General features: G+C 71.8%; 57 protein-coding genes and 1 pseudogene (1 of these 58 running past the window's edge). 29 read left to right on the top strand and 29 right to left on the bottom strand.

Annotation, left to right across the window (positions count from 1 at the left end):
* Positions 1–97: 97 nt before the first annotated feature.
* Positions 98–586: pseudogene (locus AB0K82_RS30400) on the top strand (leucyl aminopeptidase); the annotation flags it as partial.
* Positions 587–609: 23 nt separating this feature from the next.
* Here AB0K82_RS30400 and AB0K82_RS30405 read toward each other — a convergent pair.
* The 8 genes from AB0K82_RS30405 to AB0K82_RS30440 form a co-directional block, all read right to left on the bottom strand.
* Positions 610–1485, bottom strand: a complete 876-nt coding sequence (locus AB0K82_RS30405) for a hypothetical protein (RefSeq protein ID WP_364403638.1) — start codon at positions 1483–1485, stop codon at positions 610–612.
* Positions 1486–1502: 17 nt separating this feature from the next.
* Positions 1503–2234: a polysaccharide deacetylase family protein gene (locus AB0K82_RS30410; protein ID WP_364403641.1), complete on the bottom strand. Its 732-nt coding sequence runs from the start codon at positions 2232–2234 to the stop codon at positions 1503–1505.
* Positions 2231–3571: a polysaccharide deacetylase family protein gene (locus AB0K82_RS30415; RefSeq protein WP_364403644.1), complete on the bottom strand. Its 1341-nt coding sequence runs from the start codon at positions 3569–3571 to the stop codon at positions 2231–2233. The genes AB0K82_RS30410 and AB0K82_RS30415 overlap by 4 nt, the downstream gene beginning before the upstream one ends.
* Positions 3572–3582: 11 nt before the next feature.
* A complete protein-coding gene (locus AB0K82_RS30420) occupies positions 3583–5100 on the bottom strand; it encodes a polysaccharide deacetylase family protein (protein ID WP_364403647.1) in 1518 nt (505 codons plus the stop codon).
* Positions 5093–6439 carry a glycosyltransferase gene (locus tag AB0K82_RS30425; RefSeq protein WP_364403650.1) on the bottom strand — a complete coding sequence of 449 codons (1347 nt, stop codon included), beginning with the start codon at positions 6437–6439 and terminating at the stop codon, positions 5093–5095. The genes AB0K82_RS30420 and AB0K82_RS30425 overlap by 8 nt, the downstream gene beginning before the upstream one ends.
* A 104-nt stretch (positions 6440–6543) precedes the next feature.
* Positions 6544–7845, bottom strand: a complete 1302-nt coding sequence (locus tag AB0K82_RS30430) for a nucleotide sugar dehydrogenase (RefSeq protein WP_364403653.1) — start codon at positions 7843–7845, stop codon at positions 6544–6546.
* Between the two features lie 337 nt (positions 7846–8182).
* Positions 8183–8761: a hypothetical protein gene (locus AB0K82_RS30435; protein ID WP_364403656.1), complete on the bottom strand. Its 579-nt coding sequence runs from the start codon at positions 8759–8761 to the stop codon at positions 8183–8185.
* A gap of 116 nt (positions 8762–8877) precedes the next feature.
* The gene (locus AB0K82_RS30440; RefSeq protein ID WP_364403658.1) at positions 8878–9501 is read right to left on the bottom strand and encodes an O-methyltransferase; all 624 of its coding nucleotides are present in this window, start codon (positions 9499–9501) and stop codon (positions 8878–8880) included.
* A 136-nt stretch (positions 9502–9637) separates the two neighbouring features.
* Between AB0K82_RS30440 and sigE the strand changes: the two genes are divergently transcribed.
* The 5 genes from sigE (at position 9638) to AB0K82_RS30465 (ending at position 14425) form a co-directional block, all read left to right on the top strand.
* Complete coding sequence (sigE, locus tag AB0K82_RS30445) at positions 9638–10231, top strand: RNA polymerase sigma factor SigE (RefSeq protein ID WP_364403661.1); 594 nt, start codon at positions 9638–9640, stop codon at positions 10229–10231.
* 130 nt (positions 10232–10361) lie between these two features.
* Positions 10362–10943 (top strand): zf-HC2 domain-containing protein, encoded by a 582-nt coding sequence (locus AB0K82_RS30450; RefSeq protein ID WP_364403664.1) that lies wholly within the window; start codon positions 10362–10364, stop codon positions 10941–10943.
* The gene (locus AB0K82_RS30455) at positions 10940–12013 is read left to right on the top strand and encodes a sigma-E factor regulatory protein RseB domain-containing protein (RefSeq protein ID WP_364403667.1); all 1074 of its coding nucleotides are present in this window, start codon (positions 10940–10942) and stop codon (positions 12011–12013) included. Before AB0K82_RS30450 ends, AB0K82_RS30455 begins: the two co-directional genes overlap by 4 nt.
* Positions 12014–12183: 170 nt before the next feature.
* Positions 12184–14004 (top strand): trypsin-like peptidase domain-containing protein, encoded by a 1821-nt coding sequence (locus AB0K82_RS30460; RefSeq protein WP_364403670.1) that lies wholly within the window; start codon positions 12184–12186, stop codon positions 14002–14004.
* A 94-nt stretch (positions 14005–14098) separates the two neighbouring features.
* Complete coding sequence (locus tag AB0K82_RS30465) at positions 14099–14425, top strand: sec-independent translocase (RefSeq protein WP_345354075.1); 327 nt, start codon at positions 14099–14101, stop codon at positions 14423–14425.
* Between the two features lie 27 nt (positions 14426–14452).
* Here the strand turns inward: AB0K82_RS30465 and AB0K82_RS30470 are convergent, their stop codons facing one another.
* The 5 genes from AB0K82_RS30470 to AB0K82_RS30490 all read right to left on the bottom strand — a co-directional run bounded on the left by AB0K82_RS30470 (position 14453) and on the right by AB0K82_RS30490 (position 19092).
* Complete coding sequence (locus AB0K82_RS30470; protein ID WP_364403673.1) at positions 14453–15316, bottom strand: glycoside hydrolase family 16 protein; 864 nt, start codon at positions 15314–15316, stop codon at positions 14453–14455.
* A 58-nt stretch (positions 15317–15374) separates the two neighbouring features.
* Complete coding sequence (locus AB0K82_RS30475; RefSeq protein ID WP_364403676.1) at positions 15375–16511, bottom strand: Mrp/NBP35 family ATP-binding protein; 1137 nt, start codon at positions 16509–16511, stop codon at positions 15375–15377.
* Between the two features lie 20 nt (positions 16512–16531).
* Positions 16532–17101 (bottom strand): DUF1003 domain-containing protein, encoded by a 570-nt coding sequence (locus AB0K82_RS30480; RefSeq protein ID WP_364403678.1) that lies wholly within the window; start codon positions 17099–17101, stop codon positions 16532–16534.
* Positions 17098–18441, bottom strand: a complete 1344-nt coding sequence (locus tag AB0K82_RS30485) for a CBS domain-containing protein (RefSeq protein WP_364403680.1) — start codon at positions 18439–18441, stop codon at positions 17098–17100. The genes AB0K82_RS30480 and AB0K82_RS30485 overlap by 4 nt, the downstream gene beginning before the upstream one ends.
* 138 nt (positions 18442–18579) lie before the next feature.
* The gene (locus AB0K82_RS30490) at positions 18580–19092 is read right to left on the bottom strand and encodes a hypothetical protein (protein WP_364403683.1); all 513 of its coding nucleotides are present in this window, start codon (positions 19090–19092) and stop codon (positions 18580–18582) included.
* Positions 19093–19134: 42 nt separating this feature from the next.
* Between AB0K82_RS30490 and AB0K82_RS30495 the strand changes: the two genes are divergently transcribed.
* The 3 genes from AB0K82_RS30495 to AB0K82_RS30505 are packed head-to-tail and all read left to right on the top strand — an operon-like array spanning position 19135 to position 21615.
* Entirely contained in the window at positions 19135–20073 is a 939-nt protein-coding gene (locus tag AB0K82_RS30495; protein ID WP_364403798.1) for a CoA ester lyase, read from the top strand.
* A gap of 59 nt (positions 20074–20132) precedes the next feature.
* Positions 20133–20753 (top strand): DUF6758 family protein, encoded by a 621-nt coding sequence (locus AB0K82_RS30500; protein WP_364403686.1) that lies wholly within the window; start codon positions 20133–20135, stop codon positions 20751–20753.
* Between the two features lie 7 nt (positions 20754–20760).
* Positions 20761–21615 (top strand): PHP domain-containing protein, encoded by an 855-nt coding sequence (locus tag AB0K82_RS30505; RefSeq protein WP_364403689.1) that lies wholly within the window; start codon positions 20761–20763, stop codon positions 21613–21615.
* 342 nt (positions 21616–21957) lie between these two features.
* On the opposite strand, the gene AB0K82_RS30510 is transcribed toward AB0K82_RS30505, so the two are convergent.
* The gene (locus AB0K82_RS30510) at positions 21958–22482 is read right to left on the bottom strand and encodes an ATP-binding protein (protein WP_364403691.1); all 525 of its coding nucleotides are present in this window, start codon (positions 22480–22482) and stop codon (positions 21958–21960) included.
* Positions 22483–22690: 208 nt separating this feature from the next.
* On the opposite strand from AB0K82_RS30510, the gene AB0K82_RS30515 reads away from it, so the two are divergent.
* Together AB0K82_RS30515 and AB0K82_RS30520 are read left to right on the top strand one after the other, a co-directional pair.
* The gene (locus AB0K82_RS30515; RefSeq protein WP_364403694.1) at positions 22691–23533 is read left to right on the top strand and encodes a helix-turn-helix transcriptional regulator; all 843 of its coding nucleotides are present in this window, start codon (positions 22691–22693) and stop codon (positions 23531–23533) included.
* 27 nt (positions 23534–23560) lie between these two features.
* On the top strand, positions 23561–23668 hold the full coding sequence (locus AB0K82_RS30520) for a DUF397 domain-containing protein (protein ID WP_364403697.1): 108 nt from the start codon (positions 23561–23563) through the stop codon (positions 23666–23668).
* A 62-nt stretch (positions 23669–23730) separates the two neighbouring features.
* Here AB0K82_RS30520 and AB0K82_RS30525 read toward each other — a convergent pair whose 3' ends face one another.
* Entirely contained in the window at positions 23731–24345 is a 615-nt protein-coding gene (locus AB0K82_RS30525; RefSeq protein ID WP_364403700.1) for a LysE family transporter, read from the bottom strand.
* A 192-nt stretch (positions 24346–24537) separates the two neighbouring features.
* On the opposite strand from AB0K82_RS30525, the gene AB0K82_RS30530 reads away from it, so the two are divergent.
* Complete coding sequence (locus AB0K82_RS30530; RefSeq protein ID WP_345354057.1) at positions 24538–25233, top strand: MBL fold metallo-hydrolase; 696 nt, start codon at positions 24538–24540, stop codon at positions 25231–25233.
* 4 nt (positions 25234–25237) lie between these two features.
* On the top strand, positions 25238–26119 hold the full coding sequence (locus AB0K82_RS30535; RefSeq protein ID WP_364403704.1) for a PD-(D/E)XK nuclease family protein: 882 nt from the start codon (positions 25238–25240) through the stop codon (positions 26117–26119).
* 94 nt (positions 26120–26213) lie between these two features.
* Here AB0K82_RS30535 and AB0K82_RS30540 read toward each other — a convergent pair whose 3' ends face one another.
* Both AB0K82_RS30540 and AB0K82_RS30545 read right to left on the bottom strand, forming a co-directional pair.
* Positions 26214–27110 (bottom strand): oxygenase MpaB family protein, encoded by an 897-nt coding sequence (locus tag AB0K82_RS30540; protein ID WP_364403707.1) that lies wholly within the window; start codon positions 27108–27110, stop codon positions 26214–26216.
* 93 nt (positions 27111–27203) lie between these two features.
* The gene (locus AB0K82_RS30545) at positions 27204–28073 is read right to left on the bottom strand and encodes an alpha/beta hydrolase (RefSeq protein WP_364403709.1); all 870 of its coding nucleotides are present in this window, start codon (positions 28071–28073) and stop codon (positions 27204–27206) included.
* Positions 28074–28164: 91 nt separating this feature from the next.
* Between AB0K82_RS30545 and AB0K82_RS30550 the strand changes: the two genes are divergently transcribed.
* Both AB0K82_RS30550 and AB0K82_RS30555 read left to right on the top strand, forming a co-directional pair.
* The gene (locus AB0K82_RS30550; RefSeq protein WP_364403712.1) at positions 28165–28893 is read left to right on the top strand and encodes a glycerophosphodiester phosphodiesterase; all 729 of its coding nucleotides are present in this window, start codon (positions 28165–28167) and stop codon (positions 28891–28893) included.
* 90 nt (positions 28894–28983) lie between these two features.
* The gene (locus AB0K82_RS30555) at positions 28984–30879 is read left to right on the top strand and encodes a serine/threonine-protein kinase (protein WP_364403715.1); all 1896 of its coding nucleotides are present in this window, start codon (positions 28984–28986) and stop codon (positions 30877–30879) included.
* Positions 30880–30971: 92 nt separating this feature from the next.
* On the opposite strand, the gene AB0K82_RS30560 is transcribed toward AB0K82_RS30555, so the two are convergent.
* The gene (locus tag AB0K82_RS30560; RefSeq protein WP_364403800.1) at positions 30972–32777 is read right to left on the bottom strand and encodes a DEAD/DEAH box helicase; all 1806 of its coding nucleotides are present in this window, start codon (positions 32775–32777) and stop codon (positions 30972–30974) included.
* A 347-nt stretch (positions 32778–33124) separates the two neighbouring features.
* Between AB0K82_RS30560 and AB0K82_RS30565 the strand changes: the two genes are divergently transcribed.
* Both AB0K82_RS30565 and AB0K82_RS30570 read left to right on the top strand, forming a co-directional pair.
* Complete coding sequence (locus AB0K82_RS30565; protein ID WP_364403718.1) at positions 33125–33769, top strand: ferritin-like fold-containing protein; 645 nt, start codon at positions 33125–33127, stop codon at positions 33767–33769.
* Between the two features lie 84 nt (positions 33770–33853).
* Complete coding sequence (locus AB0K82_RS30570) at positions 33854–35821, top strand: serine/threonine-protein kinase (RefSeq protein WP_364403720.1); 1968 nt, start codon at positions 33854–33856, stop codon at positions 35819–35821.
* Positions 35822–35971: 150 nt separating this feature from the next.
* Here the strand turns inward: AB0K82_RS30570 and AB0K82_RS30575 are convergent, their stop codons facing one another.
* The 7 genes from AB0K82_RS30575 to ligD (AB0K82_RS30605) all read right to left on the bottom strand — a co-directional run bounded on the left by AB0K82_RS30575 (position 35972) and on the right by ligD (AB0K82_RS30605) (position 41272).
* Complete coding sequence (locus AB0K82_RS30575) at positions 35972–36235, bottom strand: hypothetical protein (protein WP_364403722.1); 264 nt, start codon at positions 36233–36235, stop codon at positions 35972–35974.
* Between the two features lie 119 nt (positions 36236–36354).
* Positions 36355–36582, bottom strand: coding sequence for a DUF3107 domain-containing protein (locus AB0K82_RS30580; protein WP_364403724.1), 228 nt, complete (start codon positions 36580–36582; stop codon positions 36355–36357).
* A 127-nt stretch (positions 36583–36709) separates the two neighbouring features.
* Positions 36710–37330, bottom strand: a complete 621-nt coding sequence (locus AB0K82_RS30585) for a TetR/AcrR family transcriptional regulator (RefSeq protein ID WP_364403727.1) — start codon at positions 37328–37330, stop codon at positions 36710–36712.
* Between the two features lie 206 nt (positions 37331–37536).
* A complete protein-coding gene (locus AB0K82_RS30590) occupies positions 37537–37716 on the bottom strand; it encodes a hypothetical protein (RefSeq protein ID WP_345354036.1) in 180 nt (59 codons plus the stop codon).
* A 21-nt stretch (positions 37717–37737) separates the two neighbouring features.
* Positions 37738–39078 (bottom strand): NAD(P)/FAD-dependent oxidoreductase, encoded by a 1341-nt coding sequence (locus AB0K82_RS30595; protein ID WP_364403730.1) that lies wholly within the window; start codon positions 39076–39078, stop codon positions 37738–37740.
* Positions 39079–39229: 151 nt separating this feature from the next.
* Positions 39230–40126 (bottom strand): non-homologous end-joining DNA ligase, encoded by an 897-nt coding sequence (ligD, locus tag AB0K82_RS30600; RefSeq protein ID WP_364403732.1) that lies wholly within the window; start codon positions 40124–40126, stop codon positions 39230–39232.
* 168 nt (positions 40127–40294) lie between these two features.
* Complete coding sequence (ligD, locus tag AB0K82_RS30605) at positions 40295–41272, bottom strand: non-homologous end-joining DNA ligase (protein WP_364403735.1); 978 nt, start codon at positions 41270–41272, stop codon at positions 40295–40297.
* A gap of 226 nt (positions 41273–41498) precedes the next feature.
* Between ligD (AB0K82_RS30605) and AB0K82_RS30610 the strand changes: the two genes are divergently transcribed.
* From AB0K82_RS30610 to AB0K82_RS30640, 7 genes are all read left to right on the top strand, one after another.
* Positions 41499–42461 carry a Ku protein gene (locus AB0K82_RS30610; protein ID WP_364403737.1) on the top strand — a complete coding sequence of 321 codons (963 nt, stop codon included), beginning with the start codon at positions 41499–41501 and terminating at the stop codon, positions 42459–42461.
* A 185-nt stretch (positions 42462–42646) separates the two neighbouring features.
* Entirely contained in the window at positions 42647–44155 is a 1509-nt protein-coding gene (locus AB0K82_RS30615) for a DEAD/DEAH box helicase (RefSeq protein ID WP_364403739.1), read from the top strand.
* Positions 44156–44353: 198 nt separating this feature from the next.
* Positions 44354–45268 carry an alpha/beta hydrolase gene (locus tag AB0K82_RS30620; RefSeq protein ID WP_364403742.1) on the top strand — a complete coding sequence of 305 codons (915 nt, stop codon included), beginning with the start codon at positions 44354–44356 and terminating at the stop codon, positions 45266–45268.
* Between the two features lie 189 nt (positions 45269–45457).
* Positions 45458–46636 carry an adenylyltransferase/sulfurtransferase MoeZ gene (gene moeZ / locus AB0K82_RS30625; protein WP_364403744.1) on the top strand — a complete coding sequence of 393 codons (1179 nt, stop codon included), beginning with the start codon at positions 45458–45460 and terminating at the stop codon, positions 46634–46636.
* 131 nt (positions 46637–46767) lie between these two features.
* Entirely contained in the window at positions 46768–47589 is an 822-nt protein-coding gene (locus AB0K82_RS30630; RefSeq protein ID WP_364403747.1) for a hypothetical protein, read from the top strand.
* Positions 47583–48803 carry a S8 family serine peptidase gene (locus tag AB0K82_RS30635; protein ID WP_364403750.1) on the top strand — a complete coding sequence of 407 codons (1221 nt, stop codon included), beginning with the start codon at positions 47583–47585 and terminating at the stop codon, positions 48801–48803. Before AB0K82_RS30630 ends, AB0K82_RS30635 begins: the two co-directional genes overlap by 7 nt.
* A complete protein-coding gene (locus AB0K82_RS30640) occupies positions 48793–49107 on the top strand; it encodes an MGMT family protein (protein ID WP_364403752.1) in 315 nt (104 codons plus the stop codon). Before AB0K82_RS30635 ends, AB0K82_RS30640 begins: the two co-directional genes overlap by 11 nt.
* Before the next feature lie 163 nt (positions 49108–49270).
* Here the strand turns inward: AB0K82_RS30640 and AB0K82_RS30645 are convergent, their stop codons facing one another.
* Positions 49271–49564, bottom strand: coding sequence for a hypothetical protein (locus AB0K82_RS30645; RefSeq protein ID WP_364403755.1), 294 nt, complete (start codon positions 49562–49564; stop codon positions 49271–49273).
* A 9-nt stretch (positions 49565–49573) separates the two neighbouring features.
* On the bottom strand, positions 49574–50548 hold the full coding sequence (locus AB0K82_RS30650; RefSeq protein WP_364403757.1) for an SPFH domain-containing protein: 975 nt from the start codon (positions 50546–50548) through the stop codon (positions 49574–49576).
* Positions 50549–50851: 303 nt separating this feature from the next.
* Here AB0K82_RS30650 and AB0K82_RS30655 point away from each other — a divergent pair, with 303 nt between their 5' ends.
* Positions 50852–51589, top strand: a complete 738-nt coding sequence (locus AB0K82_RS30655) for a methyltransferase domain-containing protein (protein ID WP_364403758.1) — start codon at positions 50852–50854, stop codon at positions 51587–51589.
* A gap of 7 nt (positions 51590–51596) precedes the next feature.
* Here AB0K82_RS30655 and AB0K82_RS30660 read toward each other — a convergent pair whose 3' ends face one another.
* Entirely contained in the window at positions 51597–52226 is a 630-nt protein-coding gene (locus AB0K82_RS30660) for a type IV toxin-antitoxin system AbiEi family antitoxin domain-containing protein (RefSeq protein ID WP_364403760.1), read from the bottom strand.
* Between the two features lie 184 nt (positions 52227–52410).
* On the opposite strand from AB0K82_RS30660, the gene AB0K82_RS30665 reads away from it, so the two are divergent.
* From AB0K82_RS30665 to AB0K82_RS30675, 3 genes are all read left to right on the top strand, one after another.
* Positions 52411–52956: a hypothetical protein gene (locus AB0K82_RS30665; RefSeq protein WP_364403761.1), complete on the top strand. Its 546-nt coding sequence runs from the start codon at positions 52411–52413 to the stop codon at positions 52954–52956.
* Positions 52957–53194: 238 nt separating this feature from the next.
* Positions 53195–54097 (top strand): hypothetical protein, encoded by a 903-nt coding sequence (locus AB0K82_RS30670; protein ID WP_364403763.1) that lies wholly within the window; start codon positions 53195–53197, stop codon positions 54095–54097.
* Between the two features lie 72 nt (positions 54098–54169).
* Positions 54170–54499: a hypothetical protein gene (locus AB0K82_RS30675; protein WP_364403764.1), complete on the top strand. Its 330-nt coding sequence runs from the start codon at positions 54170–54172 to the stop codon at positions 54497–54499.
* Here the strand turns inward: AB0K82_RS30675 and AB0K82_RS30680 are convergent.
* A complete protein-coding gene (locus AB0K82_RS30680) occupies positions 54483–55256 on the bottom strand; it encodes a rhomboid-like protein (RefSeq protein WP_364403765.1) in 774 nt (257 codons plus the stop codon). The two genes, AB0K82_RS30675 and AB0K82_RS30680, sit on opposite strands and share 17 nt — an antisense overlap.
* Positions 55257–55401: 145 nt before the next feature.
* Here AB0K82_RS30680 and AB0K82_RS30685 point away from each other — a divergent pair, with 145 nt between their 5' ends.
* Positions 55402–56396 carry the 5' end (the start) of an ATP-dependent DNA helicase gene (locus AB0K82_RS30685; protein WP_364403766.1) on the top strand. The gene runs 2218 nt beyond the window's last position, so the window shows 995 of its 3213 coding nt (coding positions 1–995); its start codon is at positions 55402–55404; its stop codon lies beyond the right edge, outside the window.

Consider the following 56396-nt stretch of genomic DNA (forward strand, 5'->3'; position numbering starts at 1 on the left):
GAAGGCCGCGACCGCCAGTTTTGCCGTCTCTGGGGCGTCGGGGTCCAGCCGCTCCTGGAAGGCGAAGAACAGCCGTCCCAGCGGGCTGGCTGGCACCACGACGGAGGTGCTGAACACCGACGCGGAGGGCCGCCTGGTCCTGGCCGACGCTCTCGCCTACGCCGACGCCGAGCTCGACCCCGACGTGCTGGTGGACATCGCCACGCTCACCGGGGCGGCCAAGGTGGCGCTGGGCCAGCGGCACGGCGCGCTGTACGCGACCGAGGACGCCCTCGCCGCCGAGCTGCTCGGCGCGGGCGCGGACAGCGGCGAGCCGCTGTGGCGGATGCCCCTGACCGACGACTACCGCGCGGCGATCGACTCCGACGTCGCCGACCTCGCGAACATGGGGCGCGGCGGCTTCCGCGCGGGCTCGATCGTCGCGGCGCTGTTCCTGCGGGAGTTCACCGGCCGGCGCGCCTGGGCGCACCTCGACGTCGCCGGGCCGGCCCGGGCCGGCTCCGACGACGCCGAGGTCACCCGTGGCGCGACCGGCTACGGCGTCCGTCTCCTGCTGCGCTGGCTCAGCGGGCGCGGCACCGCCTGAGGCCGGCTCCGCAGCCGGAGCGCTCAGGTCCGCGTGACGCGGAAGCCGGTGAACTCGAAGTCGCAGTTGTCACCGCGCAACCCGACCGCGCCCGGGGACAGGATCGCCGCCCCCTCGCTGCCGTCGTCGGTCGCCGACAGCACCTCACGGCCGTCCCGCGCGGCCGTGATCGTCACCAGGCCGCCGCCGGACGTCCTGATCCGGACCCGGAACGACTGCCAGCGGCCGTACGGGACGGCGTAGCGGGCCTGGCCCAGGGTGTAGTAGGTGCCGCCGTTGGCGTCGCCGCCGGGCAGCTTCTTCTTGACCACCATGAGGCCGTCCCGGCGGTTCAGCGAGACGACGTAGAGCTTCTCCGGACTCTGCCAGCGCAGGAAGAGGTGCACTCCGTCGATCTCAGACGCGGCCGCCCGCCCGGCGGCCGTCAGCCCCAGGTTCCGCACCCGCAGGGACACCGTGACGTCCGCGAAGTCCCGGCGCCGCGTGGTCATCCGGAACACGCTCGACCCCGTGCCCCGGGACGATCCCGCGTCCGGGACCGACGCGTCCGGCACACCGGACCAGGCGACGCCCCGGTGGATGAACAGCGACCCGCTGCTGACGTCCCAGTCCCGGGAGACGCGGGTGCCCGGCGTCTGCGGGTTCCAGTGCGCGAACTCGTTGGTGACGAGCCGGTCCGGCCCCGTCAGCCGCGGCGCGAATGCCGCCGGGTGCTGCCGGGACCACACCGCCCAGCCGCCCGTCCCGAGCACCGCGACCGCGGTGAGGAGCAACGCGGCCCGGACACCGGTCCGCCGCCGGGGGCGGCCCGGGGCCGCCGAGCCGGGCGGGACGGCGCCGGAACGCGGCTCGCCCGCCGTGCGGAGGGCGTCGCGCGTACGCCCGTTGTGCCGATGCATCGACGCGTCCTTCCCGGTCAGTCGGTGGCGAGGGCGGTGCAGAACCCGCGGGCGCGCAGCCCGCGGATCACCGTGGGCAGCGCCTGGACCGTGGCGGCGGACTGGCGGACGCCGTCGTGCATGAGCACCACGGAGCCCGGGACCACCTGGTCGAGGACGGACGCGGCGATGTCGCCCGGATCGCGGCCGCGCCAGTCGGCGGTGTCGATCGACCAGCGGATCACCCGCATCCCGGTCAGCTTCGCCTCCCCGTCGACCGTGGTGTTGGTGTTGCCGAACGGCGGCCGGAACAGCGTCGGCGCCGGCGCCCCCGCCGCCGTGATCGCCCGCTGCGTCGAGGTCAGCTGCCAGTCGATCTGCGCCTGGTCGAGGTCGGCCATGTGCGGGTGGTTCCAGCTGTGGTTCTCGACCAGATGGCCGCCCGCCACCTCCGCCCTGATCAGGGCGGGCCGCGCGGCCGCCTTCTGGCCCATGACGAAGAAGGTCGCCCGGACCCCGTACGCGCGCAGGACCTTCAGCACCTGCGGCGTGTAGATGTCCGGCCCGTCGTCGAAGGTCAGCGCGACCCGGCCGCGCGTGCAGCGGTTGTCCGTCCGCGCGGCCTGCAGCATGGCGTTGGTCACGACCGTACGGGCCTTCTCGGTGTCGGCCTTGCCCGGTGGGGACAGCACGTCGATCGTGAGCCCGGCGGTGAGGGCCAGCAGCCCGAGCCCCAGACCGAGCTCCCCGAGGACTCTTTTGTTCGTCATGGGTTCGCCGGGTCGGTGATGTCGTAGTCGTCGGTGTAGATGGTGCCGGTGCCCGCGAGGGAGATGCCCATGGACAGGCCGGTGGCGTCGGCGGGCGCGGCCGGGCTCGTGTAGGCCGGGGTCTTCGTCCAGGTGCTCGTCGCGGGCAGCGCGGGGCCGCTGGTCCAGTACACCCAGGTGCCGGCGCTGGTCCGGTAGTACAACGTCAGCTTGACCTGCACGTCCGCTCCCCAGCTGCCCTTGTACCAGGCCGACGCGTTGTAGACGTGGCCCGGCGTGGCGACCGGCGCGCAGGTGTTGGCGTCCTGTTTGGTGACGAGTTTGCGGTCCCCGCTGGTCAGCGCGGTCACGTCGAGCTGCTGGGAGTACGAGCCGGTGTGCGCGTCGGTGGACCGGGTCCAGGTGTAGGTGTTCGTGCCGTACCCGCCGTACTGGAAACAGGCCGGCAGGCCGCCTGCGGCCGACTCGAGCGAGGGGTTCTGGACGAGGTTGCCGTGGGTCGGCGGGTTCAGCGGCGGGCCGTTCACGGGCGGCTGCTGCGCACCGCCGATCACCTGGTCGACGGTCTTGACCGTCGTGCCGAGCAGGGCACGGGGGGCGAGCCAGTCGAGGAAGTCCGACAGCGTGCTGGGGCTGACCGAGTAGATGTCCGTGCAGCCGTCGCAGACGTGGTGGAAGACGAGCTGCACCCAGCCGCCGCCGTGCAGTTCCGCGTTGGTGACCAGGCTCTTGAGCGTGGCCAGGCTCGTGTCGGACTTGATCGAGTCGGGCGACTGCATGTTGTACACGTCGGCCGGCGGGATCGTCTCGGCGTAGCCGCAGCCGTCGCAGGAGCCGGGCGACACGACGCCGCCGACCGCGCGGGCGCTGTTGTAGCCGCAGTCGCGCACGATCTGCTCGGTGGCGGCGTTCTCCGAGCCGTACGGGTAGGCGAAGTTCTTGACCTTGAAGCCCCAGCCGAGCAGGGTCACCCGGTCGTTGCAGACCTCCCGCTTGGCGTCGTCGGAGGACAGGGTCGTCAGGTCGGCGTGGTCGACGGTGTGCCCGGCGATCTCGTCCCCGTCCGAGGCGAGGGCCGCGATGTCGGTCTGCGTCATGTAGTTGGTGAGGTTGGTCTGCCCGCTGTTGATGTAGAAGGTCCCGTGCAGGTGGTGGGCCTGCAGGATCGGGCGGGCGTTGGTGAACTGGTCCTTCACGCCGTCGTCGAAGCCGAGGGTGACGACGGTGTTCGTGAGGGCGTGCGCGGTACCGCTCACGCCGGGCACGGCGAGCGCCGCGCACAGCAGGGCGAACAGCGCCGCCAGGCGGGCGGCCGCCGGGGGAGGTCTGTGGGCCATCGGTCCTTCTCTCATCGTTTTTGCTGGGGGTCCGGGGTCAGGGTCGGGCGCTCGTACACGACGATCCGGCGGCCGTCGTCCGCGGCGATGCCGAACTTGATGCCGCCTTCGTGCAGGCGCCGGTCGAAGGTCGCCCGCAGCCGGTGGCCGTCGACGGTGACGTCCGCGGTGTCGCGGTGGACCCGGATCAGTACGGTCCGCCCGGTGCGGCTCGCCGGGAGGACCGCCTTGGCGAGCACGACCCGTGCCGCGTCGCCGATCTGCTGGCGGACGACGATCGAGCTCTCCCCGAGGACGACCTCGAGCCGGCCGCGGTGGCCCGCGCCCGCGCCGTCCCGTACGGCGATGACGGCGGCGGCGTGGCGGTTCACGCCGGTCACGCGGGTGCGCACCGTGTAGTCCACCCACTGGCTGGTGTTGACGCCGCCGTCGAGCAGGCAGGTGCCGTAGCCGTCGCTGCGCACGGCCAGGGCGCCGGGCCGGTGGGTGCAGTCGGCCAGGTCGCCCATCCACCGCAGGGCCGCCAGGTCGTGCGGGGGCGCGACCGGCACCGCACCGCGGACCATCTCCAGCAGGTCCGACACCGACGTCGTCGCGCGGACGCCGATGCGGTCCAGCGTCCAGCGGGGCGACTGGGCGCTGACCGCGTTGACGTGCTCGGTGGGGACGTTCTCGCCGATGAAGGCGACGCCGAACCCGGCGTCGCGCAGGAGGTCGGGCAGCTCCTTCGCCAGCGCCGGAGCGTCGCCCATGCTGCCGGTGTCGCCGAACGGGTACGAGAACGCGCTCGCGGGCCGCCCGAGGATGTGCCGGAAGAACGCCTGGCTCCGGGCCAGGTCGGCGCGTACCCGGGACCGCCACGCCGCCGGGGACTCCAGCCGCCCGTGGACGAGGATCCGGTTGCCGAGCGGCGGCGCCAGGTCGCCCGGCACCGGCACCTGCTCGTGCATCGCGTGCGAGTGCGAGCCGAACTCCCAGCGGCCGGTCGCGCGCAGCGCCCGCAGTTGCCGGGTCGACAGGTAGTACGACGGCGTCCCGGCGGCCACCATCTTCGACGTCGTGAGGAAGGCGACCGCGGTGAAGTGGTAGCGCTCGAGCATCGGGTCGACCGTGGTCCAGTCGGTCAGCGTCCCGTCGTCGAACGTCAGCAGCAGCGCCTTCGGCGGCAGCCGTACGGGCTGGTGCGCGATCAGCCGTTCGACGTCGGCGAGCCGGACCGTGCGGTAGCCCGCGGCGGCCAGGGCGGCCAGGTGCTCGCCGAACAGCCGCCGGGTCAGCGTGCTGCCGGCGTGGTCGCCGTCGGACACCGCGTGGTAGGTCAGCACGACCACCGAGCCGGGGTAGCCGGGCAGGCCGGCGGCGGTCCGCGCGGTCGCCGTGTCGAGCCGCACCGGCGCCGGGGCCTGCCGCGGCGGATCGAACGGACGGCTCATCGCGACCCACACGACCAGCACGAGGGCCAGGGCGGCGATGAACACCGCGCCGTTGACGGCCTCGCCCAGCCGCCTGAGGCGGGTCGGCTCAGCCATCCTGCACCACCTGCGGGGAGGGGGCGATCCGGTACGCCGGGGGCCGTCGCCGGTCCACCGAGCGGGTGCCCCATTTCCCGTCGCGAATGCGGGCGATGGCCCACAACAACTGCGGCGAAAAGGTGATGTAGAAGAACGTTCCGATGAAGGCGTAGAGCCACAGGCCGTCTTTGCGCAGCATTCGGTAGACGAACGCGTACGCCATCGACACGAGGTACAGGCCGAGGAAATAGATCAGCGGCGAGTGTCCCTCCACGACGGCCCGGACGACGGTGAGGAAGATGACGATCGGGCTGAGCAGCCCCGCGCAGGTCTGCACGGCGACCGACGGCAGCGCACGGGTGCGGCTCCGCCAGATGTGCGACAGCAGGAGCGGCCCCTCCCGGCTCCAGGACTTCTTCCAGCGCAGTTGCTGCCGGAAGAACTTCCGGTAGGCGTCGGGAACGTCGGTCCACGCCTCGGCGCGGGAGTCGTACCGGGTGATCCAGCCGGTCTTGATCACCCGGTTGGTCAGCGCCCGGTCGTCGCCGTACGTGCACTGCACGCCGAGGAACCGCTGGTTCTCCCAGGCGTCCAGCAGCGGCTCGACCGCCGCGCGGCGGTAGGCGGCGAAGCAGCCGGAGCAGCAGGTGACCGCGCCCAGGACGGACTCGGCGCTCTTGAGGAGCTGGAACGAGACGTAGTACCGCGCCGCCTGCATGCGGGTGAGCGTGTTGGCGTCGGCGTTGCGCGCGTAGGTGAGGCCGGAGATCGCGCCGACCTTGGGGTCGGCGAAGCCCTGGACGAGCTTGCGGACGGCCTCGGGCGCGGGCATGGAGTCCGAGTCGACGAAGACGAGGATCTCCGCCGAGGTGGCGCGGATGCCGGCCGCCATGGCCGCGCGCTTGCCCTGGTTGCTCCCGAGGTCGACGCACCGCACCGACCCCAGGGGATGGGCGGCGGCCGCCCGCAGCATGTGCTCCCACGTGTCGTCGCTGGACCCGTCGTTGACGACGACCAGCTCCAGCCGGTCGCGGGGATAGTCCAGCGCCATGCAGGAGTCGATGGTGCGGACCACCGCCTCGCCCTCGTTGAAGGAGGGGACGATGATCGCGACCGTGGGCGTGAGCCCCACGTCGCGCGGCGGCCGGTAGCAGGCCGCCAGCAGGAAGCGGCTCAGCACGTAGCCGCTGACCGCGATCGTGTAAGTGGGGGTGAACGGGTCGCCGCGAAGGAACGCGACCTTGATCCCGACGTGCCAGGCGATGACCAGACAGATGACCGTGACGCCGGCGAACGCCCCGAAGGACGCGAGCCGCCCGGGCCGGGCTCGGTCCCCCGGGAGGGGTGGCGTGCTCACGAAGACTCTCCTCGTGCTCGATGGGCATGACGGGACGGGACGGCGCCGGGTGTCGCTCGGCGCCGTCTCCGCCCTTCGACACGGCGGGGCAGAGGGGAACGGGGTCAGAGGGGAACGCGGCGACCGGCGCCGGTGAGGCGGTACGTCGCGTCCAGGACGAGCTGGTCCTCGGGCAACCAGGACAGGTCCAGGGCCCGGTGCGTCGTGTGCGCGATGACGAGGTCGGTCTCACCGGCCGACGGCGGGTCGACGCTGCCGAGCACGCCGCCCTCCGGCAGCCGGATCTCCGGGACGAGGGGATCGTGGTAGGCGACCTGGGCGCCGGCCGCCAGCAGGCCCTCGATGATCTCCAGGGCGGGGGACTCCCGGACGTCCTCGACGTCCGGCTTGTAGCTCACGCCCAGCACGAGGACGCGCGCGCCCGCCAGGCCAATCCCGGCCTCGGACAGCACCTCGCGGACCCGGTCGACGACCCGCCGGGGACGCCCCGCGATCGCGGACATGGCCTGGGTGACGACGGGGGTCGGGAGCCGCGTCTTGCGCAGTTGCCAGAGCAGGTAGTGGGGGTCACAGGGGATGCAGTGCCCGCCGGCCCCCGGACCCGGGAAGAAGGGCATGAACCCGTACGGTTTGGTCGCCGCCGCGTTGATGACCTCCATGACGTCCAGGCCGAGGGTGCGGCTGATCTCCGCGACCTCGTTGGCCAGCGCGATGTTGACGGCCCGGAACGTGTTCTCGAACAGCTTGGTCATCTCGGCGGCGCCGGCGGAGGACACCTCGTGCAGGTTGCCGGTGCAGTGGGCGAGGACCTTGACCGCCTCGGCCGTGCACTGCGGGGTGGCCCCGCCGACGACCCGGGGGACGACCTCATGGGCGTACCGGTCGTTGCCGGGGTCGATCCGCTCCGGGCTGAAGGCGACGAAGACGTCCCGGCCCACCTGGAGCCCGCGCCGCCGGAGCGGCCCGGCGAGCAGGTCCTCCGTGCAGCCGACGTAGCTGGTCGAGGTGAGGATGACGACCTGCCCGGGCACCGCGTGCAGGACCGCCGACGCGCAGGCCCGGTCCAGGGCGGACAGGTCCGGCGTCAGGTGCGCGGTGACCGGGGTCGGCACGCAGATCACGACGGCACGGGCCCAGGACGCGTACGACGGGTCGGCGACCAGGGCGAAGGCCTCGTCGCCCAGCGCCGTCTCCAGCCGGGTGTGGTCGGAGGGGAGGAGGTCGACCCGGCGCGACCGGATCCTGGCGAGGCGCTCGGGACTCGCGTCGATGGCGAGCACGCGGGCGCCGGCGGCGTGGAACGCCAGCGCGGTCGGCAGCCCGACGTACCCGAGCCCGACGATGGCGACGTCGTACGCGCCGGACGCCGGGGCGTAGGCGTCGAGGTCCGGTGCGGCGGTGGTCATGAGGCATCCTTCGTCGGCCTCATGACCAAGGTGCTGTGCTCGTCGATTCCCTCGCGTCGCTCGGTCATGTGACGACCTCCGCGGGCTCCTCGGTGACCTTGATTGACGGCCTCGGGAGAACAGCCGCGAAATGCCACGTTCTTCTGATGTACATCTTGGGGCCTCACTTCGGGGGGATTGCCGAAAGGGCGGCAGAAAGCATGTTGTCGTGCTCTATCCCCGCACGAACCCCGCAAAGGGGTGAGCGGCCTACGTCGGGCGCGTGAGGTCCTAAGTCAGGGTTTATTCAGCGAACCCACGTTAATTAAGGAGAAAACGGGAAAACGGCGTCGAAGTGTCAGCGCGACCCGGCGTCCACGATCCGCACGCCGCCGAGGCGGCGCACCTCCTCCAGGACCGCCTCCGGCGGCATCGTCGCGCGCGGCGGGAACGCCGTGGACCAGTGCGGGGTCGCCGTACCGGGCACGTCCTCCAGGCGCAGCGCCAGCAGCTCCACACCGGGTACGGCGCCCGCCTCCGCCGCGCGCTCCTCGGTGGGCAGGAACGCGACGTGCCGCACCGAGCGCACCCGCCCGCGCGGGAGCGTCTCGTTCCACACCACCACCGAGGCCACGTCCGGCCAGGAGAGCCGCCGGTCCCGGGCGCGCGACCACGGCCACGCCGCCGGCAGGCACACCCCGTGCTCGTCGATCTCCAGCACCGGCCGGCCGCTCACCGCCCGCCCGGCCGTCACGACGAGGCGGGCGCCGAACAGCGCGAGCCCCAGCACGCCGACGACGAGGGCCACCAGGCCGCCGACGGCCGGCATGCTCAGCGCCCCGCTCACCGCGAACGCCACGGCCACCCCGGCCAGCACGAGCGTCCCGGCGACCGACGCGACGCCCTGCGGTGACGTCCGCGCCCGTACGGCGATCACGACGCCACCGCGGCCGGGGCACGCGTCCCGGTGACCAAGGTCGTGCCCGGTGGCGAGGTTCGCGCCCGTACGGCCGTCACGACGTCGCGCACCTTCGGGTCACCCGCGGCGTGGGCTCACCGGCTCTTGACGGCGGCGAGGAGCCCGTCCCCGACCGGCAGCAGCAGCGGGAAGAGGCGGTCGTCCTCGCGGACCATGCGGCCGAGGCTGCGGATCGCCACCGTGTCCGGGTCCCGGTTCGCCGGGTCGGCGACGCGGTCGTGCCACAGGGCGTTGTCGAACGCGACGACGCCGCCGGGCCGCAGCAGCCGCAGCGCCTCGCCGAGGTACTCGGGGTACTCCTGCTTCACCGCGTCGCAGAAGACCATGTCGTACGCGCCGTCGGTGAGCCGGGGCAGCACGTCCAGGGCGCGGCCGGCGATCATGCGGGCACGGGAGGTCGGAAAGCCGGCCGCGGCGTACGCCTCGCGGGCCAGCCGCTGGTTCTCCGGCTCGACGTCCACGCTCGTGAGCACGCCGTCGGGTCGCATCCCGCGCAGCAGCCAGATGCCGGACACGCCGCATCCGGACCCGATCTCCACGACCGTGCGCGCGCTGATCGCGGCGGCGAGGAAGCGCAGGACCGCGCCGCCCGCCGGGCCGATCGGGGTGGCCCCGACGTCGATGCCGCGCTGCCGGGCCTCGCGCAGCGCCTCGTCCTCCGGGAGGTATTGGTCCACGTAGGCCAGGGTGGCCTTCACCGCGTCGATGACTTCCTCCTAGGGACGCATGAGTCTGCAGGGCAAACACTAGTACGGAGGGGGAACTCCGCCGCGTACCGTCACGTTCTTCAGAGGGCGTGGCTACCGCTAGGCGGAGAGGAAGAATCGGGGCAGTATGTCGGTGGCAGAACTCGTACGTGAAAGGGGAGTGTCGGTGCACGACCCCGGCATCGCCTGGACTCCTCCGACGTGGGACGAGATCGTGCGGGAGCACTCCGCGCGCGTCTACCGACTGGCCTTCCGGCTCACCGGCAACCCCCACGACGCCGAGGACCTCACCCAGGAGGTCTTCGTCCGGGTCTTCCGTTCCCTCGCCAACTACCAGCCCGGCACGTTCGAGGGCTGGCTGCACCGGATCACCACCAACCTGTTCCTCGACCAGGCGCGCCGACGGCAGCGCATCCGGTTCGAGGGGCTCGCCGATGACGCGGCCGAGCGCCTGCACGGACCGGAGCCCACGCCCGCCCAGGCCTACGACGACAAGAAGCTCGACGCCGACGTCCAGGCGGCGCTCGACTCGCTGGCGCCGGACTACCGCGCCGCCGTCGTCCTGTGTGACATCGAGGGCCTGTCCTACGAGGAGATCGCCGCGACCCTCAGCGTGAAGATCGGCACCGTCCGCAGCCGCATCCACCGTGGCCGTGCGCAGTTGCGCGCCGCGCTGGAGCACCGCGGCCCGCGCCGCACCGCCGCCCAGGAGGCCCCATGAGCGAGCGGAGCGAGCGAATCGTAGGCGCAGCGCCTCTGGTCCCTTCCCGACGGAGGAGGGCGCATACCGAGCGGAGCGAGCGAATCGTAAGCGCAGCGCCTCTGGTCCCTCCTCCGACGAAGGAGGGCGCATGAGCGAGCGCATGAGCGGCGGGCACCATCTCGGGGAGCGGCTCACCGCGCTGATCGACGGTGAGCTCGGCCACCACGAGCGCGAGAAGGCGCATCGCCATCTCGCCGCCTGCGCGGAGTGCCGCGCCGAGGCCGAGGCGCTGCGCTCCCTCAAGAAGCGGCTGCGGGCGCTGGGCGACACGATGCCCTCCGAGGCCCTCCTGCGCCGCCTGGAGGCCATGGGCGAGCCGGGGGACCCTCTTCCGCCGCCCGTTCCCCGGCTGCCCGGCCAGGCCCGCTCCCCGGCCGTCGCGCGCCCCGGCGACGTGCGTCCCGCCCGGACCCGGCCGTCGGACAACCGGCCCAGCCGCGCGGCCGTCGTGCGGCGCCGGCTGCCGCGCGGCCGCTACCTCGTCGCGGGCGCGGCGGCGTTCGCGGTCCTCGGCGTCGGCTCGGCGGCGTTCGCCGCGGGCGCCGACCCGGGTCCCCTGCCCCGCGTCACCCCGTCCGTCGAGCAGTTCGCCGTCGAGCACGCCCTGACCTCCGGAGACGTCCCGCTGACCGACCCGCGGCCCGAGGTCACGGCCGGCGATCACCCGTGAGCGGCCGGACCTCGCACAACGCGTGGCTGGCGGGTGGTCTCGCCACCGCGCTGTTGCTGCTGTGGTTCGTGACCACCGGTGACACCGCCAGCGGCGCCCGGCTGCGGTCCGACCCGGAGGCCCTGCGCCTTCTGCGCGGCGCCGAGGGGGCCGCGCGCGACACCTCGTACGAGGGCGTGCAGTACATCACGTCCTGGAGCCGCAGCGGCATGTCGACCACGTCGCTGGTCAACGTCGCCCACGTGCCCGGCCAGGGCACCCGGATGCGGGTGCAGAGCACCACCGCCGAGCAGGGCGGCCAGATGTTCGAGGCGGACGACCCCCAGCAGGCCCAGGGCGGTCTCACCGGGTACACGTCGAAGATGCTCGACCTGCTCGCCCGCAACTACGCCGTCGTCCAGGCCGGTGAGGGGCAGGTCTGCGGGCGGCCCACCACCATCATCGAGGCGCGCCGCGCCGACGGCACCGCCGCCGGCCGGTTCCACATCGACCGCGCGACCGGCCTCATGCTCCGCCGTGAGCTGCTCGACCAGCAGGGGCGCGCGGTGAACCTAACGTTCTTCACCGAGATGCGGCCGTCGGTGCCGAAGACGATGTTCGTGGCGGCCTCCACACCGCAGACGATCGAGGCGCCCTGGACGCACCAGCTCGTCGGCGCCGACCTGGGCGCGCTGCGGTACCGCGGCTGGCCGGTGGCGTCCGCCCTGCCGGGGCACCTCAGCCTGTACGACGCGCGGCAGCACGACACCGGTGGTCCCGTCGTGCACCTCAGCTACTCCGACGGACTCTCGGTCGTCTCGGTGTTCGTGCAGCGCGGCGTGCTCGATCCGAGCAGCGTGCAGCACTGGCACAAGACCACCCGCGGCGGCCGGACCGTCTACCTCCGCGACACCGTCCAGCAGCGGGCCGTGTGGGCGAGCCGGGGCTACGTCTACACGATCGTGGCCGACGCGCCGCCGCCGGTCGTCGACCAGGCCGTGGCGGCGCTGCCGCACGGTGACACGGGGTTCTGGGGCCGCATCGGCCGGGGCCTCGACCGGCTGACATCGTGGGCCAACCCGTTTGACTGATCGGTGAAGATCGCGTTTTGTAGGGCGTTCAGGTGGATGTGGTCTCGGGTGGGGTAAAGCCGTGACCCGAATGGTTTGGTGGTCGGGGTCGCTTATGCTCGCCACATGCCATGCCCGGCAGTGTGGAGCGCTGAAGCAAAGTCCATGCGCGGTACGCAAGGAGCTTGTTGATGACGGATGACAGCCGCGCGCCCGGGGGGGCCACGTCGGATGACGGGCGTGCGCACGGGCCGAACGCCGGGGACGAGGACGCCGCCCCGAGCCTGACGGACCAGCTTCTGGTGTCCGGTCCGCCGAGGTACGAGGGCATGGCGCCGCCGGACCCGGAGGCGTCGTCGTACGGGGCGGAGGGCCGGCCGTACGGATCGGTCGGCGTTCCGAGTCAGGGCGGCCCGACGACCATGCCCGACCAGGAGGTCCGGCCGGGCCTCGAGCAGGGCGGCCCGGGCTACGCGGGTCAGAACGGTCAGCCGGGTCTTGACGACGGCCGTCCCGGCTACGCCGGTCAGAGCGGTCAGCCGGGTCTTGACGACGGCCGGCCGGGCTACGCCGGTCAGAGCGGTCAGCCGGGCCTTGACGACGGCCGTCCCGGCTACGCGGGTCAGAACGGTCAGCCAGGCGTTGACGACAGCCGTCCCGGCTACGCGGGTCAGAACGGCCAGCCGGGCATCGACGAGGGCCGTCCGGCGTACACCGGCCAGGGGGCTCCGGCGTACGGGCAGGGCGGCCGGCCGGGGGAGCAGGGTCCGCCGCGACCGATCTTCACGCCGCACAACCAGCCGCAGCCGTCCCCGGTCCCGTACGCCTGGGGCACGCCGCCGGGCGGACCCGGCGGCACCGGCCCGAACTGGGCGCCCGTGCCGTCCGTCCGGCCGAGCGAGCGGTCCGGGCCCATGGGGGTGTTCGTCGTCGTCGCGGTGGCGGTCGCGCTCATCGCCGGCGCCCTGGGCGCGGGCATCGGCGTGATCGCCACGCGTAACAGCGGTCCGCGGTCCGTCGACCTGGGCGGCGGGTCGACCACCGGCGCCAAGAACCGCGATCCGGGATCCGTCGCCGGGATCGCCAAGCGCGTCGTGCCGAGCGTCGTGATGATCAAGGTGGCGAACGCCACCGAGGGCGGCGCGGGCACCGGCTTCATCGTCAACGGCGGCTACATCGTCACCAACAACCACGTGGTCGCCCCCGCCGCCCAGGGCGGCACGATGCAGGTCGTCTTCAACGACGGCAAGACCACCTCGGCCAGCATCATCGGCCGCGACCCCAACTCCGACATCGCCGTGATCAAGCCCGGCTCGCTCGACGGCCGTCCGGCGCTCCTCCTCGGCGACTCCGACGGGATCGCCGTCGGTGACCCGGTCATCGCGATCGGCTCGCCGCTCGGCCTGGCCGGCACGGTCACGACCGGCATCGTCAGCGCGCTGAACCGGCCGGTCACCACGAGCGGCGAGAGCGGCGAGTCCGCCTACATCAGCGCCGTGCAGACCGACGCGGCCATCAACCCCGGGAACTCCGGCGGCCCGCTGGTCGACTCTCAGGGCCGGGTCATCGGGGTGAACTCCGCGATCGCCACGCTGGGCGGCCAGTCCCTCGGCGGCGACAAGCAGCAGAGCGGCAGCATCGGCCTGGGCTTCGCCATCCCGAGCAACCAGGTCAAGCGGGTCGCCGAGCAGTTGATCAAGGGCGGTAAGGTCACCCACCCGATCATCGGCGCCTGCATGGACATGTCCTACCAGGGCAGCGGGGCGCGGATCGCGACGAGCGGCTCGGCGACGCAGTGCAAGGGCGGCGCGATCACGCCGGGCGGCCCGGCGGAGAAGGCCGGGCTGAAGGCCGGCGACGTCATCACGTCCTTCGCCGGCAAGACGATCGGCGGCGCCGACGAGCTGATCGTCGCCATCCGCAGCAAGTCGCCCGGTGACACGGTGCCGGTCGTCTACACCCGCGCCGGGCAGAGCAGGACCGTCCAGCTGACCCTGGCGGCCGGCAACTAAGGGGAGCCCACTGGGGGGAGACCGCGCATCCCGGCCCGGTTAAGCTGGGATGAGCGGCTCCTCGCAGGAGCCGCGGCCACCACATGGAGGACGGGTGTTCGGCATAGGGTTCGGTGAGGGCGCGGTCCTCGTGGTGCTGGCCGTCATCATCTTCGGTCCGGACCAGCTCCCCAAGGTCGCGGCCCAGGCGGGGCGTGCCCTGCGGCAGTTGCGCACGATGGCCAACAGCGCGAAGCAGGACCTCCAGGACGGGCTGGGGCCGGAGTTCGCCGACTTCGACATCGCCGATCTGAACCCCCGCCGGTTCGTGACCAAGCACCTGCTGGAGGACCTCGACGAGCTCGACGTCCAGGAGCCGGTGCGCGACGAGCCGCTCCTGCCGTACGGCGAGCGCCCGCCGTACGACCCGGAGGCCACCTGAGTCCAGGGCGGGCCTGACGCCCTGCCGTCAGCGGTTGATCCCGGGCGCGCGGAACACCCGGATCCAGTCGACCTCCATGGTCACCCGCTGCGGCGTGTCCGCCATCCGGTGGAACCCGTCCGCCGTCTCGTTGCGCAGGTTGAGGTGCATGTCCGCCTGTTTCGGGACGTACGGCCCCTGGTAGGTCCACACGGCCTTGCCGTCCACCCAGAACGTCAGCTTCTGCGGCAGCCAGTCCACGGCCACGGTGTGCCACCGTGTGAAGTCGACCCGGGCGATCTTGGCGAGCTGCCGGTCGTCCGCGCCGTGGTGGATGAACAGCCCGCCGGTACGCCGGGTGCCGTCGATGATCTCGGCGAAGTCGATCTCCGCGAACTCCGGCGCGCCGAGCCGGGTCGGCCACAGGAAGGCGGTCGCGGAGTACCCGCTGCCGCGGTCGGCCCGGATGCGCGCCTCCCAGCGGCCGTACGTCTGGGCCAGGCGCGAGACGACGCCCGCGGACTGGTCCTTACCGTCGTAGAGCCCGCCGACGAGGCGCAGGCGCCCGTTCGCCACGTGCACCCCGGCGGGCGAGCCCGGATGGGACAGGGCGTTGGGCGCGTCGTAGACCTGCCACTTGCGCGGGTCCAGCCGGTCGCCGCCGAAGTCGTCGTACAGGACGGGGCGCCCCCATCGGCCGTACGCGCGGGCCGAGGGGGTGCCGGACGGCCGCGTGGTCCGCAGCTCGTCGGACGTGCTGGGTGCCGGAGTCGGAGCGGCCGGGTCGTCGGCCGCCGGGCCGGACGGTGCCATCGTGGGCGGTGCGGCGATCGGCCCGCGCCCGCCGGACGAACATCCGGCGGCCGCGATCGCTAAGGCCAGGACGGCCGTACGGGCGGAACGTAGTGCCATGGGCACACGAAATCACGCCCGCACGGCCGGTGCCGCGAAGACGCGGACTAAGAATCGGTCATGCGCGGTTCGGGCTCAGTCCAAGCTGCCGGCCGCGCAGGCTCTTCGCCCGGCCCGAGAGCTTGTCGGCGATGGCCCGCAGCTCCTTGGCCGCCGGGGCGTCCGGGTCGTCCAGCACGATCGGCAGACCGGCGTCGCCGCCCTCGCGCAGGCGCACGTCGATCGGGACCTGACCGAGCAGCGGCACGGACGTGCCGAGGGTCCGGGTCAGCGCGTCCGCGACCGTCTGGCCGCCGCCGGAGCCGAACACGTCCACCGGCTCACCGCAGTGCGGGCAGGGCAGGTAGGACATGTTCTCGATCACGCCCGCGACGGTCTGGTGCGTCTGCGCGGAGATCGCGCCCGCCCGCTCGGCGACCTCGGCGGCGGCCTGCTGCGGCGTGGTCACGACGAGGATCTCCGCCGAGGGCAGCAGCTGGGCCACCGAGATGGCGATGTCGCCGGTGCCGGGCGGCAGGTCCATCAGCAGGACGTCCAGGTCGCCCCAGTAGACGTCGGCGAGGAACTGCTGCAGCGCGCGGTGCAGCATCGGGCCGCGCCAGACGACCGGCGCGTTGCCCTCGGTGAACATCCCGATCGAGATCACCTTCACGCCGTGGGAGTTCGGCGGCATGATCATCTGCTCGACCTGGGTCGGCCGCCCGGTCACGCCCAGCATGCGGGGGACCGAGTGACCGTAGATGTCGGCGTCGACGACGCCCACCTTGCGGCCCTGCGCGGCCATGGCGGCCGCGAGGTTCACCGTGACGGAGGACTTGCCGACGCCGCCCTTGCCGCTCGCGACGGCGTACACGCGGGTCAGGGAGTTTGGCTTGGCGAAGGGGATCTCCTTCGGAGCCTGCCCGCCGCGTAGCTTCGTCTGAAGGTCGGCGCGTTGCTGCTCGCTCATCACGTCGAGGTCGACCCGTACGCCGGTGACGCCGGGAATCTTGGAGACGGCGGCGGTGACGTCGCGCGTGATCGTGTCACGGAGCGGGCAGCCGGCGACCGTGAGGTACACGCCGACCGTCACGGAGCCGTCGGCGGCCACGTCGACGCCCTTGATCATGTCGAGCTCGGTGATGGGACGGCGGATCTCCGGGTCGTTCACCGTCGCGAGCGCCGCGGTCACCTGCTCGATCGTGGGGGAGGCCATGCCCCCATGTTATTTACCGGTCAGTCGACGGGCGAACCCAGCTCGCCGGGACCGGACGATCGGTGATCGCGCCACTCGGGCGCGTGGCGGTGCCCGTCCAGTTCCTTGAGCAGGTGCGCCAGCTCGTCGCGGATCCACTCGCGGGTGGCGACCTCGTTCATCGCCATGCGCAGGGCGGCGATCTCCCGGGTGAGGTACTCCGTGTCGGAGACGCTCCGCTCGTTGCGGGCGCGGTCCTGCTCGTACTGGACACGGTCGCGGTCGTCCTGCCGGTTCTGGGCCAGCAGGATCAGCGGCGCGGCGTACGACGCCTGCAGCGACAGGATCAGGGTCAGGAAGATGAAGGGGTACGGGTCCCAGCGCAGGAACGTGGGTGCGAAGACGTTCCAGCCCAGCCAGATCGTGATGAACGCCGTCATGTAGACGAGGAACCGCGCCGTCCCGAGGAACCGCGCGATCCGCTCGGAGAACTGGCCGAACGCCTCCGGGTCGTAGTACAGCTGCGGCCGGATCGTGCGGCGGTACTCCCGCGGCTGGTCGAGGCGCCCGAACCGCCGCTCGTCACGGCTCCTGCCGAGGGCGGTGCTCATGGTCGACTCCCGTCACCGGATACTTCCGCGCCGCGCAGGGCCTCTTCCTCTTCGTCGGCCTCCTCCACCGGCGCGTCCATGACGCTCTCCCGCCAGTCGTCCGGCAGCAGGTGGTCGAGGACGTCATCGACGGTGACCGTGCCCAGCAGGTGCCCGCCCTCGTCGACGATCGGCACGGACACGAGGTTGTACGTCGCCAGGTAGCTCGCGACCGCCTCGAGCGAGCGTGACGGCCGCAGGGGGTCCAGCTCGGTGTCGCAGATCGCGCTGACCAGGGTCGGCGGGGGCTCACGGAGCAGCCGCTGGAAGTGGACGGTGCCCAGGTAGCGGCCGGTCGGCGTCGCCGTCGGCGGACGGCAGACGTACACCTGGGCGGCCAGCGCCGGGTTCAGGTCGGCGTTGCGGATCAGGGCGAGGGCCTCCGCGACGGTCGCGTCCGGGGACACGATCACCGGGTCGGTGGTCATCATGCCGCCCGCGCTGTTGTCGGCGTAGGTCAGCAGGCGGCGTACCGGCGCGGCCTCCTCCGGCTGCATCAGCGCGAGCAGTTGCTCGCGCTGCTCCGCGGGCAGCTCGCCGAGCAGGTCGGCGGCGTCGTCCGGGCCCATCTCCTCGAGCACGTCGGCGGCGCGGTCGACGCCCAGCTCGCCGAGGATCTCCACCTGGTCGTCCTCGGGCAGCTCCTCCAGGACGTCGGCGAGTCGCCGGTCGTCGAGCGCGGCGGCGACCTCGACGCGCCGCTTCGCCGACAGCTCGTGCACGAGGTTCGCCAGGTCGGGGGCGCGCATCTGCTCGAACGCGGCGATGAGGTTCGCGGCCCCCTGCTTCTCATCGACCATCGTCAGGCCGCTGACCTTGTCCCAGTCGGTGACGAACGTCTCGCCGCGCCGCCGGCGCAGGCCCAGCCGCGCGCCCCGGCCGGACGGAGGATCGACGCGGCGAACGGCCACCTTCATGACCAGCCAGTCCCGGGTCCGGGTCTGTTCCATGCCCAGGTCAAGGACGATCGCCTTCTCACCGGTCTCCTCGAGCTCGACGGTCCGGTCGAGCAGCTCGCCGATCGCCAGGGTCTCGGACTCGCGTTTCTCGAACCGGCGCATGTTGATCCGGCCATCGAAGATCACCGCGCCGGCGTCGATGTTGGTCACTCGGGTGATCGGCAGGAAGACGAGACGGTGCGGCGGAACCTCCACCACGAGGCCGAGCACGCGCGGTGGCCGTGGCGTCGGGCGGAGCGCGACGACGACGTCGCGCGCTCGGCCGATCTGGTCCCCGGCGGGGTCGAACACCGCGATTCCCGCCAGGCGCGCGATGAACACGCGCGACGGCGTTCCGGTCATAGGTCGAAGGCTATCGATACGCGTCCTGTCTCCAGGTAAAGGGCGATCTATTCCCTGGGAGCCAGAAGATGACGCGCGTCCGTCGGGCTGCCGGAGACCCCCTGGACACGCCGCGACCGAGGGCCGGGGCGTCCGGTCTCAGCGGTCGGGGCGGCGACGCCGGCCGCCGACCATGAACGGGGGCTTGCCGACGGAGGTCGCGGGGCTGGGCACCGGGCGTACGGCGGCGTAGTCGGCGGGCATCTGCCCGGGTGCCTCGGTGACCTCGCCGGTCGGCGTGAGCCGCATGACGTACGCCTCCTGCGCCCAGCGCTCGGTCTGCGCCTCGCCGTCGGGGGCGTTCAGGCGCTCCTTGGCCAGCAGCGGGACCACCGCCGCCCACTCCTCCGAGCCCGGCTTCACCTCGCTCACCGCCGCCACCCACGAGACGATGCGGTTGCCCTTGTCCTTGCTGCGGACGGTGACGGTGACGCGCTCGGCCTCCGGCAGGCCCGGCAGCGGCTGCTCGATGCCGCCGGTCACGACGTACGCGGCCCCCTCGTGCCAGAGGTGCCAGGCGGCGCGCGGCTGGGCGAGGTCGGGCAGGGCGAGCCAGATCAGCCCCGACCGCCGGGTGGCCTCTTCGACGAGCGCGGTGGTGGGATCGCTCATACGCCGCAGCATCTCACGACGGCTACCATCCGCTGCATGCCCATGCGCGCCCGCCGGAGCACCCTCGCCGTGCCCGCCAGCAACCCGCGGTTCATCGAGAAGGCGCGGGGACTGCCGGTCGATGAGTTCTTCCTCGACCTGGAGGACGCCGTCGCCCCGTCGGCCAAGGCGGACGCCCGGGCGAACGCCGTGGCCGCGCTGCGCGACGGCGGCTGGGGCGACCGGGTCCGCGTCGTCCGGATCAACGACGTGACGACCGGGTTCGCCTACCGCGACGTGATCGAGGTGGTGGAGGGCGCGGGGGCGGACCTGGACTGCCTGATGCTGCCGAAGGTCACCTCGCCCGGCGACGTCGTCTGGCTGGACGTGCTGCTGACCCAGATCGAGCGGGCCACCGGCCTGCCCGTGGGACGGATCGGGCTCGAGGCGCAGATCGAGGACGCGCGAGGGCTCACCCGCATCGACGAGATCGCCGCCGCGTCGCCCCGCCTGGAGGCGCTCGTCTTCGGTCCGGGGGACCTGATGGCCTCGATCAACATGAAGACGCTCGTCGTCGGCGAGCAGCCGCCCGGCTACACCGAGGGCGACGCCTACCACCACATCCTGATGCGCATCCTCATCGCCGCCCGCGCCCGGGACCTGCAGGCCATCGACGGGCCGTACTTCAACGTCCGCGACGCCGAGGCGTTCACGCGGGCCGCGCGGCGCAGCGCCGCGCTCGGCTTCGACGGCAAGTGGGTGCTGCATCCGGCCCAGGTCGACGCCTGCAACGAGGTGTTCTCCCCGGCTCAGGACGACTACGACCACGCCGAGCTGATCCTCGACGCGTACGACCACGCGACCCGGGTCCAGGGCCGGGGCGCGGCGATGCTCGGCGACGAGATGATCGACGAGGCGTCCCGGAAGATGGCCCTGGTGATCGCCGCGAAGGGCCGCGCCGCCGGCCTGCGGCGAACGAAGCAGTTCACAGCACCCGAATAGTCTTTTTGGGTCATCCGGAAACCGTGACTGACCCCCTCGGGGCGGGAGCGTGAATGATCATGAAAGGTCCTCCGACCTGTCCGCGGTGCCGCGGGCCGGTGACCCCGCCGAACGCCTGGTCGAGCGCCTGGACCTGTGCGGTGCACGGCGAGGTCTGCCCGCTGCGCCCGCCCCGGCGACCCTGCCCGGAGGGGCTCCAGGTCATCCGCGCCGAGGCGCGGGTCCCGGTCTGGGTCCCCTGGCCCCTACCGCTCGGCTGGCTCGTCACCGGTTTCGCCGACGTCGGAGACGAACGCAGCGGAGGCCGGGCCGTAGCGGTCGCGCTGTCCGGCCCGTCGCCGGTCGGCGGCCCCGCCGACCTCATCCTCGTCGCCGAGGAGCCCGGCATCGGCCTCGGCGCGTCGTACGCCGGGCTGCCCGGCCCCGACCCCGGACACGGCTTCGGGACCTCGGCGCCCGACGCCAAGGTGCACATCGACGGGCACCCGTTGCCGCTGTGGGCCGTGCCCGGCGCCGACACGGCGGCGTTCGCCGGCGAGGCGCTCGGCAACTGGCTGTGGGCCGTGCTCTGGCCTGCCGAGGCCGGCGCGCTGATGCTGGAGGATCTTCGCCTGAGCGACCTGCGCGAGATCGACCTCGATCTGCCGTACGGGGCGGCGTCCCCCCGGCTGGGTGCATGATCGGACCGTGCGCATCGATCTGCACTCCCACAGCTCCGTCTCCGACGGCACCGAGCCGCCCGCCGACGTCGTCCGCCGCGCCCACGCCGCGGGCGTCGACGTCCTCGCGCTGACCGACCACGACACCGTCGCCGGTCACCCCGAGGCCGTACGCGCGCTCCCGCCCGGCATGACCCTCGTCCGCGGCATGGAGCTGTCCTGCCGGCTCGGCGGCCGCAGCCTCCACCTGCTGGCCTACCTGTTCGACCCGGACGAGCCCGCGCTGGCCGCCGAACGCCGGCGCATCCGCGACGACCGCGCCCACCGGGCCCGCGGCATGGTCGAGCGCCTCGGCCGGCTCGGCGCGCCGGTCACGTGGGAGATGGTCCAGCGGATCACCGGGGACTCCGTCCCCGGGCGGCCCCACATCGCCCGCGCCCTGGTCGAGGCCGGAGTGGTGCCGGGCGTGGAGGAGGCGTTCACGCGGGAGTGGATCGGCACGGGCGGCCGCGCGTACGTCGACCGGTACGCCCTGGACGCCGTCATGGCCGTGGGGCTCGTCCGCGCGGCCGGCGGCGTCCCCGTGCTGGCGCACCCCCGGGCGGATCGGCGCGGCTACGTGTTCACCGACGAAGAGATCGCGCGGCTGGCCCGCGTCGGCCTCGCCGGCGTCGAGGCCGACCACCCGGACCACACCGAGGCCGACCGCGTCCACCTGCGCGGACTCGCGGCCGACCTGCGCCTGTTCACGACCGGCGCGAGCGACGACCACGGCACCCTCACCGGCCACCGTCTCGGCGCCGAGACGACCACACCAGAGGCGTATGAGGCGCTGCTGTCCGAGGCCACCGGCGCGAAACCGGACCGCGGCCCGGCGCGCTGACGGGCGGCCGGAACGCGGCCGGGGGCGCACGGCACGGGTTCCGAATCGGAGGCCTTGGCTGCGCTTCGTCGGCGGTGGATGCGAGTGATTACGAATCGACTATCGTGACGACCCGCGACCGCTGAGACGCTCCCGCCGAGGTCGCCGAGCTGGCGGGGTCTTTGATCACTGGCGTGTGCTGCGCATAGAACGCAGTGGATACCAGGGATCAGCCGGTGAAGTGCTCGGAGCCTTCCGGTGGAATTGATCAGCACATTGCCGTCGGCGTTGACGTACCAGGCCCGGCATATCGGTCATCGAGCCGTCAACGTCGGCGGCAACGTGACCACGACGGCGGCGAGGTCACCGCCGCAGCGAGTGGTTCATCGTGGCGGCCTGCAACGTGTCGACCTCGGTCGCGCTTAATGCCACCCCCGGCGCCGCGACGATGACGTGGACGGTTTTGCTCTCGGCCTCGTACGTCGTCCATCGCTTGACGGACAGCGTGTCGACGATGCCGAGTCCCCAGCCGTTCTCCGACGGCGCGAGCGGGTCGATCGGACGCGGGTCCGGATCGGTGATCGATAGCCGCACCCATCGCTCGGTGGCGAGCACGCCGATCCGCAGTGGTCGGGCCGGGTAATTCCAGGCGGGCGCCAGACCCTCCTCGACCAGACGGCGAGCGGCGCGTAGGGCGTTGGTGACGAGTTCGCTGGTGATGAGCCCGACGTTGTCGCGGTCGGCGCCGTACGGAGCGACGGTCGCCTCGGCGAACCGGCGGGCGATCGGGGCGGAGGCGTCGTGGACATGCAGTGCCAGCCAGTCGGGCCGGCCGAGGTCGCCGCTGAAAGGCGCCCGGCTCGTGAGGGCGGCAGGGTCAGGTGTCACAGGGGATCAACTCCCCAGGTAGGAGCTCGGCCACAGGCCGAACCGAGGTTGTCGGGTATGGCACCTCATGATGCTTGGGAAAGACCTAACTCGCAAGACCTAAGTTTAGTCGCGCGGCTATAGTGACGAATGTCGGTTTTCCTGAACTTCGACTACGGAGTGCTCTACCATCGCTTCAGCCAGCCACTTCGATGCCGTGGAGACCTCGATGCCCGAACGGCAGAGCCCGACCCTGCGACGACGCCGCCTCGCCCAGGAGCTACGCAGACTGCGCGAAGAGGCGAAGATGAAGAGCGCCGAGGTCGCCGCCCAACTCGAGTGGGCGCCCAGCAAGCTCACCCGCATGGAGCGCAACGAGGGCAAGCGCTACGACGTGAACGACATCGCGTTGCTGTGCAAGGTCTACGGGACCGACGACCGCCTGCGAGATCACCTCATGCAGCTCGCCCGCGACGGCCGCAAGAAGGGCTGGTGGGAGCCCTACCATGCAATGCTCTCGGAAGAGTTGACCACGTACATCGGCTTGGAGGCAGAGGCGTCCAGCGTGCTGTCATTCGAGCCACTGATGGTGCCCGGCCTGCTGCAGACCGAAGCCTACGCCCGCGCTGTGATCCGTGGCGGTCCGGCGGAGATCTCCGACGAGGAGGTTGAGGCGCGCGTTGAGATTCGGATGCGGCGTCAGCGGGCTCTGCGCGACAGCCCGGCCCTGCGCGTGATCGCCGTAATGGACGAGGCCGTGCTGCACCGCCAGGTAGGCAGCCGAGAAACCATGCGCGCCCAGTTCGACTACCTACAGGAAATTGCTCGGCTTCCTCGGGTCACACTGCATGTCATCCCGTTCGAGGCAGGGGCGCATGCCGGCATGACGAGTTCCTTCCACATCCTGCAGTTCCCCGATGCGAGGGATCCGGACGCTGTCTATGTCGACCTGGTGGCCGGCGAGATGTTCATGGAGGATCCAGAAGAAGTCGAACGCTTCCACGTCGCGTTCACCGGTCTCGTCGGGGCTGCTCGCAGCCACAGCGATAGTTTGGCGCTGATCGCCGAGTAGTACCCACATGACCGATAAGGACGTGCCATGCCCCGGGATCTATCCGCCATCGCTTGGAGAAAGAGCAACAGGAGCAGCCAGCAGGGCGCTTGCGTCGAGGTCGCCGAGGTGGCTGAGGCGGTGGAGGACGAGTAGCCCGGACTCCGAGCTTTGATCCCTGGCGGATGCTGCGCCCTAGCGGCAGTGGATGCCAGGGATCAGCCTGTGGAGCGGGTCAGCATCACGCCCGCCAAGGTCGCGAAGACGACGCCGGACAAGGCGGTGAAGGTGCTCTGGCCGCGGGGGCCGATGTGGCGGCCCGAGCTGGCCACGGCCAGGGCGATGGCGGCCTCTAGGCCGGAGGCGACCACGAACCACGTCACGGTGAACGCCGCCAGGCCGGCCGGGCCGGCGAGGTGCTTGGCGCGGAGCATCGCGGGCGTACCGGTGGCCAGCCAGAACGTCCACGTCAGCGGGTTGGCGAGGTTCCCGACGACGCCCTTCCAGAACGCCCATCCCTCCGCGTTCGGGACCGACTCCGCGCGCCAGAGGCGTACGGCGTCCCGTACGGCGCCGACGGCCAGCCAGAGGAAGAACGCCGCGCCGATCAGGCCCACCCAGAACGCGGCCTGGGTGACGGCCGCGATGACCCAGGCGAAGGCCAGCGCGGGCAGCAGGAGGGCGACGTCGGCGGTGGCGGAGCCGAGGATGACGCGGAACGCGGCGCCGAAGCCGCGGGTGGCGGCCTCGTTCAGGATGGTGACGAAGATGGGCCCCACGGACAGGGCCGCGCCGACGCCCAGCAGCACACCGAGCCAGATCACCTCGCCCATCGGCGACCCTCGGCTGATTCGTACACGAATGAAACCCTCCACGTCGGATGTCCGATGTGGAGGGTAAAGCGGCCCTGTTTCACGCGTGTTTCGTCGGTGTCGACCACATCCGCCATGGTCCGGCGGCGGCCTCGGTGGCCGGATCGGTCCGCGTGCTGCGCGTCCGGCGCGGGAAGTCGGTAAGGTTCCGGTGTGGACGCGCGTATCGACAAAGTGGTGACGTCGGGCAAGGTCACGGTCGACGACACCGAGTACGACATCGAGAGCAACACCTACATCGTCGGGGACGACGACGCGGTGATCGTCATCGACCCCGCCAACGACGCCGAGGCGATCCTCAAGGAGATCGGCGAGCGCGAGGTGATGGCCGTCATCTGCACCGACGGTCGCGATCATCACCTCGGCGCGGTTCTCGAGATCGCCGAGGCCGACGAGGAGGACCCGGCGCCGATCGGGCTGCACTCCCGGGACCGCCTCCTGTGGCGTCAGTACTTCCGCGCCCTCGCCAAGAAGGACGAGGACTCGGAGTTCATGAAGGACCTCACCCCGGACATCGACATCGAGGATGGCGGCATCTTCGAGATCGGTGGCGCGCAGCTCGAGGTCATGCACACGCCCGGGCACACGCCCGGCAGCATCTGCCTCTACAGCGATCAGCTCGGCGTGCTGTTCTCCGGGGACACCCTGCACAAGGGACGGCCGGGCCTGGTCGGGGAGGAGTACCACGACCTTCAGGACCAGCTGAACTCCATCGGGTCGCTGCTCGGGCCGCTGCCCAAGGACACGCGGGTGCTGCCCGGCCAGGGCGAGGAGACCACCGTCGGCGACGAGGACGCCCAGTGGGAGAGCTGGTTCGCGCTCGCGCAGGAGCCGAGCTCCGAGGACTGACGCGATGGCGGCCGAGCAGCTCGGATTCGAGGGGATGCCGAGGCGGCTCTACCCCTGCACGCCCTCCCGGCTGAACACCTGGCTGGACTGTCCGCGCCGCTATCGGATGACCTACCTCGACCGGCCGAAGCCGGAGAAGGGTCCGCCGTGGGCGCACAACAGCGTCGGGGCCAGCGTCCACAACGCCCTGGCCGGCTGGTGGCGGCTGCCCATCGAGGAGCGCACGACCGAGGCCGCCGGTCGGCTGCTCGACCGGGGCTGGCTGACCGACGGCTTCCGGGACGACGCGCAGTCCACCGAGTGGCGGCACCGGGCCCGGGAGATGGTGCTGCGCTACACCGCCGGGCTCGACCCGGCGGACGAGCCGGTCGGCGTCGAGCGCACGGTCTCGATGAAGACCCACCTGATCACCGTCCAGGGGCGGGTCGACCGGCTGGACCGGCGCGGCGACGAGCTCGTGGTCGTCGACTACAAGACCGGCCGCCGGCCGCTCACCTCCGACGACGCCCGCGCGTCCCTGGCCCTCGCGCTGTACGCCGCCTCGGCCAACCGGATGATGCGGACCCGGTGCCGCCTCGTCGAACTCCACCACCTGCCGACCGGCGAGGTCGCGGTCTGGGAGCACACCGACGACTCCCTGGACCGGCACGTCCGCCGCGCGGAGCAGATCGCCGAGGAGTGCGGCGAGGCGGACGAGTGGTACCGCGCCCACGCCCGGCCGGTGGACGCCCAGGTCCTGCCGCCGGAACGCCGCCACGCGTCCTTCGACGAGCGGTTCCCGCCTAGCCCCGGCGCGCTCTGCGCCTGGTGCGACTACGTGCGCCACTGCCCGGAGGGCCGCGCCGCCGCCCCCGCCCGCGACCCCTGGTCCGCCCTCGCGGAGTGACCCACGGCGGGGCGCCACAATGGCCACGCCGACCCTCCTGCGCGAGCGGATCGACGCCCGAGTCGGACAGTGACCGCCCGGCCGGCGGCCTGAGTCAGGCGGCGGCCTTGGGCCAGCGGCGGGGGTCGCGCAGGCCCTGCAGGCCCTTGCCGAGGTCGTAGCCCTCGGCGGCGAGCCGCTGCCGGGCGCCCTCGAGCATGTCCTTGGTCGTCTGCTGGAACGTCAGGTCGTGGACCTTCTCCGGGAGGGCGTTCGCCGCAAGGCGGAAGGACCGGAGCGCCGCCGTGACGACCGGCCCCGGTATCTCGGGCAGGATGCCGTACATCCGCCGGGCCCAGCCGGGCAGCGAGTAGTAGCACAGCGCGCCGAACGGGACGTACATCGGCTTGCCCGCCGACAGCCACCGCATCTCCTCCGGCAGCCTCGGCCACAGCAGGAACCGTACGGTCGAGCGGGACTCCGGCGTGACCTTCAGCCGCGGGCGCATCTCCGCGAAGAATGCCGTCATCTCCGCGACGCTGCCCGGGACGTCCTCCTCGTGCAGGCCGACGTAGGTGGCGCTGCGGCGCTGCTCGGCGAGGTAGCGGTCGGCCTGCCGGTCGGTGAGCCGCAGCCCGGAGCGGCGCGCGGCCTCGAGGTAGGAGAAGACCTCCGCGCAGTGCACCCACAGGAGCAGTTCGGGGTCGTCGACGCGGTGCAGGCGTCCCGTGTCCGGGTCCTTGATCCGCAACGCGCGATGGATGTCCCTGACCTTGCGGCCGAGGCGATCGGCCTCTTCGGGCGTGCCCCACGTCACCACGCCGACGAAGTCGGCCGTGCGCTGCAGCCGGCCGATGGGGTCCTCCTGGAAGTTGGAGTTCTGCCAGACTCCGCGCATGGCGAGCGGATGCAGGGCCTGCAACATGAGACTGCGCACCCCGCCGATCCACATCGACCGGTCGATGTGCACCTGCCAGGTCACACTCTGCGGAGGCTGAACGGTCGCTTCCATGGCGCCATCGTAAGTCCTTGGTTACATGAGACGCCAGGTGTTTCTTGTCTCAACCCCGGCCGATCGGAGCCGGCCGCCCTCGAACCGCGGTGGTCAGGCGCGCTCGGCGTCGTTCCAGAAGGAGGTCAGCGCGCTCGCCGTGGTCTCCGGAGCCTCCACGGCGGGGGAGTGGGCCGCGCCGGGGATGACGACCTTGCGGGCGCCCAGGCGCTCGGCCATGGCGGCCTGCTCGCGGGGCTCCCACCCGTCGTCGTTCTCGCCGTACAGCACGAGCACGGGCAGGCCGGCGTCCTCGGTGACCTTGGCGAGGTCGTCGACCCGGTCCGGGGAGGACAGGACCTCCCGGGCCATGGCCATCAGTCCGGTGGGGGAGTTGGAGAACATCCGTCGGCGCAGGAACGCCACGATCTCCGGAGGCACCCCCTTGGTGACCACCCCGGGCTCGATCCGGGTCGTCCACAGGTGCTCCAGACCGACCTTGGGCAGTGCCGCGAGCAGGACCTGGCCCTCGACCTCGCGCGACCCGCCGATCGCGGCCGGACCCGAGCTCATCAGTGTGTACGACGCCAGCAGCTCGGGATCGCACATCACCGCCTCGCGTGTCACGAGCCCGCCGAAGGAATGCCCGACCAGGTGCACCTGGTCGTCGAAGTACTCCAGGACGGCGGCGATGTCCGCGCCGAGCGCGGCGCAGCTGTAGGCCGCCGGGTCGTCCGGACCGGGAGTCTCGTGCTGGCCGCGCATGTCGAGCGCGACGACGCGGCGCCCGCCGCCCGCGAGCGTCTGCAGCACCGCGATGAAGTCCTCTTTGCTCCCGGTGAAGCCGGGCACCAGCAGTGCCGGTCCGCGCTCGCAGACACCGGAGCCCGGAAGCGCCTCGAGCACGGCGAACGTGCCGCGCGAGGTGTTGATCTCCGTGCGGCGGACGCCGGGAGGCAGACTGAGGAACCGGGGCGTACTCACTGGCAGGAGCTTACTTGCACATGCCAATATCGACACCATCGTAGCGATTTGGCTGGTCATCCGCTGGGGAACGCGAAGGTACCCTCGAGACATGACGGCTGCCGTCTCCGCCCACAAGGGCGGATCCGAGGTCGCCCGGGCCGCCACCTGGGAGGCGTACGAGAGCGCTCTGACGACGGGCGCGGAGTACGTCGAGTTCGACATCCGCCGCACGCGCGACGGAGAGTTCGTCGTCTTCCACGATCAACGTGTCGCGAACCGTCCCGTGGCGGCGCTGACCTACGACGAGCTGTGCGCCGTCGCGGGTTTCCGGGTGCCACGCGTCCGCGACGTCATGACTTTGATCGCGGGCCGCATGAAGGGCCATCTCGACCTCAAGGAGGTCGGCGACGAGAGCGAAATCATCACCCTCGCCCTCGACACGCTCGGCCCGGACGGCTTCGTCGCGACCACACTGGAGGACTCCTCGATCGCTCGGATCAAACGCGAGTTCCCACAGGTGACCGCGGCTCTGTCGCTCGGGCGCAGCCTCCGCGAGGTCTCGTGGCTGATGAAGGCGCCGACCCGGATCCAGGAGCTGTACCCGCTGCGCCGCATGCGCGAGTGCGGCGCCGACTGGCTCGCCGTCCACCGCAGGCTGGCGCGCGCCACCGTGCTGCACATGTGCGGCCGGCTGGGCATTCCGGCCATGGTCTGGACGGTCAACGACGAGCCGAGGATGCGGCGGTTCCTCGGTGACGAGCGGGTGACCGTCCTGATCACCGACCGGCCGCGCCACGCCCTGCGGCTGCGCCAGGCGGGCCTGTCCACCGCCGGTTAGGGCCTCGGTCCGGTTCCTCCGACCGCGGACCTCCATCTCCGTTAGTCTGCGTGATCGTTCTGTTGTGCGGTGATACGGGGGACCGAAAGGATGTCGGCCGACGACCGGATCCGCCCGCTGCGCGCCACGGACCCGGCGGAGCTGGGCCCGTACCGCGTGCTCGGGGTGGTCGGCCGTGGCGGGATGGGCACGGTCTACCTCGCCGAGTCCGCCTCGGGCGATCGCGTGGCCGTCAAAGTGATCAACGCGGACTTCGCGCAGGACACCGCCTTCCGTGACCGGTTCCGCCGCGAGGTGGCGGCCGCCCGTCGGGTCCGCCGGTTCTGCACCGCTCCGGTGCTCGACGCCCGGGTCGACGAGGAGCCGCTGTACATCGTCACCGAGTATGTGGCCGGACCGGACCTGAAGGAGTTCGTACGGGCGTCGGGCCCGATGCGGGGTTCGAGTCTCGACCACCTCGCGGTGGGAGTGGCGACGGCCCTGGGCGCGATCCACGGTGCGGGCATCGTGCATCGCGACCTGAAGCCCGCGAACGTGCTGCTGTCCTCGACGGGCCCCCGGGTGATCGACTTCGGCATCGCGCGGGCCCTCGACAGCGTGACCGAGGCGACCCGACCCGGCCAGATCGTCGGTACTCCCGCCTACATGGCCCCGGAGGTCCTCCAAGGGCGGCGCGCCACGACGGCGTCCGACGTCTTCGCCTGGGGCGCCGTCGTCGCCTTCGCCGGTACGGGCGGCACGCCGTTCCCCGGCGAGGGTCTGCCGGCCGTGCTGTACCGGATCATGCACGAGGCACCGGTACTCGACGGTCTGGACGAGTCCGTACGGCCGCTGGTGGAGCGAGCGCTCGACAAGGACCCGGCGCGGCGACCGTCCGCTCAGGAACTGCTGGCCGGCCTGACAGGGCACGCGCGGGCCGACACGGCGGCGTCGCCGGGCGGCCAGGCGGGGCCGCCGGACGATGGGGCACGGGGCGACCAGGCGGGGCCGCCGGGCGACGTGGCACGGGGTGACCAGGCCGGGCCGCCGGGCGGTCGGCGACCGGCGGCAGGCCCGGGGACCGAGGGCCGGTCGGCCGGGAGCCTCCCCGAGCCCTCATCCGTCGTCCTGGTGGACGGCTCGGCGGCCGTGGCCGCGCGCGGGTGGGAGCGGGACGCCGAAGACGCGTCGTCCAGCTCCGCATCCGGGTCCGGTGCCACCCTCGTCGCGACGACGGAGACCGGCGACGCGGATCCGGCGGCGGGAAGGGCCGGGGCCCGGCACCGTTCGAGGACCCGGCTCATCGCCTGGACCGCTGCGGCCGCCACCGCGGCGGTCGGCGGCGGGATCGGGGCGGCCGTCGCGCTGATGCCGCACGGCGGGCAGACGACGAGAACCGTCCTGATCTACTCCAGCGGCTTCTCGCCCGACACGCCGACCTGGGCCCGCGACAAGTACACCTCATACGTGGATGGCCGCTACCGCATGACGGCCGAAGGCCGGGCCGCCACCGCCAACGATTCCAAACGCGCGCCTTATTTCGGGCGTGACCTTCCCGCCGGCATGGAGACGAGCGTCAACGCGGCCGTGGTCTCCGGGCCCCGCGACGGCATGACGGGTCTGTGGTGCCGTGGAGCGGACGACCGAATCCTCGACGGCTACGTGTTCCTGGTCAGGCACGACGGGCAGGGCGCCTACATCCGCAAGATCACCGCAGCCGGCTCGCGGACGCTCGCGCAGGTACCGAACGCGCCGGGCTATGAGCCGACCGGCGCGCAGGGAAGCGGCTGGAACAACTTCACGATCCACTGTGAACCCGAGGGAGCCAAGGTCCGTCTCCGGCTCTGGGTGAACAACAGGCTCACCATCGACGCGACGGATGGCGACGACACTCTGGCGGACGGGCAGACCGGCCTCGTGGTGATGCGCGGCAGCGGAGCGCACGGCGGCCGGACGGTCGTCGACTTCGACGACTACTCCATATCGCGGATCAAGAGCGGGAGTTGAGGGCTCGCCGCCCCCGGTTCCTGCCTGACGCGTCCTCGCCAGGGCATGAATAAGGGGCGTGATCGTGATCACGCCCCTCCTTCGGCCGTCGGTCAGACGGATTCGCGCGCCCCACCGGCCCGCGTGCGGCGCTTCTTCCTGGCCGCCGGGCGTACCGGCTCGACGTACTCCGGCATCTCGTCCGTCACGTCGATGGGCGGCGGCAGGAACTGCACCATCGGGATGCCCGCCGGGCTGATCACCACGGGAGCCGTGACCGGCTCGGGCCGTGCCACCGGCACCGCGGGAACCGCGTCGTCCGCGACGAACGGGGCCGCGACCTCGTCCGCCTCCGCGACCTCGGCCACGTCGGCGCTCGTGTCGGTCACCGGCGTCGTGTCCTGCGCCTCCGTGGCTCGCCGGCGCGTACGGCGTACGGTCGCGGGGGCCTCGGCAGGGGCCTCCGTGGGGGCCGTCTCCTGCGCCTCCACGGTCGCCGCGGGGGCCGTCACCGTGTCCGGAACTGGCTCCGCCGGGTGCGCCGCGGCCTCGACCGGCCGACGCGTGTGCCGCCGGGCCGTCTCCTCCGCCGCGACCGCCGCGTCGCCGTCATGCCCCACCGGGCGGCCGCTGCGCGTGCGCTGCCGCGAGCGGCTGTTGCGCTGCCGTGCCGGGCGGGGTGCCTCCTCGTGCCGCCCGTGCGACCGGGTACGGCCGGTCTCGCCGATGTCCTCGACCTCTTCGGCCTCCAGCCCGGCCCGGTCCCGCTGTGCCTTCGGCAGGATGCCGGTGATGCCGGACGGGATGTCCAGCAGCTCGTGCAGGTGCGCGGAGGTGGAGTAGGTCTCGGCCGGCTCGGCGAAGTCCAGGCCGAGCGCGCTGTTGATCAGCTTCCAGCGCTGCAGGTCGGACCAGTCGACGAGCGTGACCGCGATGCCCTCCTTGCCCGCGCGGCCGGTACGGCCGATGCGGTGCACGTAGGTCTCGGCGGCGTCCGGGCACTCGTAGTTGACGACGTGGGTGACGTCGTCGACGTCGAGGCCGCGCGCCGCCACGTCCGTGGCGACGAGCACGTCGATCTTGCCGGCGCGGAAGGCGCGCAGGGCCCGCTCGCGCTGGCCCTGGCCGAGGTCGCCGTGCACGGCGGCGGCGGCGAAGCCGCGCCGGGTGAGGTCCTCGGCGACCCGGTCACAGGCGCGCTTGGTCTGGCAGAACACCATGGTCAGGCCGCGGCCGCGCGCCTGCAGGACGCGGGCGAGCAGTTCGGGCTTGTCCATCTGGTGCGCCTGGAACACGTGCTGCGCGACCTGCGGAGTGGTCTCCGACTCCTCGTGCGACTCGGCCCGTACGTTGGTCGGCCGGGTGAGGTACTTGCGCGACAGCGCGACGATCTCGCCGGGCATGGTGGCCGAGAACAGCATCGTCTGGCGCCGCTCGGGCACCTTGGCGACGAGACGCTCGATGTCGGGCAGGAAGCCGAGGTCGAGCATGCGGTCGGCCTCGTCCAGGACGAGCACCGACACCTGGGAAAGGTCGAGGTACTTCTGCTTGACCAGGTCGAGCAGCCGACCGGGCGTGCCGACGACCACCTCGACGCCGTTCTTGAGGGCGTCGATCTGCGGTTCGTACGCGCGGCCGCCGTACACCGACAGGACGCGGCTGCCGAGCTTGCCGCCGGCGGTGGTCAGGTCGTCGGTGACCTGGACGGCCAGCTCACGCGTCGGCACGATGACCAGGGCCTGTGGCTTCTTCCCGCCGTGCTCGATGCGCTGCAGCAGCGGGATGCCGAAGGCCAGGGTCTTGCCGGTGCCCGTGCGCGCCTGGCCGATGATGTCGTGCCCGCCGAGACCGATGGGGATCGCGAGCAGCTGGATCGGGAACGGTTCGACGATGCCCTCTGTCTCGAGGGCGTCTGCTATTTCGGGGACAACTCCGAGTTCATGGAACGTCGTCAGGGCCTTCAGCCTCCAGTGTGCGGGGTCCGCTCAACGCCGCGTGCGCACCGTGTCCGGTGGCGCGGCGAGCCGTCTCGCGGATGCGCCTCGTGCGCCGTCTCCGGCAGGGCTCTCGGCGCCTGCCGGTCGTCGCATTCGGTCGCGCCTTCGCGCGGGAGGGACCAGCCGACAAATTCTTCCTAGGGTGTGACCGGGTATGGGGTCGCGCTCTGCCGCGATCGGTCACAGTTCGACACGCAGTGTAGCTGGCGGAGGCGGATTTCAAAAGCCCCCGCTGTTGTTGCCAACGCCTCAGCGTACGATTTCATTTCATGTCTCCGGCCGCACCCCCCTCTCCCGCCCGGCCGCGTGCCCTCTACGGACTGCTGGCGTGCGTGCGGTTGACCGCGTTCGAGGAGCGGGCGGCGGACGCGGGCCGGACGGCGTCCTATGAGGACAAGGTCGTGCTCGCCGGCCTGGCGACCGGGGCGTTCGCTCAGTTCGAGCGGCTGCGTGACCGGCTGATCGAGGCCGGTGCGGACCCGTACGAGGCGATGCGGCCCTACCAGGACGCGATCAGCGCGTTCCACGGGCGCACCCGGCCCGCCGACGCGATGGAGGCGCTGGCCAAGGTGTACGTCGCCGACTCCATCCTCGCCGACCTCTACCGCGAGGCGGTGGCGAAAACCGATCCGCAAACGCGTTCGGTGGTGTACGAGTCGCTGGCCGATTCCGGTCACGCGGAGATCTTGACCGAGCGGCTGCGCGCGGCGGCGGAGAACGACGCCCGGCTGGCGTCCCGCCTGGGGCTGTGGACCCGGCGCCTGGTGGGCGAGGCGCTCAGCCAGGCCCACGCGCTCGCGGAGCGGGGTTCCGAGGTGGGAGCGCTGTTCGGCGACGAGGACGTCGCGACGATGTTCGGCCGGATCGTCGACCGGCACCAGGCCCGGATGCGGGCCGTCGACCTGCGCGATTGATCTTCGTCTCGGATGGTGCGTGGCGTTGCTTCCCGTGACCATGCGTATCCAGTACCTTCCCCCTCTTGGTAGAGGAGGACGAATTTGGGCGATTGGGCGCTTCCCGGCTACTCGGAAGTGCGAGAGCTGGGCAGGGGCGGCTTCGGGCGGGTGGTGCTCGCCCGGCACGACGCGTCCGGCACACAGGTCGCGGTCAAGTACCTGACCGCGAATCTCCTCGCCGATCCCCGGTTTGTGGGCGGCTTCCGGGCCGAGGCGCGGATACTCCGGCAGCTCGACAGCCCGCACATCGCGCGCCTGTACGACTTCGTCGAGACCGAGCACGGCGCGGCGATCGTGATGGAGGCGGTCGACGGGATCTCGCTGCGCGCGCTCCTGGACCAGGACGCCCCGCTCGAGCCGCAGGCGGCCCTGGCGGTGCTCAAGGGGTCGCTCCTCGGCCTGGGCGCCGCGCATGAGCGCGGCGTCGTGCACCGCGACTACAAGCCCCCGAACGTCCTGGTGCGCGCCGACGGCCAGAGCACGCTCATCGACTTCGGCATCGCGCTGCGTTCCGGGCAGAGCGGCCTGGCCCTGGGCACGCCGCCCTACATGGCGCCGGAGCAGTGGCAGGGCGCGCCCGCCGCCCCGGCCACCGACGTGTACGCGGCGACCTGCGTGTTCTTCGAGTGCGTCACCGGCCACACCCCGTTCCGGGGCGAGACCGAGCAGGAGTACCGGGCCCAGCACACCAACGCGCAGGTCCCCCTGCGCGAGCTCCCGGAGGCGCTCCGGGGCCTGGTCGTCCGGGGCATGGCCAAGCATCCCGCGGAACGGCCGGTCGCCGCGGCGGCGTTCGTGGCAGAGCTGGAGCGCGTGGCCACGGCCGAGTACGGGTCGGACTGGGAGCCCGACGGGTGGCGACGGCTGGCCGAGGCGGCCGCCGGGCTGGCGGCCCTGTTCCCCCTCGCCGCACTCCTCGCGAGCGGCTCGGGCGCCCCGGTCGGCGGCGCGGTGGGCGGTGGCGCCGCCGGCGGAGCCGTGGCGGGCGGCGGCGTCGGCGCGGGCGGTACGGGTACCACGATCGGCGGCGGAGCCTCCGGCGCCGGGAGCGGCGGGGCGCAGGCGGCGGGCGGCGCCGGGCACGCCGGGGGCGTCGCGCACGGGGCGACCGGCGCCGGGCACGCAGGAACCGCCGCGCAGGGTGCGGGAAAGTCCCTGCTGTCCAGCGTCGGAGCGAAGGCGTCCGTCGCCATCGCGGGGGTCATCGTCGTCGGAGCGGCCGGGACCGCCGCCGTCGTCGCCTCCCGGGGAGGGGACCACCACCCCTCGGCCGGACCGACGCGGCCGACGGCCGCCGTACAACCGCTCCGCGTGAACGTGGCGTCCACCAGCACGACGCTCCGCAAGGGGCGCACCATGATCACGCGGTACGTCCAGGTGAGCGGCCTGAAGGACGCCGCCGTACAGGCGAAGGTCAACAAGGCGCTCCGGGCCCCGGTCGACCGGACCCTCGCCCAGTTGAAGACCGCGTTCGTCATGTCGGCGGGCCAGTCGATGAGCCTGCCCGACGGCACGCTGGAGTCGGCCGCGGCGGTGGGGCTGAGCGGTCCCAAGCTCCTGTCGATCACCTACACGTTCGCCGACAGCAGCGACTCGAACCGGCAGATCCCCGCCAGTTCCCAGGACACCGTCGTGCTGGACCTGGCGACGGGCAGGGCGCTGGGCGTCGCGGACCTGCTGCTTCCGGCCGCGCGCACCGCGGCCGGCGCGCGCGCTCTGGCGCGGATCGTCGATCCGCAGGGGAACGGCGGCGTCTGCGCTCCCGGCCGGCCGCTGACCGGACGGGACCTCGGCCGAGGGCTCGAAATCGCCCCCACCATCACCGGCTTCACGTTCACGATCCGCGGCTGGATCGACCTGGGCTGCCCGCACGCCGATCTCGGCCGCGCGTTCGATGTGCCGTACGAGAAGTTGGGCGCGTACGTCCGCCCGGAGATCGTGGCGACGGCCAAGGCGTCCCGACCCGGGACGGCGACGAAGACGGTCGCCCCCACGCCCACGCACTCCTGACGCGCGGCCGGATTCGTTCCGTGTCCGGTTCTCGGGCGGGATGTACGGGCGCGTCCACGGGCCGCGGACGTGGCGAGGCCCCCGCCGGTGGGCGGGGGCCTCGCTGGGGGTCAGGTCAGGTTCCGTGTGGATGGGCCGGAACCGGCTCGATCAGTACACGCCGCGGCGCGAGCCCCACCGGCCGCGACCACTGATCAGCGCGACGCCCGCGGCGGCCACCAGGACCGAGATGATGAAGGCGATGATGCTGCCCGCACCAAGTGCGTTGGCGATGACGCCGCCGATCACCGCGCCGACGATCCCGATCAGGATCGTCAGGGCGATGCCCATCGGGTTCGGGCCGGGCACGACAAGACGCGCGAGAGCCCCGATGATGGCGCCGATAATGATGAACCAGACTATTGTCATCAGCATTTCTCAGACCACCTCCTGCCGGACCGAGTCCGGCGCTTCGGATTCGCGCGGTCTGTATGCCCCTCTCCGAGGGACTCATTCCAATCTCTTGAAAAAGTCGGAACGAATCTTCGGAGCGATCAGTAGGAACCGAAGCCGACGCTCCTCTGCTCCGACTCGGCGATCTCCACGTAGGCGAGCTTGGCCGCCGGCACGACGAGGCGGGCACCGTCCCGGCCACGGAGCGTGAACACTCCGTCCTCTTCGGCCACCGCGTCCTGCACCGCGCGCTCCACCTCGTCGGCGGACAGCGAGGTCTCGACGACCAGCTCCTTGGGCACCGACTGGACACCGATCCGTATCTGCACGTTCTTCCCTCCGTCGCGGGGCGATCTCGGGGTCGCCCCTGGCGTACCTCCGGGCCGGTCTCATCCGACTTACCGGCACTATGGCACGGACCGGTGCGAAAGAAGGGCGGCGGGAGCGCCCTGTGCGTCAGGTGGTGCGGGGGAAGCCGCCGATGCCGCGCCACTGCAACCGCGCGATGAGATGCTCGGCCTGATCCTTGGAGATCTTGCCGCGCTGCGACAGCCAGTAGCGCGCGCTGACCTCGGCCATGCCGACCAGCCCCATGCCGAGGAGGTGCGCCTCGTCGCTGGAGACGCCGGTGTCCTCCTGGATCACCTGCGCGATCATCTCGGCGCACTGCTGGTTGGTGCGGTCCACCCGGGCGCGTACGGCGGCGACGTTGCGCAGGTCGGACTCGAACACCAGGCGGTACGCCTCGCCCTCCCCGGCAACGAAGTCGTAGAACGCCTCGATGGCCCGCTGCACGCGCAGCTTGTTGTCCGGGGTCGAGGCCAGCGCGTCGCGCAGCTGCTGGACGAGCCCCTCGGCGTGCTCGTCCAGCAGCGCGAGGTACAGCTCGAGCTTGCCCGGGAAGTGCTGGTACAGCACGGGCTTGCTGACGCCTGCGCGCTCGGCGATCTCGTCCATCGCGGCGGCGTGGTAGCCCTGCGCGACGAACACCTCCTGGGCGGCGCCCAGTAGTTGGCGGCGGCGGGCCAGCCGCGGGAGCCTCGTGCCCCGGGGGCGGGCGTCCGGGGTTGCGGTCACGTGAGTTCTCCGATCACCTGTCCGGGCGACGCCGTGGCGCCGCTCGCGCTGCGGGCTACCATCCTACGACCGGGTAACGTCCGACCGGCCGAACCCGGCGACGCCGCCGCGAAAGCGGCGCCCCCGTGCGTGAAGGCGGCGCCCCCGTGCGCCGTCCGAGCGGCGCCGTGGGTCCTGGAGGCGGCGCCCCCACCCGGTCGTCGTGGTCACCGGTAGTCGTCCTCGTCGAGGTCGATCTCGTACCTCTGCTCCGCGGCGTCGGCCTCGTTCACCTCGACCGGGAACGTGGTCGGCCACGGGCTCTCGGCGTCGCGCACCGCCACGTGCTGCTCGGCGGCGTCGGCCTCGGGAGCCTCGAGGCTCAGTTCGATCTCGTCATCGGGCATGGTCTCTCCCCCAAGAGAACTTCAGAGCTGCTCGGCCAGTTCGCGCAGGACCGGTTCGAAGGCCTCACCGTACGTCGGGAAGGCGTGGACCACGTCGGTGAGGATGCTGAGCGGCGTCTCGGCCCGGATGGCCAATGCGATCTCACTCATCCATTCCTCAGCGTAGAGGCCCACCGCGGCGGCGCCCACAAGAACGCCCCGGGCCCGGTCGGCGTACAACTCCACCCGGCCGCGGTCGTCGTCCTCCACGGCGGCGCGGGCGGTCTCCGCGAGGTCGTACCCCGCCGCGACCAGTTCCAGCCCGCTCGCGGCCAGCGGCGAGACGCCCACCGCGTACACCGAGGGCGTCGTGTAGACGGCGCGGGGGATCGCGCGGTAGTCCGCCTCCCGGCGCTTGCCCAGGACGTTGGAGACCACCACCGCGGCCTGGTAGTTCGCGGCGTGGGTGTAGGGCGCGACCCCGGTCACGTCGCCCGCGGCCCAGACGTTCGTGCCGTCGGTGCCCTCTGCGGTCGGCGCGGCGTGGCAGGTGGAGTCGACGGCGATGCCGCGCTCCGGGTCGAAACGGACGCCGATCGTCTCCAGGCCCAGGTCCGCGACGCGCGGACGCCGGCCGGCCGCGATGAGGATGCGGTCCGCGTCGATGTGGTTGCCGTCGGACAGCCGCAGCCGCAGCCCGGTCTCGGTGCGCTCGGCGCTCGTGGCCGCCACACCGAGCCGCAGGTCGGCCCCCATCCTGCGGAGCGCGTCGGCGAGCGTCTCGCCCAGGAACGGCGCCTCGGCCGAGAGCAGGCGCTCGGCCGGTTCGACCAGGGTGACCTGGGAGCCGAACGCCGCGTAGATCTGGCTCAGCTCGCAGCCGACCGCGCCGCCGCCCAGCACGATCAGCCGGCGCGGCAGGTCGGGCCGCGTCAGGGCCTCGTCACTCGTCCAGGTGGGCACCTCGTCGATGCCCTCGACCGGGGGCCGTACCGGCTCGCTGCCGGTCGCCACCACGAGGTCGGTGTAGCCGTACTCGGTCCCCTCGACCTCGACCACCCCGGGCCGTACGACCCGGCCGCGACCGCGCACGACGGTCACCCCGGCCTCGGCCATCTGAGCCGCGGTGGGCGCGTCCTCGAGGTGACGGGTCACCTCGTCGCGCCGCGCGACCGCGTGCTCCCACGTCTCCCCGAGCCGGGCCGAGTGCAGCAGCGTCTTGGATGGCATGCACGCGAAATACGGGCACTCCCCGCCGACCAGGCGGCCCTCCACCAGCGCGACCGAACGGCCCGCCCGCGCCAGTTCGGCGGCGATGTTCTTGCCGGAGCCTCCGCCCAGCACAACGACGTCATAGCGCCTGTCCTGCGCGTCGTCCGTCACCTGATCATCCTTCCCCATTTCACGCGCCATGCGCGTGTCACCTCCACCGGCGGCCACGGCGACGATCCGGCGCCAAGACCACCGCCCACGATTGTGGACCCTCCGATCAATGGTGACGCACCGGGCAGCTCCCCGTACGCACTGCGGGCCTTCACGGCAGCTTTTGACGCAAGGTCAGCAGCGGTTCCAAGAGGTCGCCGTGCCGCTCGACGCGCTCGCGCACCTCGTCGGGTCCGAACCACAGCTCCGCGCCGGAGTTCACCTCGTCCCATGTCACCGGCGTGGAGACGGAGGGTTCTTCGGCGGCTCGCAAAGAGTACGGCGCGACCGTGGTCTTGTGCCGGTTGTTCTGACTCCAGTCGACGAAGACCTTCCCGGACCGCAGCTTCTTCTCCATCCGGCTGACCACCAGGCGCGGGTGCTCCTTCTCGAGCCTGCGCGCCGCCTCCTTCGCGTACGCCGAGGTGCGCTGGTCGGAGGTCTCCTTGATCGGGACGTACAGGTGCAGGCCCTTCTTGCCGCTCGTCTTCGGGAACGAGCGCAGCCCGTCCGCCTCGAGCAGGTCGCGCAGCAGGCAGGCGACCTCGCGCGCCTCCTCGACCATGGCGGGCGGACCGGGATCGAGGTCGAACACCAGCAGGTCCGGCTCGCGCGCGCCGCCCCGGGGGCCGACCCGCCACTGCGGCACGTGCAGCTCGAGCGCGGCCAGGTTCGCGCACCAGACCAGGGCGGGGAGATCGTCGATGACCACGAAGTTCACCGCGTCCCGGCTCCCGCCGGGCGTCGGCAGGCAGACCGTGCGCACCCAGTCCGGAGTGTGCGACGGCGCGTTCTTCTCGAAGAACGTCTGACCCTCCACGCCGTCGGGGTAGCGCAGGCGCGTCGCCGGACGGTCCTTCAGGTGGGGGAGCAGGACCGGCGCGATCCGCGCGTAGTAGTCGATGACCTCCCCCTTGGTGAAGCCGTGCCTGGGGTACATGACCTTGTCGAGGTTGGACAGCGTCAGCCGGACGCCGTCGATCTGGACGCTCGTCTTGGTGTCGCTCACCGGCTCTCCTCGGGGGCTCGGCCTGCTCAGGGGCCATCTCCCCGGCATCGCCGCCTTCAACCACCGGCCGGTCGTCCGCGTGCGTCCGAAGCCGCGTCCGTTCGAGGCGGTATCCGGTCCGAGGCCGCGTCCGTCCGAGGCCGCGTGCGGCCCGAGAGCGCGTCCGGTCTACGGCTCCGCGCGGACCTCTTCGGGATTGAGGTCGGGGCGGAGCCCGCGCCAGGACGCGTGCAGCAGCATCCCGTCCAGGGTCCAGCGGGAGAACTCGACCTCGCCGACGAGCCAGGGCTCGACCCAGCGTGCCCTGCGGGCGTACTCGCGGGGGACCTCCGCGGCGTACGGGCTGGTGGGCCGCTCCAACGGCGTGAGGATCTTGTGCAGGTCGTCCAGCGCCGCGTCCGTGAACCCGGTGCCGACGTGCCCGACGAACCGGAGGCCGCGGTCCTCGTAGACGCCGAGCAGCAGGGATCCGACGCCACCCTCCCGGCGGCCCTGCCCGGCCTTCCAGCCGCCGATGACGACGTCCTGCGTACGGAAGTTCTTGATCTTCCGCCAGTCGTCGACCCGCCGGCCGGGCCGATACGGGGAGTTCAGCCGCTTGGCGATCAACCCCTCCAGGCCCTGCTCCCTCGTGTAGGCGAGCAGCTCTTCGACCTGGTCCCCGGCCGAACCGGGCAGGTACGGCGGGGCCTCGATGGGACCGGCCGCCAGCTCCAGCTCGTCGAGCAGGGTCCGCCGGTCGCGGTAGGGCAGGTCGTACAGCAGGTGGCCGTCCAGGTACAGCAGGTCGAAGGCGATGAAGTGCACCGGCACGCGGCGGATCAGCAGGGTGTCCGGGTGCTCGACGTGCATGCGGTGCTGCAGGCGCTGGAAATTGGGCAGGCCGCGCTCGTCGAAGGCCACGACCTCGCCGTCGACGACCGCCGTCTGGCCGGGCAGGAGGTCGGCGAGGGCCTGCAGCTCGGGGTAGCGGCGGGTCGCGTCCAGACCGCGGCGGCCGACCGCGCGGACCCGTCCGCCGGAGACGTAGACCATCGCGCGGACGCCGTCCCACTTGAGCTCCAGGCCCCAGCGGTCGGCGTCGTCCGGTAGCTCGCCCGGGGTCGCGAGCATCGGCTGGACATTGGAGGGCATGGGGTCACCCATACGATCATTTTCCCCATGTCGCTCGAGCCTGACGCCAACCGCCCGGTGGTTTAACCGGCCGGACACGGTCTCGTGGGCGCGCCCAGGTCCGTCCATGGCACGGCGCGAACGGCCCGCTCACCCCGGGGACACTTCGTGTGGCCCCCGACCTGCGCATACATTCGGGTTATCGCATTTCGGACGGCCCTGGCAGGTAGATCGGCAGGCCGGAGGGTAGGGACACCCCATGCGCAGCATCTGGAAGGGCGCGATCTCGTTCGGGCTCGTCACGATCCCGGTGAAGCTCTACTCCGCCACCGAGCAGCGTGACGTGGCCTTCCATCAGGTCCACCGCGAGGACGGCGGCCGGATCAAGTACAAGCGCGTCTGCACCGTCGACGGCGACGAGGTGCCGTACTCCGACATCGCCAAGGGATACGAGCTGCCGAGTGGGGAGATGGTCGTCCTCACCGACGAGGACTTCGCCGACCTGCCGCTGTCGACGAGCCGCCGCATCGACGTCCTGCAGTTCACCCCGCTGGAGCAGGTCGACCCGATCTACTTCAACAAGACCTACTACCTCGAGCCGGACGCCCAGGGGGTCAAGCCGTACGTCCTGCTGCGCGACGCCCTCGAGGACTCCGACAAGGTCGCGGTGGTCAAGGTCGCGCTCCGGCAGCGCGAGTCGCTCGGCACGCTGCGGGTACGGGACGGCGTCTTCGTCCTCGAGACGATGCTGTGGCCGGACGAGGTGCGCGAGACGGACTTCCCGTTCATGGAGGAGGACGTCGACGTCCGCCCCCAGGAGCTGCAGATGGCGTCCTCGCTCATCGACACGATGACGAGCGATTTCGACCCGGGCGAGTACAAGGACGCCTACCGTGAGGCCCTGGAGTCGGTCATCCAGGCGAAGGTCGAGGGCCGGGAGGTCGTCCCGCCGGAGGCGCCCGAGGAGGTGCCGGCGGGCGCCGACCTGCTCAGCGCGCTGCGGGCCAGCGTCGAGGCGGCGAAGAAGGGCCGTACGGACAAGGGCGACGGCGCGGAACGCAAGGCGGCCGGGTCCGCGAAGGCCGGGGCGCGCGCCGGAAAGGACGGCGCGGCGAAGGGCGGCCGCGGCACGGGCGGCGCCAAGGCCGGGACCAAGACCGGGACCAAGAAGACCGCCGACACCAAGGCCAAGGCCAAGAGCGGGACCCGCAAGACGGCCTGACCGGCTCCGTCAGAAACCGGGCCTCCGGGCCGGGAATGAAGATCCCGTCGGATGCGTTGGTGACCCCTGTAAGCTCAGTGATTCATGTTCAGGCGCGCATCTCGCGCCGACGGCCGGCTAAGAGCCCGCGAGTCCCCCAACCTCGCGGCACCTCTCGAGGCGGGCCATTTCCGAGAGGTTCTTACTTGACTGACGGTCCCTCGACCCTGCCCACTTTCGTCGAGCTCGGCCTGCCGGCCCCCCTCGTGTCGGCGCTCGAACGCCGCGGCATCAACGCGCCGTTCCCCATTCAGGCCGCCTGTCTCCCCGACGCGATCGCCGGGCGTGACGTACTCGGCCGTGGCCAGACCGGATCGGGCAAGACGCTCGCGTTCGGCCTGCCGCTGCTGGCCGGGATCGCCGGCGAGCAGGCCGCCCCGACGCGGCCTCGTGCGCTCATCCTCGTTCCCACCCGCGAACTGGCCATGCAGGTCCAGGACGCTCTCGCCCCGCTGGGCCGCAGCCTCGGGCTGCACACCAAGACCGTCGTCGGCGGCATGTCGATGGTCAAGCAGATCCAGGCGCTGCGCCGCGGCGTCGACGTGCTGGTCGCCACTCCGGGGCGGCTCACCGACCTGATCGAGCGTGGCGCCTGCTCGCTCGCGGACGTGCGGATCACGGTCCTCGACGAGGCCGACCACATGTGCGACCTGGGCTTCCTGCCCGCGGTCTCCAAGCTGCTCGACCAGATTCCCTCCGACGGCCAGCGGCTGCTGTTCTCCGCAACCTTGGACGGTGACGTCGACAAGCTCGTCCGCCGCTACCTGCACGACCCGGTGACCCACTCGATCGCCCCGGCCGCCGCGCCGGTGGAGACCATGGACCACCACCTGTTCATCGTCGACCGCGCCGACAAGCAGAACGTCATCGCCGAGGTCGCCGGCCGTGAAGGCCGCACGATCATGTTCGTCCGCACCAAGCACGGCGTGGACGCGCTGGCCAAGAAGCTCGCCCGCGTCGGCGTCCGCGCCGGCGCCCTGCACGGCGGCAAGACCCAGTCCGCCCGCACCCGTACGCTCGCGGAGTTCCGCGAGGGCAAGGTCGGGGTACTGATCGCCACCGACGTGGCCGCCCGCGGCATCCACGTCGACGACGTCAGCCTGGTCGTGCACGTCGACCCGGCCGCCGACCACAAGGACTACCTGCACCGTGCGGGCCGCACCGCCCGGGCGGGCGAGCGCGGCACCGTGGCCACGCTGGTCGCCCACAACGAGGTGCGCAACACCGAGCGGATGATGCGCCGCGCGGGCGTGCGCGCGCTGCGGTCGAAGGTCGCCGCCGGTGACGACACCCTCGTCCGCATCACGGGGGCGCAGCCGCCGAGCGGCATCCCGGTCCCGCCCGACCCCGAGCCGCGTCCGCAGCGTCGCGGTCCGCGTCCGGGCGGCCGCCGCGACCGGCGTCCCGGCGGGCGCTTCGAGGGCCGCGGGGAGCGGCAGGGCGGCCGCTTCGACGGCGAGTACCGCGAGGGGCGTCCGGTGGAGCCGCGCGACGGCGAGCGCCGTGACGGTCACCGGCAGCGGCGCGAGCCCCGTTCCGGCGGCATGCCGGGCGGTGCCCGTCCCGGCGGTCGTGGCGGCGCCGCACGGCACGACGCGGGCCGGGCCGCCGGTCGGCACGACGACCGCCGCCCGCGCCCCGAAGCGGCGCGCTGACGACGACGCGGGCCCCGTACCGAGAGGTGCGGGGCCCCGCTCAACTCAAGATCAGGTCAAGGCGGGCGCCCCGGATCATGCCCGGCCGTCCGGTCACGAGTCCCCGCGGTTATCGTGGAACCGCATTCGGTAGTTGAAGAGAGGAGGCAGCGGCGGCTCCTCTCCGACCAGACGGCCGGAGTCCCCACCGCGAGCAGGATGAGCACACCGATTCCGCAATGGCCGGGCGAGCCGGTCCGGCTGGGCGACCGTGAGGTGTTCGTGCGAACGGCGTCATTCCCGCGCGCGGACGCCGAACCGGCGTTGTTCGTGCACGGGCTCGCGGGGTCCTCGGCCAACTGGACCGACCTCATGGGACTGCTGTCCGACGAGCTCGCCGGCGAGGCGGTCGACCTGCCCGGATTCGGCCACTCTCCGCCGCCGCCCGACCGCGACTACTCCGTCGACGCCCACACGATCGTCGTCGCGCGGCTCATCGAGAAACGCGGCCGGGGCCCGGTCCACCTCTTCGGCAACTCCCTCGGCGGGGCGATCGCCACCCGGCTCGCGGGCACCCGTCCCGACCTGGTGCGCTCCCTCACCCTGATCTCACCGGCCCTGCCCGACCTGCGGCCGAGGTCCGGTCCCGCGCGGATCCTCGCGGCCACCATGCCCGGCGTGGGCCCCTGGGCCGTCCGGCGGCTGGCGACGCTGCCCGCCGAGCAACGCGTGCAGGGCACGTTGGAGATGTGCTTCGCGGACCCGACCGGCCTGCACCCCGACCGGGTCATGGAACTCGTCGAGGACGTACGCCGCAGGGACGGGCTGACCCACAACTCCGAGGCGCTGATCGCGTCGTCGCGCGGCATCGTCACCGCCTACATGCGGCGCTCGCTCTGGCGCTACGCCGCGCGCGTCATCGCGCCGACCCTGGTGATCTACGGACGGCACGACCGGCTCGTCGACCCGCGGATGGCCGCCCGCGCGGGCCGGGTGTTCAAGCGCTCCCGCGTCGTCGTGCTGCCCGACGTCGGCCACCTCGCCCAGATGGAGCGGCCCGAGACGGTGGCCCGGGAGTTCCGCGCGATGCTCGAGGACGCCCACCTGCGCCTGCCCGACACCACCGCCGGCTGACGGCGGGAACGGACACCCTGCGCCTGCCCGACACCACCGCCGGCTGATGGCGGGAACGGACACCCTGCGGCCGACCGGCACCCGTCGGCCAGAGGCGGGGGAGCGGGAATGCGGAGGCGCATGACAGAGTTGTGATGGTCCAGGACGACGGCGTCCGCATCACCGTTCCCGCACGCGCAGGAGACAACCGTGTCGTTGCCACCACTGGTAGAGCCCGCCAGCGAGCTCTCCGTCGACGAGGTCCGGCGCTATTCGCGTCATCTGATCATCCCGGATGTCGGGATGGCCGGGCAGAAGCGGCTGAAGAACGCCAAGGTGCTGTGCGTGGGCGCGGGCGGGCTCGGCTCACCGGCCCTGCTGTACCTCGCCGCCGCCGGCGTGGGCACCCTCGGCATCATCGACTTCGACGTCGTCGACGAGTCCAACCTGCAGCGCCAGATCATCCACGGCCAGTCCGACGTGGGCCGGCCGAAGGCCGAGTCGGCGGCCGCCTCGGTCCGCGAGATCAACCCGCTGATCGACGTGGTCGTCCACAACGAGGCGCTGTCCAACGACAACGTCATGGACATCTTCAGCGGCTACGACCTGATCGTCGACGGCACCGACAACTTCGCCACGCGCTACATGGTCAACGACGCGGCCGTGCTGCTGGGCAAGCCGTACGTCTGGGGCTCGATCTACCGCTTCGACGGTCAGGCGTCGGTGTTCTGGGCCGAGCACGGTCCCTGCTACCGCTGCCTGTACCCCGAGCCGCCGCCGCCCGGCATGGTGCCGTCGTGCGCCGAGGGCGGTGTCCTCGGTGTGCTCTGCGCGTCGATCGGCTCCATCCAGGTCAACGAGGCGATCAAGCTGATCGCCGGGATCGGTGAGCCGCTCGTCGGGCGCCTGATGATCTACGACGCCCTCGAGATGACCTACCGGAGCGTCAAGGTCCGCAAGGACCCCGAGTGCCCGCTGTGCGGCAAGAACCCCACGATCACCGAGCTCCTCGAGGACTACGAGGCGTTCTGCGGCGCGATCTCCGAGGAGGCCGCGGACGCGACCAAGGACTCCACGATCACCGCGCCCGAGCTCAAGGACCTGCTCGACACCGGGGACATCTTCCTGGTCGACGTCCGGGAGCCCAACGAGTACGAGATCGTGAACATCCCCGGCGCGACGCTGATCCCGAAGGGCGAGTTCCTGTCCGGCGCGGCCCTCGAGCGGCTGCCCCAGGACAAGCGGGTCGTCCTGCACTGCAAGTCCGGAGCCCGCAGCGCCGAGTGCCTCGCGATCGTCAAGAACGCCGGGTTCTCCGACGCCGTGCACCTCGGCGGCGGCGTGCTGGCCTGGGTGAACCAGATCGAGCCGGACAAGCCGTCCTACTGATCGGCCGCGACGCCGGAACCGACGACGAGAGGCCCCGGGGCGCCGCGCCCCGGGGCCTCCCGCGTACCTCTGGTTCGCCTGCGTCTCAGTTCTGACCGACGGTGAGGGATCGCCCAGTAACCTTGTCAGATATGGCGCGAACCTCCGATCCGAGCTGGCCGACGACCGGGCCCGGCGGATGGGAGGCGTGGCGCGGACCGGAGGAGCCACCCCCCGAACCCGTTCCCTGGTACGCCCGTCGTCGCCTGTGGCTGGTGGTGGCGATCCTGACGGCGGTGGGCTACGTCGTGGTGGGGGTCCTGTCCACCGCCCGGGTCTACTGGGAGTTCCACCGCAAGCCGAACGCGTGGGAGCTCTACCGCGCGGCGGGCGAGGAGGTCCGGAACCGCTGGCGCACCTGGCCCGCCGAGAAGATCTTCCCCGACTCCGTCCCGTACACCTCCGAGCAGGGTGGGATCGAGCACGCCGGCCGGGTCGGCATCGCCCCCGAGCGGGGCTGTGACACCGGCATCGACTCCGTTTCCGCGGCGGTCCTGGTGAGGTACGGCTGCCGGGCGCTGCTCCGCGCGACGTACGTCGACCAGATGCAGGGCATCGTCCTCACAGTGGGCATCGTCGCGCTGCCCGACGATCGGTCCGCGCGGCTGGCGGGGGAGTCCGTGGCGCCCACGGATCCCAGCGTGCCGGGGCCGTTCTTGCACGCCCTGGCGTTCCCGCAGACCATCGCCGCCCGGTTCGCCGACACCGCGCGGCAGTTCGCCACGGCCGACCGCGTCGGCCCGTACGTCGTCCTGACCGTCGCCGGGCCGACCGACGGCCGGCCCGCCTCCGCCGTGCGCAAGCCGCACGGCGGCTGGTTCCAGCTCGCACCCGAGGTCGGCCGGAACATCGCCGGCGCCCTCGCCCAGCCCGTCCAGCCCGACTGCGCCCAGAAGCAGGAGTGGAAGTGCTGAGGCGCGCGTTGACGGCGGGCCTGGCGCTGACGGTCGCCCTGTCGCCGGCACTGCCGGCCGCCACCGCGGGGGCCGACGACGTACGCGCCCGGGAGCAGTGGGTGCTCGACGCCCTCGGCGCCCCACAGGCCTGGCGTACGACCAAGGGCCAGGGCGTCACCGTCGCCGTCCTCGACACCGGGATCGACGGCTCGCACCAGGACCTCGCCGGCACGGTGACGACGGGTCCCGACTTCATCCGGGACGTCGCGCCCGCTCCCGGCCGGCTCCACGGCACCTGGATGGGGTCGCTGATCGCCGGACACGGGCACGGGAACGGGGCGGGCGACGGGGTGATCGGCGTGGCGCCCGAGGCGCGCCTGCTCTCGGTGCGGATGATCGCCGATCCGGACGAGAAGGACTACAAGGCGTTCCGCAACGCGCCGGAGTACCGTTCGGCGCTGCCGAAGGCGGTCCGCTACGCGGCGGACCACGGCGCCGACGTGATCAACATGTCCCTCGGCGGCCCGAGCGCCGGAACCGACGAGCGCGCCGCCATCGCCTACGCGATCTCCAAGGGCGTGGTCGTGGTCGCCTCGGCCGGCAACGACGGCGACTCCAAGAGCCCGAAAAAGGTCGACAAGGACGGCCTGACGCGGCTGTCCTACCCCGCCGCGTTCCCCGGCGTCATCGCGGTCGCGGCGGTGACGCGCCGGGGCGTCGCGGCGAAGTTCTCCGACCGCAACGCGAGCGTCCAGGTCGCCGCGCCCGGCGCGGACGTCGTCGGCGCCGGACCGGGCGACCACTACTGGATCGGCGAGGGCACGAGCCAGGCCGGCGCGCTCGTCTCGGGCGTCGTCGCCTTGATCCGGGCCCGCCACCACGGCATGCCGCCCGCGCTGGTCGCCCAGGCGATCACCGCGAGCACCAAGGGCCGTCCGGCCGCCGGGTACGACGAGAACGTCGGCTTCGGCGAGGTCAACGCCCCCGCCGCGCTGGCCGCCGCCGACCGGCTGCAGGGCTACCGGCTCACCGCGAACGGCAAGACCGGCCGGTTCGACGACGGGCCGATGCGGCCGGTGCAGGTCGAGCGGCACCCGCCGGGGCTGGTCTTCCTGGGCGGCTGGATCGGCGTCGCCGCGCTCTTCGGGTTCGCCGGCGCCCTGACGACGACCGTGCTGTACATCCGGCGCGTACGAGTCCGCCACGGATCGGAGGACGACGGTGCGGGGTGATCCGACAGAGTACGCCGAACGCGTCCTCGACGTCGTCGACCGGATCCCGCCGGGCCGCGTCATGGCGTACGGCGACATCGCCGAGTTCCTGGGCGAGGGCGGACCACGGCAGGTCGGCCGCGTGATGGCGCTGTGGGGCGGCGGCGTGCCCTGGTGGCGCGTCCTCCGGGCCGACGGCTCGCCCCCGGCCGGCCACGAACAGCGCGCCCTGAAGCACTACCGCGCCGAGGGCACCCCGCTCCGCGGCGACCGCGTCGACATGCGCCTGGCCCGCTGGCCCGGCGACACCGCCGAAGCCGGCTGAGAACGAAAGAAGCGGCCCCTCCTGAGGAAGGGGCCGCTCTGGTGTTAGTCAGGGCCCGTCCGTTGACGGGTCAGGGACGGCGCTGCCTCTGGACCAGAGACACGCTCTGAGGGGGAACATCAGGCCGTTGACCGCATCGGCAACAGCGATCGCGAAAAACGTCTCAGTCCGTCTCGCTGCGGAGGGCGGCCGCGCGGGAGCGGGCGGCCGCCATGGCCTCGTGGTAGCGCGTCTCCCAGTCGGGAGCGTCCGCCGGGATCTCGGCGACGACGTGCCGCCCCAGCTCCCGCCCATCGGCGACCTGCCGGACGAACACGACCGTGACGCCGTCCCGCAGCTCCGTCGCGGCCTCCCAGTCCGGCAGCCGATCCGGACGGGGCCGCCGAAAGGCGGCGAGCAGGAGGGCGACCAGCAGGACCGCGACCAGCAGGACCGCCGGGAGCGCGAGAACACGCATCGGAGCCTCCTACCGGCTCGGGAGCGACACATGGTCGTTGCCCGGCGCGTACACCGTGATGCCCTTCGGCAGCGCCTTGAGCTTCTCGATGTCGGCGCAGGTCGGGCACTTGTTGTAGCCCTCCTGGCGGGCCCGGTTGGCCTCCGCCTCGGCGCGGGCCTGCGCGACCTGCGCCTGCGACTCCGTGACCTTCGCGAATGCCGCCTGCGCGCTGTCCACGGCCTGCTGCACCTGCGCCGGCAGCGTGATGCGGGCCAGGTTGAAGTGCAGGTTCGTCAGGAAGGGGAGCCCGAGGGTCTGCTCCAGGTCCTGTTCGAGGCTGGTGTTGATCGCGTTCTGCACCTTGGCGATGTTGGCGTTGTTGCTCTGCGCCTTCAGCGACGTCTGCTGCTGCTTGCCGCCGGAGTTGTTCTGCACCAGGGCGCAGGAGGAGACGAGTTCCGCGCAGCGGAAGCTGTTCACCTGGGTGCGCAGGTCGTTCTCGATGACGGGCCGGACGATCTGGTCCAGGAATCCGGACCAGCCCTCGTCGCCGTCGTAGGTGTACCGGGTCTTGCCGTCCGCGCCGGTGAACTTGCGGGTGCCGAACTTGTCGTCGAACTTGCGCAGCGTCGCGTGGTCGAGGTTCAGGGTGAAGTAGAGCGTGCCCTCGATGCCCATGTTGACGCCGTCGCTGCTCGGCACCGTCACGACGTCCACGCCCGTACGCTCGCCGCGCCCCGAGTCGGAGGTGATCGTGTAGAACCGCTGCTGCGCGGGGTACTTGTGGACGTGCGACCACCACCCGATCCAGGTCAGTCCCGACCCGGGGTCGATGATCTGGCGGATCCTGTTGTTGTCGAACATCCCGCCGTTGCGGATGACCGCCACCTCGCCTCCGGAGGTGCGCTCGAAAGACCCGAAGAAGCCGTTCAGCGTCGGCACCGCGACGATCAGGAGCACCACCGCCGCGACGATCGCCCTGCCACGACTGATGCGTCCCAAGGACCGAGGAATCTTCTTAGAACCGGTCACCGACACTCCCGAAAAGGCTGATGAAACGGGATAAATCCGTACGTCAGACGCCAGACCACAGAACCCGGTTCCAGCCCGACGCTGCCGCCGCTGTTGCCCTCCCAACGCGGGCATCTCGGACGCTCTGCCGTCACCGACGACGGCAGAGCGTCCACGCCGACGGCGAGGTGGCCCCACGTCCTCGGACTTTGGTCCCGACCACGCGAAAACCCGGTGACACCGCGACTCCCGAGAGCTGATCCTTGATGTCAGCCGATCGGGAGGAGGGCCGGCATGACCGAGCAGGCCTTCGACGCGGGCGGGTTGTTCGACGACGACTATCTGCACTTCTTCGCCGAGCCATTGGACGACCGGGCGGACGCCGAGACCGACCTGATCTGGCGGCTGCTCGACCTGGAGCCGGGCATGGAGGTGCTCGACCTCGCCTGCGGCCACGGCCGGATCGCCAATCGACTGGCCGAGCGCGACTGCCGGGTGACCGGCCTGGACGTCACCCCGGCCTTCCTCGAACGCGCGCGGCAGGACGCCGCCGCCCGCCGGGCGCCGGTCACGTATGTCGAGGGGGACATGCGGTCGCTGCCCTGGGAACGGCGGTTCGACCGGGTGATCAGCTGGTTCACCGCGTTCGGCTACTTCGACGACGAGGGGAACCGCCGGGTCCTGTCCGAGGTGGCACGCGTCCTCACGCCCGGCGGCAGGTTCGCCGTCGAGCTGAACAACCGGGACTGGATCATCCGCAACTTCCAGCCCGCGTCCGTCATCGAGCGGGACGGCGACTTGATGATCGACCAGCGCACCCTGGACCCGTTGACCGGCCGCGCGGTCACCGAACGCACGGTGGTCCGTCAGGGCCGCGTCCGTCAGGTCCCCTTCCACGTGCGCATGTTCACCTTCACCGAACTGCGCGACTGGCTCCTCGCCGCCGGATTCCGCGGCGTGACCGGCCGTGGCGACGACGGTGGTCCACTGACTCCGGACAGCCGACGAATGATCGCTGTCGCGCGGACCTGACGGCCTCTTACGCCGCGCGGTCGACGCGGGCGGCGCTGCGGGCGAAGTCGACGACGGCTCGGGCCCGTTCGATCCCCGGCCACCGGGAGCAGTCCTCGATGACGCGGATCAGTGCTTCGCGGCCGGTGCGGCGGAGGAACAGCGCCGAGTCCGCCACTACGACGCCCTCTCGAAATGGCAGCGTACGCGCGAGATCCACCACCGTACGCGCGGGGGTGGTCAGCGGAATTCCGCCCTTCCGCCGCAGGTGATCGCGCGGGAGGGCGGCTCGTTCGACGTGTATCCCTCTGCACTTCCCACGGCCCGGCGCTTCGGCCGGCCGGGTCAAGGTGACCACGTCGGGCGGTGGTTTCAGCGTCTCGATGCCATGGATCCTCGCGGCGGACCGGTGGCTTGCGACGGCATCCTGCCGGCGGAACGACAGGATCGCGGCCGCGACGTCGATGGCATGCCGGTCGATGGCGTCGGCGGTCTCCCAGAGCGCCCTGGTGACGTAAACGCCGCGTCGCCTGGAAAGCCAGATGCCCGCCGTCGGCCGATCGCGGATCGCCCGCGTCCCGTACCCGGCGGCGAGCGCCTGCCGCCGACTGAACACCCCACCCTGCGCCGCGGCCACCGCCAAGAGTTCCCTCCGCACTCAGGCAGCATCGCCCTCTCGGGCGGGCGTCATGGGGATTGAGACGGAATCTGTGGATGACCATCGCACTTCGCCGTCGTTGTTGACGCCGCAATCCGCGGCGAATCGGGTGATGTCCCGTCACCACCGGCGGCAAGGAGGCCAGGCCGGTTGAGCGACGGGATGGCTGCTTAGAATCTCGCCTATGCGGCGGACCAGTAGCACCGTGGTGGTGGTCGCGGGCGAGGGGGCGGACAAGGTCGTGTCCGGGCTCGTCGGCCTGCACAACGTACGGGCGCTCGTCGCCGGTGACCGTACGCCCGCCGAGCTGAGCAGGGCGATCGCCGGGGCCGGCACGACGTACGTCGTGCACGACGCCGATCCGCTCGGCGACGTCCGCGACGCGTGGGTGGACTTTTTCGACCAGACCGCGCCGCACGGTGGTCTGGAGGTGGCCATCGAGTCGGCGCTGGGCGGGCTGGCCGCCGAGCGGCTGCTGCTGCCGGACTACTACGTCGTCCTCGACCCCGAGGGAATGTCGCCGACCCGGCGGCACTGGTGGCTGGGCGTGCTCGCGGGCGCGGCGCCGAGTCGGGTGGTGCCGGCCGCCGCGTCCGTCGCCGCGGTGAGTGACGCCCTGGCGCACCTGGCCGCGGGCCGCTGGTGGCCGGCGGACCTTCCCGGCTGGCTGCGCGGCCTGCCCAAGGTCGTCCCCGACCAGATGGGCCTGCGGTCTTCGCCGACCGATTGAAGGCTCAGGAGAACGGCCTGACACAAGGGGTCAACGCGGCCGTGCGCGATCGGCTTCAGTTCTCGTCTGATCGTGTCCCCTCTTTCGTTGATGGGCTCTCTGATTTGTCCGATATAGGTCAAAGGCGGCGGTAGGACTACATTGGGCCCTACGGTGATCTCCACGCGATCAGACGGGGGATCACATGTTTTCTCACTGGACGGCGAAAGCCGGTGGAGCGCTATTGCTGGGCGCCTGTATGACCATCGGACCGGTCACGGCGGCGGACGCCACCGCGCCGCGTCCACCGGCTGCGGAGACCGGGATCGAGGTCTACCGCGCGACCGACACGCAGGCGCAGGCGGCGGAAGACTATTGGACGCCCGAACGGATGCGCGCGGCCACTCCTATCGACGATACGTTCGCCGATCCCCGAAGCACGGCGACGACGGAACCCATGTCCGCCGCGCTACCCAAATCCAGGCTGCACCGCATGGGTAAGATCTTCTACCATTTCGGGGGACACAGCTTCAGTTGCTCCGGCACGATCGTCACCAGTCACGGTCGTGATTCCATCCTCACCGCCGGGCACTGTCTGCGGCAGATCGGCGGGACGGAGGTCGGTAACCTCCTCACGGTGTTCGTTCCGGGGTACGGGAGCGGACCGGACATGACCCCCTACGGCAAGTGGGGCGTACGGTCGTGGCACGTCCCGGGCCGGTGGATCGACCTGCTGGGGCGCTCGAATCCGAGCTACGACTACGGCGTCATCCAGGTGAAGCAGCACAAGAACGGCCGTATCCAGGACGTTCTAGGAGCGGACAACTACAAGCTGAGCGCCGGCTGGCAGAACGAGGTCTACCTCATCGGGTATCCGAGCAAGTACAACTACCCGGTTCTGTGTCACGCCGTCACGTCGAAGAAGGACATCAAGGGGCACAAGTCGGCGTACAAATTCTATTGCAACGACTACTCCGACGGCGTCAGCGGATCCGGCCTGCTGCTCGCGCACGGTGATAACTGGATCACCGGTGAAGGCACGATCATCGGCGTGCTCGGCGGCCACCACCAAGGTGGAGATCCGAAGAAGGACGGCAACGCTTCATTCGCCACTCGCCTCGACAAGGACTTTCAGAAATTCTGGCTGGCCAACTCGAAGTGACGCCTTCCCTTCACGTGGCGATCGCTTCGTGGCGTACCGTACCCTGGCGTCGTACTGACAGGGGGCCCGCACATGAGCGATATGCAGACGGACGCCACCGATCGTCACGTGAAGGACCCGACCTGGCTTCGCTGGCAGTGGGGAACGGCGATCGTCGGCTCGGCGCTCTTCGTCGGCGCGTTCCTCATCCTGATCGCCATGTTCGATCCGGAGACCGCTCGGCACGAACTGCCCTATGACCTGGTGCGATTCGGTGCGGTCGGACTGGTCGCCTTCTTCGTCTGGTTCGCCGCGTGGTTCTTCCCTCCGGTGAAGGGAAAACGTCTGATCAGACGGATGGTCCTCGGCGTGTCTCTGGCCGTGGTCGCGGTCGGGTCGCTGTGGGTCATGACCCGGTTGTGATGCTCTCCGGGCCTCCCAGGCAGGGCCTCAGGTCGCGGGGTCGCCTGACTCCCCCAAGGAACAGGCAGAGGGCGGCGACGGCCAGCCCGCACAGGGCGGCGAGCAGGTGGCCGAGGGCCCAGACGGTGTGGTTGGAGATCACCGGCCAGACCACTCCGACGGCCAGCGCCGCGATGCCGGCCACGAGCCACCAGCCGCGCATCAGCAGGACGGCCGCGACGCAGCCGGCCACCATGATGTAGCTCACGCCGACGTCGGTCGTGTGCGCCAGGCGGTGTGACGCCCGGCCGGTCTCGATCGCGTGGAGTTCCACCAGCGCGGTGAGCAGGGTGCCCAGGACGTGACCCGACAGACAGATGAGGATCATGCGGGGCGGGCCGTACCGCCGCTCCGCCCAGGCGACCACGGTGACGAACGCGAGGATGTACAGGGTGAGGCCCGCGCCGCGGTCCGCGACCCACAGGGCGCTGTCGGCCAGCACCGCGATCGGGGCGTGGTGCAGCCGGACCAGATTGGTGCTGTTCATGCGGGTGAGCACGTCGATGAGGTGCGGCGGGGTCGTCCGCTGGACGAGCGTGAAGGCGGTGAAGACCGCGACATAGGCGAACGTCGCCGGCGCCGACAGGATCCAGGCGTGCAGCCACCGGGTGTACGGGGACAGCCCGTCCACGGCCCGCCGCGCGCCGGGCCACAGCAGGCTGAGCCAGCACAGGAAGTACCAGCCCAGCGCGAGGATCGACACGGCCAACAGGATCATCGGCGCCTCCCCCCGACGTCGGCGGCCCCACCGGGGCCCGCGGCCGCCGGCCGCGGTCCTGCGGAGCGCGTCCACCGCGGCCACATCGACGACATCACCGCAACCCTGTCACGATGACGCCCGATGATCTGCTGCAATCACATATGTGTCATCAGCGTCCTACCGCCTCGTCCGCCGCGCCGGGCCCGCGCAGTCACCGCCGCCGGTGCTCGACGAGCACCAGCGGCGGGTCGTCGCGCACGCGGGCGGGCCGCTGCTGGTCCTGGCCGGGCCGGGCACCGGCAAGACCACCACGATCGTCGAGACGGTCGTCGACCGGATCGAGAACCGCGGCGTCGATCCGGACCGGGTGCTGGTCCTGACGTTCGGCCGGAAGGCCGCCGGTGAGCTGCGGGAGCGCATCACCGGCCGGCTGCGGCGCACCACGCGCACGCCGCTGGCCCTGACGTTCCACTCGTACGCGTACGCGCTGCTGCGCCGGGAGGCGGTCCTGGACGGGGAGGAGCCACCCCGGCTGCTGTCCGGCCCGGAGCACCTTCTCGAGGTCCGCCGGCTGGTGCACGGCGAGGCCGCGGACGGCGCGCGGGACTGGCCGGCGCGGCTGCACGAGACGCTGAAGACGCGGGGGTTCGCCGAGGAACTGCGGGACTTCATCCTGCGGGCCGCCGAGCGCGGCCTCGGACCCGCCGACCTGGTGACGCTGGGCCGCGGCCATCACCGCGACGACTGGTACGCCGCCGGGCGGTTCCTGGACCGGTACGAGCAGCGCTTCGACATCGACCCGATCATCGCGTACGACTACGCGGAGCTGATCCGGGCCGCCGCCGGGCTGCTCACCGACGAGGACGTACGCCGGCGGGAGCGCGCGGCGTACGACGTCGTCCTGGTCGACGAGTACCAGGACACCGACCCGGCGCAGGAGTACCTCCTCCAGCAGCTCGCCGGGGGCGGGCGGGACCTCATCGTCGTGGGCGACCCCGACCAGTCGATCTACGGGTTCCGGGGCGCGGACGTGCGCGGGATCCTGGAGTTCCCCCAGCGGTTCCGTACGGTGACGGGCGGGGAGGCGCCCATCGTCTCCCTGCGGACGTGCCGCCGCATGGGCCCGGTGATCCTGGAGGCCTCCCGCCGGGTCGCCGC

The sequence above is a fragment of the Actinoallomurus sp. NPDC052274 genome (assembly GCF_040679475.1).
In the GTDB taxonomy this organism is placed as follows: domain Bacteria; phylum Actinomycetota; class Actinomycetes; order Streptosporangiales; family Streptosporangiaceae; genus Actinoallomurus; species Actinoallomurus liliacearum.

Coding starts and splice junctions, on each gene's coding strand:
- AB0K82_RS30495 (WP_364403798.1), top strand. CDS start 19,135: ATGCGCGCCCGCCGGAGCACCCTCGCCGTGCCCGCCAGCAACCCGCGG.
- AB0K82_RS30670 (WP_364403763.1), top strand. CDS start 53,195: ATGACCATCGGACCGGTCACGGCGGCGGACGCCACCGCGCCGCGTCCA.
- AB0K82_RS30575 (WP_364403722.1), bottom strand. CDS start 36,235: ATGCTGATGACAATAGTCTGGTTCATCATTATCGGCGCCATCATCGGG.
- AB0K82_RS30655 (WP_364403758.1), top strand. CDS start 50,852: ATGACCGAGCAGGCCTTCGACGCGGGCGGGTTGTTCGACGACGACTAT.
- AB0K82_RS30415 (WP_364403644.1), bottom strand. CDS start 3,571: ATGGCCCACAGACCTCCCCCGGCGGCCGCCCGCCTGGCGGCGCTGTTC.
- AB0K82_RS30470 (WP_364403673.1), bottom strand. CDS start 15,316: ATGGCACTACGTTCCGCCCGTACGGCCGTCCTGGCCTTAGCGATCGCG.
- AB0K82_RS30565 (WP_364403718.1), top strand. CDS start 33,125: ATGTCTCCGGCCGCACCCCCCTCTCCCGCCCGGCCGCGTGCCCTCTAC.
- AB0K82_RS30460 (WP_364403670.1), top strand. CDS start 12,184: ATGACGGATGACAGCCGCGCGCCCGGGGGGGCCACGTCGGATGACGGG.
- AB0K82_RS30405 (WP_364403638.1), bottom strand. CDS start 1,485: ATGCATCGGCACAACGGGCGTACGCGCGACGCCCTCCGCACGGCGGGC.
- AB0K82_RS30480 (WP_364403678.1), bottom strand. CDS start 17,101: ATGAGCACCGCCCTCGGCAGGAGCCGTGACGAGCGGCGGTTCGGGCGC.
- AB0K82_RS30410 (WP_364403641.1), bottom strand. CDS start 2,234: ATGACGAACAAAAGAGTCCTCGGGGAGCTCGGTCTGGGGCTCGGGCTG.
- AB0K82_RS30515 (WP_364403694.1), top strand. CDS start 22,691: ATGCCCGAACGGCAGAGCCCGACCCTGCGACGACGCCGCCTCGCCCAG.
- AB0K82_RS30620 (WP_364403742.1), top strand. CDS start 44,354: ATGAGCACACCGATTCCGCAATGGCCGGGCGAGCCGGTCCGGCTGGGC.
- AB0K82_RS30535 (WP_364403704.1), top strand. CDS start 25,238: ATGGCGGCCGAGCAGCTCGGATTCGAGGGGATGCCGAGGCGGCTCTAC.
- AB0K82_RS30555 (WP_364403715.1), top strand. CDS start 28,984: ATGTCGGCCGACGACCGGATCCGCCCGCTGCGCGCCACGGACCCGGCG.
- sigE (WP_364403661.1), top strand. CDS start 9,638: ATGTCGGTGGCAGAACTCGTACGTGAAAGGGGAGTGTCGGTGCACGAC.
- AB0K82_RS30630 (WP_364403747.1), top strand. CDS start 46,768: ATGGCGCGAACCTCCGATCCGAGCTGGCCGACGACCGGGCCCGGCGGA.
- AB0K82_RS30420 (WP_364403647.1), bottom strand. CDS start 5,100: ATGGCTGAGCCGACCCGCCTCAGGCGGCTGGGCGAGGCCGTCAACGGC.
- AB0K82_RS30430 (WP_364403653.1), bottom strand. CDS start 7,845: ATGACCACCGCCGCACCGGACCTCGACGCCTACGCCCCGGCGTCCGGC.
- AB0K82_RS30500 (WP_364403686.1), top strand. CDS start 20,133: ATGAAAGGTCCTCCGACCTGTCCGCGGTGCCGCGGGCCGGTGACCCCG.
- AB0K82_RS30475 (WP_364403676.1), bottom strand. CDS start 16,511: ATGGCCTCCCCCACGATCGAGCAGGTGACCGCGGCGCTCGCGACGGTG.
- AB0K82_RS30490 (WP_364403683.1), bottom strand. CDS start 19,092: ATGAGCGATCCCACCACCGCGCTCGTCGAAGAGGCCACCCGGCGGTCG.
- AB0K82_RS30550 (WP_364403712.1), top strand. CDS start 28,165: ATGACGGCTGCCGTCTCCGCCCACAAGGGCGGATCCGAGGTCGCCCGG.
- AB0K82_RS30525 (WP_364403700.1), bottom strand. CDS start 24,345: ATGGGCGAGGTGATCTGGCTCGGTGTGCTGCTGGGCGTCGGCGCGGCC.
- AB0K82_RS30610 (WP_364403737.1), top strand. CDS start 41,499: ATGCGCAGCATCTGGAAGGGCGCGATCTCGTTCGGGCTCGTCACGATC.
- AB0K82_RS30485 (WP_364403680.1), bottom strand. CDS start 18,441: ATGACCGGAACGCCGTCGCGCGTGTTCATCGCGCGCCTGGCGGGAATC.
- AB0K82_RS30665 (WP_364403761.1), top strand. CDS start 52,411: ATGCGGCGGACCAGTAGCACCGTGGTGGTGGTCGCGGGCGAGGGGGCG.
- ligD (WP_364403735.1), bottom strand. CDS start 41,272: ATGGGTGACCCCATGCCCTCCAATGTCCAGCCGATGCTCGCGACCCCG.
- AB0K82_RS30680 (WP_364403765.1), bottom strand. CDS start 55,256: ATGATCCTGTTGGCCGTGTCGATCCTCGCGCTGGGCTGGTACTTCCTG.
- AB0K82_RS30645 (WP_364403755.1), bottom strand. CDS start 49,564: ATGCGTGTTCTCGCGCTCCCGGCGGTCCTGCTGGTCGCGGTCCTGCTG.
- AB0K82_RS30540 (WP_364403707.1), bottom strand. CDS start 27,110: ATGGAAGCGACCGTTCAGCCTCCGCAGAGTGTGACCTGGCAGGTGCAC.
- AB0K82_RS30520 (WP_364403697.1), top strand. CDS start 23,561: ATGCCCCGGGATCTATCCGCCATCGCTTGGAGAAAGAGCAACAGGAGC.
- AB0K82_RS30675 (WP_364403764.1), top strand. CDS start 54,170: ATGAGCGATATGCAGACGGACGCCACCGATCGTCACGTGAAGGACCCG.
- AB0K82_RS30450 (WP_364403664.1), top strand. CDS start 10,362: ATGAGCGAGCGCATGAGCGGCGGGCACCATCTCGGGGAGCGGCTCACC.
- AB0K82_RS30590 (WP_345354036.1), bottom strand. CDS start 37,716: ATGCCCGATGACGAGATCGAACTGAGCCTCGAGGCTCCCGAGGCCGAC.